Genomic DNA, 57,671 nt, shown 5'->3' on the forward strand with positions numbered 1-57,671 from the left:
AAACGTTTATATTTTATCTTTTATAGGTTTGTTTCTTATGATTTTGGCAAGTGTTAACTTTATGAACCTCTCCACCGCACATTCACTAAGGAGAGCTAAGGAAATAGGTGTTCGAAAAACATTGGGATCAAATAAACGTAATCTGATATGGCAGTTTTTAACGGAGGCTATACTCATATCTGTATTGGCCCTTCTGGCCGGGATTTTATCAAGTGCTTTGATGCTACCGCTCTTTAATGAGTTATCAGGAAAAGATATTTCCATTCCCTTCACAAGCCCCATATTTTGGGCAAGTGTTCTAATTGCAACACTTTTATTGGGACTATTCTCGGGAAGTTACCCCGCATTTTTCATGTCTCGCTTTGTGCCGGTTGATACCTTAAAAGGAGGGCAAAGCGGTGTTGGAGGTGGAAAAGTGCGAAATGTCCTAGTCGTTTTTCAATTTGCTATTTCTGTATTCCTCATTGTTAGCACGCTGGTGGTTTTCCAGCAATTAAATTTTATTCAGGGAAAGGATCTTGGTTTTACTAAAGATCAAGTGGTAATTTTGGACGATACCAATAGTTTAGGAAGTCAGCTCAGAGCGTTTAAGAATGAAGTAACGAATCTAGGACAGGTTGAAAATGCTACGATAAGTGGATTTCTTCCAACCCCATCATGGCGTTCCGATACTTCATTTTTTAAGGAGGGTTCAAGAGACCAAGAGAATGCCATGCAAATGCAAGATTGGCAAGTAGATACGGATTATTTAGCTACCTTAAACATAGAATTAATCGCTGGACGCGATTTTAATGAAAAATTAGTAGGCGATTCACTGGCAATTATCATTAACGAAGCTACCTTGCCCATTCTTGGGGTAAGTGCACAAGATGCTTTGGGTATTCGGATTTCGGATGATGTGGACGTGGCCGACCCTCCATTTTACACCATCATCGGTGTAGTGAAGGACTTTCACTACGAATCCCTTCGGGATAAAATTCAACCCTTAGCGATGTCTTTGAGTAACGGGACGGGAAACTTGGCGATTCGCTTAAAAGCGGGAGACTTTTCTGGGGCTATTTCCAACATTGAAGATGTATGGAACAAGATGGCTCCCGGCCAACCTTTTAACTATCGATTTATGGACGAGTCTTTCAACACAACCTACGATGCCGAACAGCGTTTAGGAAAGATATTTACGGTATTTACTTTCTTGTCTATATTGATTGCCTGTTTGGGACTTTTTGGATTAGCTGCTTTTAACGCTCAAAAACGTACCAAGGAAATTGGGATACGTAAAGTGCTAGGCGCTAGTGCAGGTCAAATCAGTTATCGATTGACCACGGACTTTTTAAAGATGGTAGGTGTTTCAATTCTAATTGCGCTGCCTTTAGGATGGTTTGTAATGAATAAATGGCTGGAAGATTTCTCCTATCGAATTGAAATCGCCTGGTGGGTGTTGGCTTTGGCAGCTTTTTTGGCGGTTGGAGTTGCTATTTTAACCGTAAGCTATCAGAGCATTAAGGCGGCTATCGTGAATCCTGTTAAAAGTTTGCGTACGGAGTGAAACATTTACAAAGAAACCGAGTCTTTATGTAAGAACTACATCCTTCAAAATAAACAATCATGTTCAAAAACTATCTAAAAATTGCGTGGCGAAACCTTTGGAACAACAAAGGCTATTCCCTCATCAATATTGGTGGCCTTGCATTAGGAATGGCCGTTACGCTTATCATTGGCCTATGGGTTCAAGATGAGCTTTCTTATAACAGTTATTTTGTTCAAAAGGATAAGATTGCCCAAGTCTTTCAGTCACAAACTTTTAATGGAAACACAGGAACCGGACCTGCTATTCCTAGGCCATTGGAAAAGGGTTTGCGAGATGGTTATGGTGACAATTTCAAACACCTTGTTATGGCCTCTTGGACAAATGACAGTTATTTGAAGTATGGAGAGAAAAGTTTATCTAGACCTGGGAATTATATGCAGCGTGAAGCACCCCAACTTTTTAATCTCAATATTATAAAAGGAGAAAAAGACGGACTTCGAGAGCTTAATTCTATCATGTTGTCTGAATCTACAGCTACCGCGTTATTTGGTAATGAAGAACCCATCGGAAAAGTTGTGAAGGTTAGTAATGAATTTGACCTTTCTGTTAGTGCAGTCTATAGCGATATTCCTTTCAACAATGCATTTAGCGATACTGAATTTATTATACCATGGGAAAAATATTTGGCTACACGTGAATGGGTTAGAAACGCAGAGGATAGTTGGGGGAATAACTCCTTTCAAATGTTCGTGCAAACAGCAGATAATACTAGTATCGCCAAAGTAACCGCTACTATTAAGGATGTAAAGAAGAATTTAGCGGAGGATGCGGCGGAGTTTAATCCCCAATTATTTTTGTTTCCAATGGAGGATTGGCATTTGAGAAGCAATTTTGAGAATGGGAAACAAGTGGGAGGCCGAATAAAGTATGTTTGGCTATTTGGAATCATAGGTGCTTTCGTGCTATTACTTGCCTGTATTAATTTTATGAACCTGAGTACCGCTCGTTCTGAGAAAAGGTCTAAGGAAGTGGGTATACGAAAATCTATAGGTTCAAGAAAAGGGCAATTGATAAATCAATTTTTAAGCGAGTCGTTCTTGGTTGTAGTACTGGCATATGTCATAGCGCTGCTCATAGTTCTGTTATGTTTAAACGGGTTTAATGAACTTGCAAGAAAAGAGATTGAATTTCCATGGGATAGCGGAATGTTCTGGATAGTATCTGCTTTGTTTGTCGTTTTCACAGCATTGTTGGCGGGCAGTTATCCTGCGCTGTATCTATCTTCTTTTAAGCCAGTGGACGTATTAAAAGGAACATTTAAAGTGGGACGCTACGCAGGGCTTCCAAGGAAAATTCTTGTGGTACTGCAATTTACGGTATCCGTTGCTTTTATTATAGGTACTGTTATTGTTATGCAACAAATAAATCATGCTAAGAACCGACCAGTAGGGTATGACAAGGAGGGTTTAATTCAAATACCCACCTTTAGTCAAGATTTTTCTGGTAAAACTGATTTAATGAGGAGCGAATTTATAGCTTCTGGAGCAGTAGTGGAAATGTCTACCTCTAGCAGTCCTACTACACAAATTTGGTCTAACAGAAGTGGATTTGTTTGGGAGGGTAAGCCAGAAGGGTTTCAGGAAGATTTGGCATGGACCGAAGTTTCTCCGGAGTATGCAAAGTCATTAGGGTTGAAAATTGTGGAGGGGCGTGATTTTTCTCGCGATTTCGCGACGGATTCCCTTGGGGTCTTAATCAACGAAACGGCTAAAAAATACTTAGGTATGCAAAACCCAGTAGGACAATTATTGAAGGATGATAGCGATGAAGATCCCAATCCGCCATTAAAGATAATTGGAGTGGTGGAGGACATGATTGCACAATCGCCCTACGAACCGGTAAAGCAGGCTATGTACGTGTATGACCGCCATGATAATGGTAGTTATTATAATTTACGATTGAATCCAAAACAGAGTGCCAGTCAGAACTTGGCAATTGTGGAAAGAGTGTTTAAGGAGCATTTTGCAGATGTCCCTTTTGAATATCAATTCGTAGATGACCAATATGGAGAAAAATTTGCGTCCGAAGAACGTATTGGAACCCTATCTGGAATCTTTACCGCTTTGGCTATTTTAATTAGTTGCTTGGGATTATTTGGATTGACTTCCTTTGTAGCAGAGCAACGGACTAAGGAAATAGGAGTTCGAAAGGTATTGGGTGCAACAGTATTTAATGTCTGGAATATGCTCTCTAAGGATTTTATAAAATTGGTGATTATTTCTTGTTTCATAGCAGTGCCCATAGCGTACTATATTATGAACGGATGGCTACAGGAATATCCGTATCGTGTGATTTTAAAATGGTGGATTTTTGCACTTGCAATGCTAGGTGCCATGGGTGTAACAGTAGTAACGGTAAGTTTTCAAGCCATAAAAGCAGCGAAACAGAATCCGGTCAAAAGCTTGAGGACCGAGTAAAAAGCTCCTTCGTTTTTTCAAGGGAGGTGGATTCGCTTTAGTGAAGACCGAGTGATTATGTGTAATACAGCTAAAACAAGTTAGACTGATTACTTCTAGAAAATGATAATTTTGAAAAATAGAAATGGATTATAAAAGAATGAATTAGCCGCCAGTAGTCGAAAGGAAACCGATGGAATATCCGTCCTAAAAACCTAATTTTAAAATAAAATAAGAAATAGTTAGCACCAGTAAAAAGAGAACTATGCTTTTAAAATACGCATTCAGAAACATAAGAAAACGCCCTTTTTTAAATGGCATAAAACTAGTAGGGTTGTCATTGGGCTTATGTGGTGTGCTATTCATTTCACTTTTGCTAAAAAACGAATTAAGCTATGATATTGGGCATGCGAATGCGGATCGTATTTATAGGTTAACAACCACCCATCCAGATGCTTTTGAGGGAAATCAATTTGCCCGTATTTCGGATGCTAAAATAATTCCTGAAATCACAGGGCAAATTCCTGAAATAGCAGCTTCGGTACGTTTAATGCCCTTGCGAGACAAGCTTATTTTAAAGGCCGAACAACATTATGCCATAAATCAGGCCTTTGCGGTAGATGATACCTTTTTAAGAGTTTTTGATGTCACTTTTATTGATGGAAACCAGAATAATGCAATATCCGAACCTGGTTCTGCAGTAATTTCTAAATCATTTGCCGATCGGATTTTTGGAGATGAAAATCCCATAGGGCAATTGATATCCTTACCTCCTGGTCATTACAACACCATAGAGACAAATTTTACGGTAAGAGGTGTTATCGAAGACTTTCCTCAGGAAAGCCATATGCATCCAGATTTGTTGCTTATGCCCGGACCAGATGTGATTTCCGGTTGGGCATATGTATACCTACTCTTAAAGGAAAAGACTACTGCTGGTACCCTAAACGATAAAATTTCTCAAAAATTAAACGAATATTACGGTGTAGAAGAAGGTGACGAAGCAAAAATGCAGGCACATACAACGAAGTTGAAAGACATTCATTTAAAATCCAACCTACTACGCGAAATTGAACCTAACGGTAGTATGTCCAATATATATTTGCTAGGTGTCGCTGGGTTAATTCTACTTTTTATCTCCCTTAGTAATTTTACGAGTTTAAACTTGGGTATGACAGGGTATTTGGGGAAATTTTTGACCTTGAACCAGATATTGGGATCTTCTAAACGGATTATGATGCGCTATTTTCTTTTAGAAAGTGCCGTCATTATTTTCGGTTCCTTACTTATCGTACTATTAGTTTCGTTTAAAACAAATCAGTTGATTTTAAATCACTATCAATTTAATCTACTAGAAGGAAACGAATGGTTCGCCCTTGGTATCATGATATTATTTGCTCTGTTTAGTATGTTGGCTGGTTTGCAGCCTGTATTAAAAAATCGATTTCAAAACTTCACTTTAGAAAAACGAATTAAGGGAGAAAGCACGGCGCAAACGCATAAGGTCCTTTTAGTCTCGCAGTTTGCACTGGCAATTGTATTACTAGTAGGTGTTTTTGTTATTTCACGACAGACGGATTATGCACTTGGGAACGCTATGGGAGCTGAAGAAGAAAACGTAATAGCTATTCCTTATGTTCATGCAGAGGTTCAGAAAGATTTTGAGGTTTTTAAGTCTGAACTGATGAAACAAAGTGCCATTAGTTCCGTATCGGCAATGATGGCTCCTCCAGGTGGCGAAACAAATGATATGTTCGCCTTTAACATGCAAGATGTACCCCATAAGGATACAAAATACATTGGCGTTTTTTCCTGTGATTATTCATTTGCAAATGTGTTTGGGCTACCTTTTTTAGGAGGAAGAAACTTTACAGAAAAGAATACAGATCAGGATGGCAACGGGGAGTATCTTATCAATGAAACGGCGTTACATTACTTAGGTTTTCAGGATGCAAATGCAGTACTAGGGAAAGATTTTGCCCTAATCTCCCCGGTGGAAGGGGTTCAGATTCCTAGTGGAAAAATTATAGGCGTTGTGGAAGATTTCCATCTTTCCGGGGTTCAGACTAAAGTGGAACCCTTGGCGCTTTTTAAAAGGGAAAACAGTTGGTTGGAAAATATTGTTATTTCCTATAAACCGTCCGTAAGAAAAGAAGCCATGGCAAATATCCAGGATACTTGGAAAGCCTTGTTCCCTAGTTACCCATTACAATATTTTCAAGTAAGCAGCCTCTACAAAAACGTCTATAAAACGGAACTTTTACAAAAAAATTTAATTTTAATTTTTGCGCTAATAGCAGTTTTTGTTTGTGCTATGGGTGTATTGGGACTATCCTTAATGATTGCGCAAAAACGGTTTAAAGAAATTGGAATTCGTAAGGTGAACGGTGCTACCATTTCTGAAATTTTGGTACTACTCAATACCGATTTTTTGAAATGGGTCATCTTGGCCTTTATTTTTGCTACACCAATCGCCTATTTAACTGCTAATAAATGGCTAGAAGGTTTCGCATATAAAATAGACCTTGGTTTGTGGATATTTCCATTGGCCGGCGGTATAATTGCACTCATAACCATACTAACGGTGAGTTGGCATAGCTTTAAAGCTGCGAAACAAAATCCTATAGAAAGTTTAAGAGCGGAGTAAAGAAGCCCATGGACTGTTCGGCGGGCTTTTAGAAGTATATAAGGTCTAAGTGGGGTATTCATCATGCGAAATAGAAACCGTAAATTGATGTTGAGTACTTATATCTACATCTTCATGAATTTTGATTTTTAAAAAGCTTCTTTTTCTTTTTTAGCATAAGCGCTGCAGATGTATAACCCCCTTCAGTCCCATCTACAAAATGGATGTGTTTGTCCTTACGGTCTTGCACATAGCAACTCATCACCGATGCGTAGGTGACGTGTATTCCGTAGCTTAGTTTTCCATCACGCTCAGCCATATCCAAGTACTCCCTTAAAGCCTCAATTTCAGAGGTGCTACCCTCTAAAACAGTGTTTATAGTACCATCTATCATGAGGGTATCCGATAGTAGGCTTATTTTGTCCAAGTATCGTTTACCCTCTTTAAAATATTTGAAATAAAAGGTACCCAAATAAGTATAGAACCAATTCCTTAGAAGATAACCTAATTTAAACTTTCCTATACGGGCAGTCATTTCCTTTCGTAATTTGGAAACAGAAGCGTCTAGTTTTAGTTTTGTTTTGGATATGGGCTGTCTTTCATCCATTGTGCCAAATATTTCTTGAATCTTCATCAGAACATCAGAATACACTGCAGGTTGGGCTCCATCATCATCACAGGATATGAGTAAGCATACTATTTTGTTGACATTTTCACTAGGTTTTACTTCATCCCATCGGCACTCCATACCCATAAGATTAACCGGAGTTGCGGGTACTTTACTAGTTGTTTTTAGTACAAATGAGTCCTTTATCACTTGTTCTGCATACTTTAGTCCGGTACCTAATACTATGGGTATGGTAAGGTATTCTGTAAGTTGATGTTTTGCAACTGCAATGGTATGCCCTGTTAGTACGACATCATTAATCTTCATATGTCCCACACGCAAATTCAAATAAAGATTTTCACTTACATGGGTGCGATAGTCTTCAAGTATAGTGCTTACACGTTCTATTATTTCAGAAGGAACTAAAAATGTAGCGCCATCACCACCAAAGAAGTAGGCAATTTTGTATGTTCTTGGCTGGCTTTTAATTTCATTAAGTACTGCAATGATGCTTCCTGTGGCGGCAAGATTTACTTCATTATGAAATCCATTTACAACGGCTTGCGTGCTGTCTTGTACATCTGCCACTACAACAAACCAGTCGTTTGGAACTAATTGGAATAGGTGCAATTGGGAAATGATGTTATGCAAAAACCCAGAATGTTTCGGTAACCGCTCGTAAAAATCATTTGTGCCTTTCATAAGCTGGTTACTTTGGTAATTCTAAACAAGTTTAGCGTTCTATGAACTAATTTTCTCTCTTCGCAAATGTACAGTAAACAATGTTCACTAGAATTTAGCTTATGAACGCGTTTTAGAGATTTGAGTTTGATGTTTGAAAGTTAAAGCTAGTTTTATATCAGATTTTCTGATCATCAGAATTAACTAGCCGGAAAGAGCATTTATAGATTGTAAAATTATTTTACAAAAACTGTCCATAATTTTTACAATAAAATATAAAACTTAAAATAAATTGGACTTAAATATCATGTTTACAGATGTTTATGAATATGGCATGAAGATCGATTTCTAGCTGATGGACAAAAGCACCCTACGTATGCAAACTAAATATGTAGTTAATACAAATTAATGGATTTCCTAGTTATTGAAGCCATCTGAGACACATGAAAGTTCAATTTAGGTAATTGTAAAAGAACATACTGATGCTACTGAATCACTTAAGATTATCGTTTCGTAACCTCTGGAAGAATAGAATGCTCTCCTTTTTAAATCTTCTGGGGCTGAGTATTGGAATAGGAAGTGTGTTAACGCTTATGTTCTCCACATACGCGTATTATATTGCCGATGATAATATCGTGGAACAAGAGCAAATTTACTACGTTAAAACCCATCTTACGGATGGCAACGACTACATGGAGGTCGCTTATCCGTTGCTCAATAAAATTAGTAGTACCTCTCCAGAAGTAGAAGCTGGAACCCATTTACATGGATGGGGTAATGTTTGGTTGGAAGTAGATGATAAAGAATTTCAGAACGAGACGAATTATGCTGATCCTGAGTTTTTTGATGTTTTTGGATTGCCATTAAAACATGGAAATCAAAGTACCGCATTAAAGGAAAAGTATTCTATTGTTTTAACAGACAAGGTAAGCCAACAATTATTTGGAGATGCGAATCCGGTTGGGAAATCCCTGATAGCTGCAGATACCCTAAGCCTTACGATAACGGGTGTTTTGGAACCTATAAGTCCCTATTCTTCTTTTAGACTGGGTGTTTTACTACCGAATACCTTATTAAGAGATAACCCTGGGTTTAAACGACAAGTGAATTGGGGCGATAGTTTTTCGCCGATATTTCTAAAATTGCGACCAGATGCCGATATTGCTCAATTAGAAAGTAGAATTAACAAATTGGTTCAGGATAACTATTCCGACCCTTCGGTTATTTCGCGAATGGAACTAATGCCACACTCAAAAATGAGGACGGATGCCATACCTGTTGTTAGCATCATTATTGGCGGCAACATAGCAACATCTTTTTTTGTGTTGCTTTTAGTACTGGTCAACTTATTGAATTTGAATACCTCAACCATGTTCAGAAGAACTAAGGATATCGCGGTACGAAAAATATTGGGTGGTAGTAGCAAGGGTGTCGTCACTCAGTTTTGTCTGGAAAATGGTATTTTAGTTTTGTTGTCCATACTAATTTCTGGAGGACTCTTTCTTGGCGTTTTATTGCCTCAATTGAACGGTGTCTTTGGTGCCGATTTTGGCAAGATAAATTTTAGCTTTGCAGATGATTACCCTGTGGTCTTGGGCGCTATTGCTCTAGGTATAGCAGTGACCCTTGTGGTGGGTGTATTGCCTACTTTACGATTTGTATCGCTACCTGTTTCCCAAGGTATTAAGGGTAAAATAGATAGTGCAAAAGGAAATTTTTTCTTTAAAAATGCTTTTATCATTCTTCAGTTTTCGATCGCCATTCTTTTTATATGTATCGCAATTATTTTAAACCAGCAAATAGGGTTTATGAAAAAGGCTGACCTGGGTTTTGAACGCGAAAATGTCATCGTGGGGAATATCGATTTGGATTATAAAGATTTGGATGCTGCCAACTCTGGTTTCAATGCCCTGCTGGACGATTTAAAAGCGAATCCGTATGTAACCAATGTCAGTACGAGTCAGGCCGTACCATCTGATTATTATTTTAACTATACCAGTTTCTACGATCCAAACACCGATACCGATGTGCGCATTCGTCGCTCTTATACCGATGATGGCTACCTTAAAACGCTTAACATTCCTATCGTGGAAGGTAGGGATTTTGACAGCGCCTTGGACAATGGAGAGGAACGCTCTGTGATTATAAATCGCAGCGCAATGGAAGCTTTTGGATGGAACTCCATAGAAGGAAAGCGACTTAACGGGAAAAACAGTGATTCTAAGGGTCATCGGATTGTTGGGGTCATGGAAGATTTTCACTATCAAGACTTGCAGAATGTTGTAGAACCTTTGGTACACTATTACACCGACGAAAAAGAGTTGGCGGCGCATCGCTACCTATCCGTCCGTGTGATAGAAGGACAGGAAAAAGGGGTACAAGATATCATTGCAGCTGCCTTTGCTAAAATTGATTCTAGAAAAACCTTTGCCCAAAGTTTTCTGACAGAAAAAGTAAGTGGACAATACCGCTTGATAGAAGGCATGCTGAAAACAGTAAATATCGTTGCACTTTTAACCATTTTCATTTCTTGTTTGGGAATGTTCGGACTCATTTCCTTCATGGCAAAAAGGAGAATTAAGGAAATAGGTATACGCAAGGTCTTAGGTGCTGGGGTGCTAAAAATAGTGGTATTGTTATCCAGAGATTATATTATTCTGGTGGGTATTGCAGCATTGGTCGCTTTCCCCATAGCTTGGTATATGATGAATGCATGGCTGGGTAGTTTTGCCTACAGTATATCCATACAATGGTGGATGTTCGCACTAGCCGGGGTAATAGCACTTTTGATTACGTCGCTGACCTTGAGTGTACAGGCAATAAAATCGGCTACCGTAAATCCTGTGAAGAGTTTGCGGACAGAGTAATATGTAATTGAAAGGTTATAATTCGTTTAAAAATAAAATATGCTAAGTACAAGTTTAAAAATCGCGTTTAGAGGTTTCTTTAGAAATCGATTTTTTACTCTTTTTAATTTATTAAGTCTTGTAGCTGGGCTTTTTGTTGCATTCGTGGCTATTGGGTATATCGATTTTGAAAGGAGTTACGACCAATTTCATGAAAATTCAGAAAATATTTACAGGGTGGGGTGGACGTATCGTTCACAAGACTATAGTGTTTTAGGCTTTGAAAATGATGCTGACGAAAAGCAACTCAATGTAGTAAACGGTTTCAATAAAATTCCCGGAGTTGAAAATGTGGCACAGTTCATTACCTCCGATAATCTGGAATTTATAGAATGGCAGGGAAATCGGGTACAGGAAAAAGGATTTTTAACCACCAATACTCCCCAAGAATTCGCATCAATTTTTACGTGGAAACCTTTAATAGGTAGTCTTTCTGATTTTGGAACTGATTTCAATAAAGTACTGTTGACCAAATCTTCAGCATTAAAAATATTTGGCGATGCTATGGAGAATTCATCGGATATTATTGGTGATGCTATTACTATTGGTGAAGAAAGTTATAGCGTTGCCGCTATTATTGAAGATGTTCCAATGAATTCGCATTTCGACTTTTCTATAGCCATCAGCAATCCAAGAATAGCGTATTGGGGTAGTAGGGTATACATGGGCATTGCCGATAATATCAACTATAAGGAAGTACAGCAACGGATGAACCAAGATATGGCTTCGATAAATCCCTCGGTAGTGAAGGATCCTCTCTACAAAGAGCATTTCTTACAGCCATTGGAGGATATTCACCTAAAATCCAATATACTTTACGAGCTAAAGACACCTGGAAATTATTCCTTTATGTATTTAATAGGAGGCTTTGCCGTTTTTATACTGATCATTACATTGTTCAATTATGCCAATTTCACTCTAGCCATTAAATCCAAACAAGGAAAGTCTATAGGAATTAAAAAAGCAATGGGCGCAAAGAGTTTCGCGGTAGCAAGACAGTTTGTGTTGGAAGGCATTCTTTTGTCGTTATTGGCTATTCCTATTTTAGCCGTATTGTTGGTATTGATAATACCATCTTTTAATACCTTAATGAGTGTGAATTTAAGCGCTAATCTTTGGGACAATCCAATGACTTTCGTTTTAATAGTTGTACTCGCAACGACATTAGGAATATTGGCTAGCATTGCCCCTGCCGTATTCCTTTCAACAAAGAATGCCTTGAATCTTTTTAATCAAAAGTTAAAGGATAATCGTTTTGAGCATTTTTCTATACGAAAGTATCTAATTGTAAGCCAGTTTGTCATTTTGATATCCATTTCATCGGTTTCTTATTTTGTATTACAGCAAATGGAATTTATAGAAAACAAGGACGTGGGCTACAAAAAGGAAGGTGTATTGTATGCGTATACATCATCTGAAAAACAGGATATTTTTCAAGAACGATTAAGACAGGTTCCGTGGATAGACCATGTTGGCAATGGTTCTACTTTTGGTATAGGTACTTTTAATCAAACTACCTACAAATTAAAAGGCGTCGGTGAAGTTTTCGATGATGCCAATCAATTATACTTGGACTATGAAGCGCTAAAGGCTTATGGTATACAGAGTAGTATTACCCAAGAGGATATTACTAGTAGAAAAACAATTATAAATAGGACGGCAGCAGAAAAATTTGCTAAGGTTAAAAATGTATCGGTAGAAGAACTTATAGGCACCACAGTAATTACCGAACCCGAATATACTTCTGAAGATGGGCAGGTAGGCTTTCCTTTTGTAATTGGCGGAATATTTGAAGATGTAAATATTTTTTCTTTACGGGAAAGGGTGGAGCCTTATTTTATAACGCTTTCCCCAAATGTTCGTATGGCTGGGGTAAGTATTATTTCATTTGACCCAAGTAAAACGGATATGGTAATGGATGAGATAGCGACGGTACATGAGGGTATCAATGATGTTTTGCCTTTGGAAACCGCGTTTTTAAGTCAGAACATTTCAAATCTTTATACCCAAGATAAGCAAACGGTGAATCTTATTTTTTGGATGAACATTTTAGCTATAATCCTGGCATCCATGGGCATTATTGGGATAACCGTATTTTTGGTCATCGCTAGAACAAAGGAAATTGGGATACGAAAAGTATTGGGTGCGTCTGAATTTCATATAATTAAATCTACGGTAAGGGAATATGTATTTTTTATAACAATCGCATTATTAATAAGCTGGCCCATTGCCTTTTATGGAAGTGAACAATGGCTGTCCAATTTTGCCTATAAGATTGAAATTCATCAGCTGGTATTTTTAATCGTTGGCTTGATAACTTTCCTCGGGACATCCATTTTGGTAGGAGCCGTAGCATTAAATGCTGCACAGAAAAATCCCGTCAAGAGCTTACGAACAGAGTAGTAAATGCATCAATCAAACAACAAAAATCATGCTTAAAAACTATCTAAAAATCGCTTGGCGAAATTTGATTCGCAACAAGAGTTTTTCGCTATTGAATATTGCGGGTCTATCCATAGGTTTGGCAGTAACTGGCTTGATTTTGATATGGATCAATTTTGAAATGGGGATTGATCAGTTTCATGAGAAAAAGAACCGTATTTATCAAGTCTATAACCAAGCTCAAATGGATGGGGAATTGTGGACGTGGAACTCTACACCCAAGATTATGGCACCAACCATCAAAAAGGACTATCCGGAAGTGGAAAGCGTGACACGCTACTTCTACGATATAGAATTTCTTTTTGCAAAGGACGAGAAGCGATTGAAGTCTACAGGCACCGTTATCGATCCGGAATTCCTGAACATCTTCACATTTCCATTAGTGGAAGGCGATAAATCAACAGTGTTGGAAGATGTCAATTCTGTTGTGATTACCGAGTCATTTGCCAAAAAATTGTTCGGAGATGAACCCGCTGTTGGGCAAATGGTCAAAGTCGACAACCAAGATAGTTTTATCGTTTCTGGAGTTTTAAAAGACCTTCCCAACAATACAGGATTTAATTTTGAATTCTTGATTCCCTGGGCCTATATTCATCAAAAAGGCTGGGACGATGAAAATTGGGGAAACAACGCTATTGCTACCTATGTCCTTTTAAAAGAAAGTACGGATTACGATAACTTTTCGGCCAAAATAAAAACCTTGCGAGAGGCTTATGATAAGGAATCTCCCGACATGGTCACTTTTTTATATCCTTGGTCACGGTATTGGTTGTACTCGGAGTTTGAGAACGGTAAGGAAGTGGGCGGACGTATCGATTTGATTCGTATGTTCGGCATTATCGCTTTCATTATTTTAGTAATCGCGTGTATCAATTTTATGAACCTAAGTACGGCCCGAAGCGAAAAAAGGGCAAAAGAGGTAGGTATTCGAAAGGTGGTGGGTGCAAGAAAAGGGGCGCTTGTTGGTCAGTTTTTGGGAGAGTCTATTTTAATTTCGTTTCTGGCTGCCCTATTGGCCTTATTGTTCTTAGTACTCCTTTTACCAACTTTTGGGGAGTTAATAGAGAAACCCTTATCGTTGAATATGACCAATACCGGATTTTGGTTGTCTGCCTTGGCGATTGTTTTACTCACAGGCATTATAGCGGGTAGTTATCCTGCCTTATATCTTTCCGGTTTTAAACCGTCCGCTGTTCTTAAGGGAACTTTTAAGAAAATGAATACGGCGATTACCCCTCGAAAAGTTTTGGTAGTCCTACAGTTTTCTGCCGCTATTATTTTGATTACCTCAAGTATTATTATAGGCCAACAACTACAACGCGTGCAAGACCGGCAAACAGGATACTCAAAAAATAATCTTGTCTATACCATGATTGAGGGCGATATGGAGAAAAACTACACTCTGATAAAAGAAGAATTATTGGCAACAGGCACTGCGGAATCGGTAACCAAAACCGGTTCGCCCATTACCCAAACGTGGAGTAATTCATGGGGATTAGAATGGAAAGGAAAACAGGAAGACAATAAAATACTGGTCTATAGACTGCCTGCGGATGATGCCGTGGTAAAAACCTTTGGGTTAGATTTGATTTCGGGTAGGGATTTTGACCTCGCAAAACATCCGACCGATTCTACTGCCATCATTTTAAACGAATCTGCCGTGTCCCTTATGAATTTTGAAGAACCCATTGGCGAGATGATCAAAGACAATGGCACGGATTGGCACGTTATCGGCGTGGTTAAGGATTTTGTAATGGATTCCCCATTTCAAAAAGTGCAGCCTATGGTTATAGAGGGAGCAAATGCTTGGTTCAATGTAGTACACATTAAATTCAATAGCGAATTAAAAACGGAGGATGCCTTGGCAGCTTCCGAGGTTATTTTCGGAAAGTTTAATCCTGAATATACCTTCGAATATGAGTTTGTGGATCAAGCATATGCCAAGAAGTTTAATAGTGAAAAACAGACCGGCACGCTTGTGAACCTATTTACGCTTATGACAATATTTATTTCTTGCCTTGGCCTTTTTGGCCTGGCCAGTTACATGGCAGAAAACAGAATTAAGGAAATCGGTATTCGAAAAGTGCTGGGTGCATCGGTTCAAAGTATCACTACCTTGTTATCCAAGGACTTTTTAAGGCTCGTACTCATTTCTATAGTATTGGCAGTTCCAGTATCCTGGTATTTTATGAGCAAATGGCTCGAGGATTTTGCCTATAGGATTACAATTTCTTGGTGGACCTTTGCTCTAGCTGGGATTTTAGCCTTAGCTATAGCTTTGGTAACGGTAAGTTACCAAGCGATTAAAGCGGCTATCGTAAATCCTGTGAAGAGTTTGCGTACGGAGTAGGAAGTCAATCTCCCATCTAAAAAAGAGAGCTACTTAAGAATAATGTAAAAATCCTATACAAATACTGTCTAAATATTGGACACTTATTTGGTGTTTCTTTTTAGAATATAAATATAACTATTTGATAGTGTGTGCATTGTGTGTCTGGCACGAAAATAGGTTTTACAATAGAGGGAGTGTAACCCAAAACCGCTTAAAACCAATACATGTACAAACTATTCCTAAAAATTGCAACACGCTATTTATTGAAGAATAAACTCTATTCTTTCATCAATATTTTTGGGTTGGCTATTGGTATCGCTTCATTTGTACTCATTATGCTCTATGTTAATTACGAACAGAGCTATGATAAATTTGAAGGGTCAGAAAATGTCTACCGAGCCTATATGGATTATCTAGAGGGCAACGAGTTTGTTGCGGGAGACGCCCAAACCTATAATTTAACTGGGCCTTCCTTACAGAAGGAATTCCCTGAAGTGTTGGATTATGTTCGCTTGTTCTATTTTGAAAAGATGACCTTTCAATTAGGAGATAGAATACTAGAGCAGCCGTTAGGCTCCTTGGCAGACCCAAGCTACTTTGATATTTTTAACTATCCGCTACTTAAAGGGGAAAAGAAAGATGTCCTATCCCAACCTTATTCTATTGTGCTATCAGAATCTTTTGCACAAAAATTATTTGGTGCTGAAGATCCAATGCAAAAAACAATTTCGGCCTATAGAGATGGAGAAAAAGCAATCCTTACCGTAACGGGGGTAATGGCCGATATGCCAAAAACTGCCCATTATAGAAATACATATTTAATAGCATACGAAACGGAAAAAACATGGACAGAATATGGTCCAAGAGCGCATGAATTAAACTGGAATGCAAATAACTATTATACTTTTTTGAAAATAGACCCCAATGCGAACCCCGTACTACTACGCCAGAAAATAATGGATAGCGATATTGAAGAAGATGAAGAAGAAAGGCACAATATTGAGCCACTTGAAGAGATTCATCTCTATTCGGACAAACCATATGAAGTTTCGGCAAACGGTAGTGTTACCAGAATTAAATTTCTAATGGCCATTGCCTTTATTATTCTTATTCTTTCGTGGCTAAATTATGTAAATCTTTCCGCAACAAAATCTATGGAGCGAGCAAAAGAGGCAGGTATTCGTAAGGTGTCCGGAGCGCAAAAATCACAATTGGTTATTCAGTCCTTAATAGAATCTATTTTATTAAATGTCATCGCTATTTCAATTTCTTTGGTCTTGGTAGCCATCTTGCTTCCATTGTATAATTTGATTACAGAAAAGGACCTTAGCCTAGGTTTGTCAAATATAGCTGAGCTAGCACCCTATTTCATGTTCATTTTACTGGGCATGATCTTGGCAGGCTTATATCCAGCAGTTTTATTAAGTAGTTACTCCCCAGCCAAAGCGCTAAAAGGAAAAATACAGACATCTTCGCAGGGTTTAGCGATTAGAAAAGGGCTGCTTGTTACCCAATTTTTAGCAACGATTGTGCTTTTAATCGGCACTATTGTAGTAACCAAGCAGATTAGTTTTTTAGAAAGTCAACCTATTGGCACCAATATTAAACAGGTTATTGCATTAAAGGGAGAGGTCGTCACGACGAAATCAGATTCGTTGTTGATCAGTGATTTTAAGGTTTTGGAAGGTGAACTTAAAAGGTTACCCTTTGTAGAAAAGGTTGCCATCGCACAAACTTATCCTGGTGATAGCTTTGATAATCTATCGTCTACCCGAGGTCTTATTCTACCAGATGGCAGGGAGGAGGATGATAAGCTATTCTATACCTACCATGTCCAACCTGAATATTTTGATTTAATGGATATTAATTTTGTGGCAGGCGGAACCTTTCTGCCATCTGCAGAATGGCAGGATAGGCAGGTCATTGTAAATGAGACTTTTCTTAAAAACATGGGTATTTCATCTGCAGAAGAGGTGTTAAACAAAACGATAGGATTTTGGGGATATAGCGAATGGAAAATTGCTGGAGTAATCAAAGATTATTATCATTTTGGATTAAAGAGTCCCATCTTGCCTATGGTTATTCGATATCAAAAAGATGTAAATAATCTGTTGATCAAGTTAAATCCGGCAGCTGCCTCGGTCTCCGGTTTTGACACTTCCATTGCACAAATAAAATCGGAGTGGACACGAATTTTTCCTAAAAGCACTTTTAATTATACTTTTTTGGATCAAAAATTCGAGGCTCAGTATAAAGAGGACAAAGCCTTTGGGGCTGCTTTTCAAACTTTTACTATTCTAGCAATACTTATAGCCGCCATGGGGTTGTTTGGTCTTACCTCTTACACTGTGGTACAACGCAAAAAAGAGATAGGCATTCGTAAGGTAAATGGAGCAACAATACCTCAAGTATTAGCCCTATTAAACAAAGACTTTGTAAAATGGGTGGGAGTTGCATTTATCATGGCAGTACCTATCTCCTGGTATGCGATGAATCAGTGGCTGGAAGGTTTTGCCTATAAAACATCCCTAAGTTGGTGGGTGTTTGCCATCGCCGGGGTAGCGGCACTTTTGATCGCCATGCTAACAGTAAGTTGGCAAAGCTTCCAAGCGGCGATTGCAAATCCGGTAGAATCGCTAAGAGACGAATAAATAGCAATCAAAAATCATAACACCATGTTTAAGAATTATTTGAAAATTGCCTGGAGGAATCTAACAAAAGACAAAACATTTACTTTAATAAATGTCCTAGGTCTTTCCGTCGCATTTGGGGTTGCTATTTTGCTATCAATGGCAGCTTTTTTTGATTTAGGATATAACAACTTTCATGAGAAAGGCGATAGTATTTATCAAGTATACACGCTAGTACAGACACCAAAAGGATCCGAAGCTACCACGAGTCAGCCTGCCCCGCTAGCCAGTGCTTTGAAAACGGAAGTGCCTGGGGTAGAAAACATAACGCGGTTTCTGGAGGAAGAAGCGTTGACTATTTATAATCAGAAAGAGCTTAATCTCAATGCCGTTTGGCTGGATGCTCCGTTTTTTGACATGTTTTCCTTTCCGGTACTTAAGGGTAATTCCAGTAATCCGCTACAACTAAAAAATTCAGTCGTACTAACAGAAAATACAGCCAATTCTCTTTTTGGTGCAGCCGAAGCCATAGGGCAAACTATCAGTATTCTAATAGATGGTAAAGAAGAACCGTTTACCGTTTCGGCTGTGGTAGGCAACCATGAAAATCAAAATACACTAGAATTTGATATTGCGATTCCTTTTGAGAATCATGCCGGGTACGCCGAAAATATGAATACTTGGAATGCACAATATCACTATGTTTATATGCAATTACAACCTGGTGTTTCTCCCAAACAATTCGAAAAAAATACACAGGCTCTTACAGCGTTGCACTATAAGGAGAATTCGGAACGGTTAAAACGCGACGGGGCGATACCAAATGAAGATGGCCAGTTTTTTCAAATTGGATTACTACCGTTTAAAGACGTTCATTTTACAAGTTTTAGAAAAGGATATGCAGAGGTCAGCCGTGTGGTACCTTATCTAATTTTTGGGGTTGCTTTGCTAATACTTTTTATTGCTTGTGTCAACTTCATCAATATGAGTATAGCAAAAAGTGCACAGCGTCTTCGTGAAATAGGAATGCGAAAGACCTTGGGAGCGCGGAAAAAGCAGCTATTCTTTCAGTTTTGGAGCGAAAGTCTCTTTGTTTTTTTGGTATCCGTAGCCATAGGATGTATACTTAGTTTTTTATTAATTGACCAATTTAAAACCCTATTCAGAACCAATATTTCTTTTGATATGTTGGGCTCATTTACAGTCATTATTGGATTTATAGTGGTGGTTTTTGCAATTACGTTGATAGTAGGGGGCTATCCCGCACTATTATTAAGCCGTTTGGGTACCATTCAATCTTTGAAAGGAAAAGTGGAGACCTCTGGCAGTAACCGAGTTCGAAATGTACTAATGGTCGTTCAGTTTGGAATCGCCATTTTGTTGATAAGTGGCACCTTGGTGTTGTGGGGTCAGGTAGATTATATGCGCAATAAGGATTTAGGATTCAACAAAGAACAGGTGCTTTCTTTTCCAATAGATGGAAAAAAGAACTCTTATGATGCGGTTCAATTATTAAGGGAAAAACTTGCAGGAAACCCTGATATACTTGGGGTTTCGGCCTCCGATAATAATCTGGGTAGAGGAAAGGACGGCAGCCAGTCTACTAGCGTCTGGGGTTTTGATTATAAAGGGAGAGGTGTTCGTACCCACGCTTTAACGGTTGATTATGAGTATTTGGAAACTTTGGGTCTGGAACTAGTTCAAGGCAGAAGTTTTAATAAAAACTATCCGGGAGATAGTCAAGCCGTAATTATAAACGAGAGCATGGCAAAGGAATTAGGGGAAGCAGACCCTTTAAGTGCGTCCCTTCCTATGGGCGATAGTCTTAGGTCTCCTGTCATAGGTGTGGTAAAAGATTATAATTTCCAGGATATTTCAAAATCAATTGAACCACTAACTTTTTTCTTGGATAGAGAATCTGGTCTGTATTATGTTTTTGTGAAGGTAGCTCCATTAAATATGGCAAGCTCTTTTGATGCGGTGGAAAACGCATGGAAGCAGATAGAACCTAACGCAGAATTTTTAGGTTCATTTTTAGATGAAAATATTGACAATACATTTAGAAGAGAAAAAAATATGGCAACCATGATAACTAGTGGTTCCATTATCGCAATTGCATTGAGTTGTATAGGTTTATTTGCCATGTCCTTGTTAATTGTTGCGCAGCGTACTAAAGAGATTGGCGTTCGAAAGGTATTGGGAGCCAGTGTTTCATCTATTACGGTGCTGTTGACCAAAGATTTTTTACAATTGGTTTTAATTTCGTTCGTGATTGCAACTCCCATTGCTTGGTGGTTTTTAAGGGAATGGTTAGAGAATTATGAGAATAGGATAGAATTAAACATCTGGTTTTTTGCAGTGGCCGGACTAGTGGCGATTGTAATTGCTTTCTTCACTGTTGGGAGCAGAACAATAAGTGCCGCAATGCAGAATCCTGTAAGAAGTTTGCGGGATGAGTAAAGCCCACAGTGCCCAAAGGGGAATCTAGAAAAAGTGAATAAAAGAACATCAATTAATAAACAGATCGATGATGAAAAAATTAACAACGATTATATTACTATTGGCATGTGTCACTTTTAGCCCTGCACAATGGGGTAAGGGTATAAAAGGCAATGGAAACGAAGTAACGATAGAGCGAGAAACAGGAGATTATGAGGGTGTCTCTATTGGTGGATTTTTTTCGGCAGAACTAGTGGAAGGCACGGAAGGAACGATAACATTAACCGGAGAGGATAATATTCTGGAAAATGTTGAAACAGAGGTTGTAAATGACACTCTGGTCATTAAAATAAAGGATAACAAGCAGTTAAGACCCTCCTCTGGCAAGACTGTTTTTATTTCAATTCCAGTGGAGCAAATCCATGTCGTTCGGCTCTCAGGCTCCGGTAAGGTAGTAGGTAACTTAAAATTGAAGTCGAATGCTTTTAAGGTGCAAAGTTCAGGTTCTAGGAAGGGAGAATTCAATATAGAATCGAATAAGCTTACTTTGGTTACTTCGGGCTCCAGTCATCTTGTGCTAAGTGGCGAATCGGAAGAATTGGACGTTACCTCCTCTGGTTCGTCGCACATAAAAGCATTTGATTTAAGCACGGACGACTTGGCTATGCGCTCGTCGGGTTCTTCGAACATTCGGATAACGGTAAATAATAGTATTGATGTGCGGTCCTCTGGGTCTAGTAATATTAGGTATCGTGGGAATCCTGATAAGGTTTCTAGCAAAGCGTCTGGGTCTAGTAAAGTTTCCAAGGAGTAATAAATAATTGACATCATGCTAAAACAAAATATAGTATTGTATTTACGGAGTATTAAAAAGCATAAAAGCAGCTTTTTGATTAACGTTGTAGGGCTGTCAACTGGTCTTGCATGTCTGCTATTGGTGTACCTATGGGTATCTGATGAGCTAGCGATGGACAAGTTTCACGTTAATGAAGAACGTATCCATCAGGTTTTTAGAAATATGCCTAACAGTGACGGAGAAATACGTACACAGCGTTCTAATTCTAGTCTGTTGTTAACGGCCCTTGAAGAAGAAGTTCCCGAAGTTGATAAAGCTGTGGCGGTCCACGAAATTTATGGTGGTGTACTACTACAGTCCGAACAAAAGAAGATGGGCAGTAATGGTATTTTTGCGAGTGAAGATTACTTCAAAGTGTTTTCAGTTCCGCTACTGGCAGGCAGTAAAGATGACGCGTTAAAAGATGTGAATTCGATAGCGATTTCCAGTGATTTGGCATTTTCATTATTTGGATCATCTGTTGACCCTATTGGGCAGTCTATAACCATCAAAAATGGTGAATATGATTTGGATGCGTTACTTACTATAAAGGGAGTTTTTGAACTTCCTAAAAATACGTCCGAACGTTTTGATTTTGTGGTTTCCTATAAAAAATTCCTACAAGACCGTAATCCGGATTATATTAATTGGAATAGTAATAGCTCAAGTATATATGTGTTGCTTCAACCAGAGACTGATATTGATCAATTCAACATAAAAATCGCTGGTTTCATAAAACACAAGGATGCTAATAATACCGCTACTGTCTTCTTGTCTCGCTATTCAGACAATTATTTGAACGGGCGTTTTGAGAATGGCAAACCTGCAGGGGGAAGAATCGGCTATATTTATCTTTTCTCGATGGTAGCTGTTTTCATTTTGCTGATTGCTTGTATTAATTTCATGAATTTATCAACTGCAAAAGCCTCTAAACGTTTGAAAGAAATTGGAGTAAAAAAGGTGGTAGGCGCCAACAGAAAAGCACTCATTTTACAATTTCTAGTAGAGTCGGTCATGTTGTCCTTCTTTTCATTGTTAGTCGCCTGTACTATTGTTTGGCTTATCCTACCATGGTTCAATACATTAACGGGAAAGGAGATGTTGTTTTCCGCAGACCCAGGACAGTTAGCTGTGTTCATGGGAATTAGTCTTTTTACCGGCTTGTTGGCAGGTAGCTACCCTGCACTATATCTTACTAAGTTTAGTCCCGTTAGTGTATTAAAAGGAAGAATTGCCACCGCTTTCGGAGAATTAATGCTTAGAAAAGGCTTGGTTGTTTTTCAGTTCGCCATATCTATTTTATTCATAGTTGCCGTAAGTGTTATCTACAAACAATTGGATTTTGTACAATCTAAAAACCTGGGATACGATAAGGATAGTGTTATTGTATTTGACCAGCAATATGGTCTTCCAAGTACGATGGAAACCTTTATTGAAGAAGCAAAAAATATTCCCGGTGTAGTAAACGCTTCCTACATGCAAGGCCAAATGACCAATTTTGATAATACCTCATGGGGTCATCGATGGCCAGGTCAAACTGAAGCTGGTAAAAACCTGGAATTTAAACATTCTCATGTTGGTCCAGACTTTATCGAGACTATGGGTATTGAAATGAAGGAAGGGCGTTCTTACGTCAACGAAAAGCCGGATTCTGGCACAAAAATTATCTTGAATGAGACCGCCGTAAGACTCATGGGACTTGAAAACCCCATTGGTACTATGATAGACATGCGTGGTCCCAACCGGGAAATTATCGGGGTGGTAAAAGATTTTCATATTCAATCGCTCTATGAAGAAATAGTCCCTATGGCATTGCTTTGTAAAACAGAATGGGTTAGTACAATGTTGGTTAAAATGAAGGCAGGGGAAGAAAAGGAAACCCTGGCAGCATTGACTTCGCTTCATGATGAGTTTAATCCAGGACTTGCTTTTGATTTTCGTTTTATGGACAACCAATATCAAAAGATCTACCAAGCTGAGCAACGCGTGGCAACCCTGTCAAAATATTTTGCAGGTATGGCTATTTTAATCTCATGCCTAGGATTATTCGGACTTGCTGCTTTTTCTTCAGAAAGAAGAAGAAAAGAAATCAGTATACGTAAGGTGCTTGGGCAGAGTATACAACAAGTGACCATAATGTTATCGACGGAATTCCTGAAATTGGTAATAATTTCAATCCTAATTGCTTTACCATTGGCCTATTTGCTGGCCTCAAACTGGCTCTCACAATTTGCGTATAAAATTTCGTTACATGTAGGATATTTTGTCGTTGCAGGATTGGCAGCACTCGTTATTACATTAGTTACCGTAGGTGGTCAAGCTATTAAAGCCGCAACGAAGAACCCGATTAATGCATTAAGGGAGGAATAAATCAACATTAATACTTTTAAATTAAAATTATGCTACTACAGTTAAACAATATTTTTAAATGGGTCAACTCGGGAGGCCAACGTATTTTTTTATTAAAGGACATCAACCTTCAGGTGGAAGAAGGGGAATTTATTTCCGTAATGGGTCCTTCAGGATCCGGGAAGTCGACTTTATTGAACGTTATAGGAATGTTGGATGCTTTTGACGAGGGCGAATATCATTTTTTGGATGAATCCGTACACAGTTTAAAGGAAAAACATCGTGCTAATTTGTACAAAGAATATATCGGTTTTGTATTTCAGTCCTATCACTTGTTGGATGAATTAACGGTGCAGGAAAATTTGGAAATGCCTTTATTATATAAAAAATACAAGGGCTCCGAGCGAAAGGCAATGGTAGCGGATATGTTGGATAGATTCAACATCGTAGGTAAAAAAGATTTGTTTCCGGCGCAATTGAGTGGCGGTCAGCAGCAATTGGTTGGGGTTGCCAGGGCTTTAATTGCCAATCCTAAATTGATATTGGCAGATGAGCCAACAGGAAATTTGAACTCGCAACAAAGTAAAGAGATTATGGACCTCTTCAAAAAACTGAATCAAGAAGATGGTGTAACCATTATTCAAGTAACGCACTCAGAGAAAAACGCGGCTTACGGTTCAAGAACCATCAATTTACTGGATGGAAGGAAAGTTTAAAGGATAACACTACTTTAAATCATCCTTTTTAATCTACATACCCCTTAGGGTGCATTTCGTCGTACTGGGTATTTTTTTGAAAGGCTTTGGCTAACAAAAGAATGCTAGCCTCATCGTATAAATTACCCACAAGGGTAATGCTAGTAGGATGCATTTCTTCGTCAAGCCCTGTCGGAACTGAAATTACAGGATGCCCTGTAAGATTTGTAATAACTAACTGACGGTTGCCAAAAGTTGGGGAGATGAGCACATCATACTCTTTCATTATAGTGTTCATTTTTTCGATTAGGACCTGTCTATGTCTGTTGGCCTGTAGGTATTCAACTGCAGGAATAAACCGTGATTGCCGCAGCGAATTTGCCCTGGATTTTTGATTCTGTTCTACCATTTGGTCCACATTGCCCGAGCGTACTAAATCATCAAAGAATGCCCCAGCCTCTGCTCTTAAGATAATATCAAAACCTTTGTACGGTACATCATCGGGTAGTTCAACTTCAGTAAGTTTTAATCCTAGTTTTTCGAAGGTTCTAATAGCCCGTTCGGAGTTTGCCTTGCTTAACGTAGTGTCTTTTTCAATATCTTTTTTTAGATAACCTACACGAAGCGTACTGATATCTTTTTTGGGTTCAAAACCATCAGGATACGCTGTGGTTGTTTGGTCCTTAGGGTCTTTTCCAGAGATAAAACTATAGACTATTGCACAATCTTCCGCACTTCTGGCCATGGGACCAACCTTATCCATCGACCAGCTAAGACTCATAACGCCATGTCTACTTACTCGGCCGTAGGTAGGTCGTAATCCGGTAATGCCATTCGTTGTGCTAGGCGAGGTAATTGAGCCCAAAGTTTCCGTACCAAGTGCAAAGGGCACCAACCCGGCAGAAGTAGCTGAACCAGAACCAGCAGACGAACCACTGGCACCTTCTTCGATATCCCACGGATTCTTTGTCTTGCCGCCAAACCAGACGTCTCCTCTTGCTAGGGATCCTGAGACCAGTTTGGCGATTAGAACCGCTCCTGCATTTTGGAGCCGTTCAACAACGGTTGCCGTTATATCTATTTCCTGTTTTTTATAGGGTGCCGCACCCCAGGTAGTTTTATAGCCTTTAACGGCCATTAAATCTTTAACGCCGTAAGGAATGCCATGAAGTACGCCACGGTACTTTCCTTCCTCTAGTTCTTTATCCATTTTTTTTGCCTGTCTAAAGGCCATTTCTTCGGTAATGGTAATAGTACATTCCAGTGTTGGATTGTATTTTTTATGGCGTTCTATAAAGAACTTGGTGAGCGCCAAGGAAGTAATTTTCTTGTTTTTAATAAGTGAGGCCAATTGTAGAATGGAATAGTAAGCAAGATTATTCTCATTGTCGGGAAGTTCTACTGCTGCTGGTATTTCCCAATCTGGAAAACCCGCTTGGGGCCTTGCTGAAAAATCTTTGGGTAAAGGGTCAAAACGTATGGCAGGAAAAATCTCGTTGTCCAAGGTATATTTCCGTAAAGAATCAAAACCTTCTTTATTTCGCTCCAAATAAGGATAAATGGTGTCTATCTGTTTTTTATCGAAATCTAGGCCAATTAATTTTAGACTGTTGGACACATCGTTTTTTGAAAATTCAGCTTCGGATTTTTTACAATCACTTAGGAGAAGGAACAAAAGGCTTCCTAGCACTAATCCGACTACTCTTTTACAACATAATGGCATGTATTTTTGCTTTGATTTAATCCTCCTAATGTACACTTTTTGCATGGTTTTGTTGGTTAGGTTACTTCAAAACGAAGTAAATACAGATTTCCAACTACAGTAAGTTCTGTTTATAACGACATCTTCATTTTCAATAGCATAACTTCTCCATCTCATGGCTAAAAGTTATCTTTGTTGTTTAGAATCGATATATATAATGAAGCTAGATAAAAAGGATATTTTAAAAGCGTTGGAACTTATTACGGTTCCTGGCGAAGGTCAAAATATGGTCGAAAGCGGTGCCGTAAAGAACGTTCAGATTTTTGGTGATGAGGTAGAGGTTGATATTGTAATTGCAAACCCAAGCTTACAGGCACGAAAAAAGACCGAGGTCGAGATTTTAAAAATAATCCATAAAGAAGTCTACGAAAAGGCCAAGATTAAGATCAATATAAAGGTTGATGCTCCCGCCGCTAAACCTAAGACGAATGAAATAAAAGGGAAACCTATTCCAGGGATACAGAATATTATCGCCGTTGCATCTGGTAAAGGTGGCGTGGGAAAATCTACGGTTACAGCAAACCTAGCTGTTACTTTGGCCAAGATGGGTTTTAAAGTTGGTCTTCTTGATGCCGATATTTACGGGCCGTCCATGCCCATTATGTTCGATGTTGCCCAAGAGAAACCTTTGGCAGTAAACGTGAATGGAAAATCAAAAATGAAACCTGTAGAAAGTTATGGTGTAAAATTACTTTCTATCGGATTTTTTACCCAACGCGACCAAGCTGTTATTTGGAGAGGACCTATGGCTTCAAAAGCGTTAAATCAAATGATTTTTGATGCGCACTGGGGGGAAATCGATTTTATGATATTGGATTTGCCTCCCGGTACAGGAGATATCCATTTGAGCATTATGCAGGCGATGCCGGTTACTGGTGCCGTTGTAGTGAGTACACCGCAAGAAGTGGCGTTAGCCGATGCAAGAAAAGGAGTGGCGATGTTTCAGCAGGATTCTATTAATGTACCTGTTTTGGGTATCGTGGAGAATATGGCCTATTTTACACCTGCGGAGCTGCCCGAAAATAAATACTATATTTTTGGTAAGGAAGGTGCTAAAAATTTATCAGAGGATCTAAAAGTACCTTTTCTCGGGGAAATTCCGTTAGTCCAAAGTATACGCGAAGCGGGAGATGTAGGTAGACCTGCAGCGCTGCAAGATGGTACAGCAGTTCAGTTGGCTTTTGAAGAAATAACGAAGAACGTGGTTCAAGAAACCGTGAACAGAAATACAAATATTCCGCCAACCGAAGCAATTAAAATAACAACAATGGCAGGATGTTCTGCCATTAAAAAGAAGTAATTATGGTTACAATGACTTCAGAGGAGCTTAAGAGCAGCGTAGAAAAGGCATTAGCTGAAATACGTCCTTTTTTACAGAGCGATGGTGGCGATATCACTCTAATTTCAATAGATGATGAACGTTCTGTAAAAGTGCGTTTGGAAGGCAACTGCATTGGTTGTTCCGTGAACCAAATGACGCTTAAAAGCGGAGTAGAGATGACGATTAAAAAGTATGCTCCGCAGATACAAGAGGTCGTTAACCTTGCCTAGTACAAACCTGATAAATATCATGAGATACTAGCGGTACGGAATGCTATCTTTGTTGTGTTTTAAAAAGAAAATTTAGATGATTAAAACTGATATACTCATAATAGGAGCAGGGCCTACGGGTCTTTTTGCTGTTTTTGAAGCTGGACTATTGAAATTAAAATGTCATTTGATAGATGCATTGCCACAACCGGGTGGACAATGTTCCGAGTTATACCCAAAAAAACCTATCTACGATATCCCAGGATTTCCCGAAGTTTTGGCTGGAGATTTAGTAGATAACTTAATGGAACAGATAAAACCTTTTCAGCCTGGATTTACATTAGGAGAAAGGGCCGAGACCATTGAGAAATTGGAAGATGGTACGTTTGTGGTAACCACATCAAAAGGTACAAAACATAATGCTCCCGTAGTAGCGATTGCTGGTGGTCTGGGTAGTTTTGAGCCACGTAAACCACCTTTGGAAAATATTGCCAAGTATGAGGATAACGGTGTAGCTTACATGATAAAAGACCCCGAAGTGTATCGTGATAAGAAAGTAGTTATTGCAGGGGGAGGTGACTCTGCCTTGGACTGGAGTATTTTTCTGGCCGATGTGGCATCAGAAGTAACTTTGGTACACAGACGTAATGAGTTTAGGGGTGCCTTGGATTCTGTAGAGAAAGTGCAGCATTTAAAGGATATAGGTAGAATAAACCTAGTGACTCCTGGTGAGGTTGTAGGGCTTCAAGGGGAAGACACCTTGGAATCCGTTATCATTAGAAAAACGACGAATGCAGCCGAAGATATGATGTTGGAGACGGACTTTTTTATTCCTCTTTTCGGCCTATCACCCAAATTAGGACCTATTGGAGACTGGGGATTGGAAATAGAAAAAAATGCCATAAAAGTCGATAATTCACTGGATTACCAGACCAATATACCTGGGATTTATGCTATAGGAGACGTAAATACCTACCCTGGAAAACTGAAATTGATTCTTTGTGGTTTCCACGAGGCCACATTAATGTGCCAAAGTGCCTACCAACGTATTTTTCCAGATAAGAAATATGTGATGAAGTACACTACTGTTGGCGGTGTTACCGGGTTCGATGGAAGTAAAAAGGAATCACCAAAAGCAGTAGTAAAAGCTATCAATTAGTAATTTACCTGCTAACCTAAATTACCGAGCGCTCTCTAATATACATGAGAATGATAGCAATAGAATAGGCAAGAACAGCGTACTTTAAATGACCGATATAAAGATTAAAATTACCGATAGGGACGGGGTACCGCACGAAGTAGATGCCCCGACTGACATGAATATGAACTTGATGGAACTGGTTCGGGCGTATGAGCTAGCCCCAGAAGGCACCATTGGGATTTGCGGTGGCATGGCCATGTGTGCCTCTTGTCAATGCTACGTTCAATCAGATCACGAGCTACCGGAAAAATCCGATGATGAAGAAGCGATGCTTTCGGAAGCTTTTAATGTAAGGGAAAATTCGCGTTTAGGGTGTCAGCTGCATATATCGGAAGACATGGATGGCCTTGCGGTAGAATTGGCTCCGGAAGAGGGGTGATGAACTGCAAAAATGAAGCGGTTACTACTCTTTGTACAAAATTATGTTTACTTCAAATGCGACTAGTACCATACCAATTTATGTTTTTTATAGCATAGTCGGACACCTTCAAATGCTGTTGAAATAGCTCCGTAAGAGGTGATATAACGAAACTGCTCAAAAGAAAAAAGGAAACTGGAAATTTGTTTCGTCGAATTTAGGATAGAACTGTCTGGTAAAACGGCGAATATCCAAAACTTTATGCATAGCATAGAGACCAAGGACATCATGGTTCTCTCTCCACATCTTCAGTTTAGTGAGAGTTGAAAATACTAACTTTCCCAACTGTTTGTTGGCTACACTATTGACCCCTTCTATTTAAACCCTTTGATTCCATAAAATCATATCTTTACAGGAACCAACCATGTTCTTATGATTAAATTCTTTAGGCGAATTCGCCAAAATCTTCTCTCTAAAAACAAGTTTTCGAAGTACTTGCTTTATGCCATTGGCGAAATTGTACTAGTTGTAATAGGAATTCTGATTGCACTGCAAATCAATAATTGGAACCAAAAACGAATCCAGAAACTTGAAGAACAGACCATTGTAAAGAACATTCATACTGAATATTTGCAAAACAAAGCGATTATCAAAAGAAGAATTGAGGAAAATGAATCATGCGAGGCTGCGCTCAGACAATTAATGAATAATATAGGTAAAGACGAAGCGTATCTTAAAAAGCAAAATATAGACAGTTTGCTTTTTTATGCCTTTGACCCACCTATATTCAGACCCTCGGAAAATACCATTTCTGGTCTCGTACAATCGGGACGTTTGGAATTGCTCCAGAATAAGGAATTGGTTAATTCAATATATAATTGGGGACGAACGATGAAGGCATTGACAGATAGAACAACAAGGTTTGCCGCAAAATTAGATAACGAGATTTGGCCCTATTTATCAAAAAGATATCCCTTTAAAGATATGGATGCCTATGGCCCATTACATTGGCAAGAAAAATCAAATCTGAAGGTGGATAAACTTCAAATTTTTAAAGAAATTGAATTCGAAAACATTACTGACGAATTTTTATACTGGATTGCAGATAACAAAAATCTAATGATAGAATTAGACCTATTGATAGACAAAATACTTAAGGAAACTCAATATGATTAAATTTTTCAGAAAAATTAGACAAAAACTACCCGCTAAAAGCCTCCCCTCCCTGGAGGGGATTGAGGGGTGGGTAAAATTCGTAAGCTATGATTAAATTTTTTCGAAGAATAAGAAAGTCTCTTTTAGCTGAGAATAAGTTCTCAAAGTACCTACTCTATGCCATAGGCGAAATTATCCTCGTAGTCATTGGTATTTTGATAGCTTTACAGATCAATGACTGGAACCAGAACAAGAAGAATAGAAAATTAGAACAGCAATATTATTGTCGTTTATTGGAAGACGTAAAACAGGATTATAGTAATTATGAATACTCCCTTGAACTGTTAAACGTAAGAATTAACGCGAATAACGTTATGATTCAAACGTTGTTAGACGATACGTTACCTTTAGACAGTATCACCCCAAACCTTTTAAAATCCGTCAAATTTTCCAACAGAAATTATCGAGCAACAACCGACGCTCTGGAAGACATTAAATCGAGTGGAAATTTGAACATACTAACAGACCTTTCTATTAAAAATAAGTTGGCCTCTTACTATGAATCAATGACTAGAACAAGCTCCATTATAGAAACCAATGGAAAGGCAATCACAGATAAACGTTTTTTTGAAAAGAAGGATTTAGTGAGTTCAGGATGGATAAAGATTGCAGAGGAATTGAACGGTATTGATACGACAAAAGTCGACCTTGACGTACTAAATTCAAAAGTTAATTTTACAGCTGAAATAAGGGAAATAATGTTAAATGATGCCATATTTTATTTGGGAATCAATGCTCGTAATAAACAAATTTTGAAATCGGTTGAAAATGAAATACTATCCATGATTGAGTTACTCAATTCTAAATGTCAAGAGCCCAATGATTAAATTCTTTAGAAAAACCTGCTCAGTTATGCTCCCCTCTTGGGAGGGGATTAAGGTGTGGGTATCGCTATGAGGAAAATAATTCCATATAACCAAAATTTGATCGCTTACGCCAGAGAACTACGGAATAACATGACTTTGGGTGAGATTGCCCTTTGGCGTGAAATCAAGGGCAAAAAATTGGGTGTTCGATTTAGCAGGCAAATACCAATAGACCAATATATCGTCGATTTTTATTGCAAAGATTTGAAACTGGCCATTGAAGTTGATGGTTCCATTCATTTTAAAGAGGGTCACCAAGAAAAGGATATGATACGTCAAAACCGATTGGAAAGCCTTGGGATTACCGTAACTCGATTCAGCGATTTGGATGTAAAAAATAATTTGGGTTGGGTTCTAGAAAAGATTAAAATGGAAATTGATAACTTAAAACCCACCCCTAACCCCTCCCAAGAGGGGAAAAGTTCTGAACCATGATAAAACTCTTTAGAAATATCCGTCAAAAACTAACCGCTAAAAGCCTCCCCTCTTGGGAGGGGATTGAGGGGTGGGTAAAATCCGCAAACGATGATTAAGTTTTTTCGCAGAATAAGAAAGTCTCTTTTAGCTGAGAATAAGTTCTCAAAGTACCTCCTCTATGCCATGGGTGAAATTATACTCGTTGTAATAGGAATTTTAATTGCACTGCAAATCAATACATGGAATGAGCAGCGGAAAGACAACGTAAAAGAACAGGAGATTCTAAAAAGGTTAAGAAAAGAGTTTGTATCGAACCGGGTACAACTTCTGGAAAAGACTGAAAGCAAAAAGGACATAAATAAAAAATGTACACGTTTGCTTACTTTTTATAACGAACCAGAAAAGGCGGAATTAGATAGTATCTTCGCATATCTTGGTAGTGTTATTCCAACAACCTTTGACCCGATTCAAAATGACTTGGTGCGTTCGGGAAATATTGAAATCATTAAAAGCGAAGAGCTAAAGCAGCTACTTATCAATTGGAGTACGGATGTCGTCCAACTTAAAGAGGTTGAGCTAATGTTTTAAGATTTTGGGAATTGCAATTTTCGAATTATCTCAACGAAATAGGCATTGCACGCGATTTTGGCTATAGTTTTTGGCAAAAAGCAGGCTCAAGCCTTTTAGAGACCACAGAAACTCTTAATCCAATACCTGGAAAATCCAAAATCAGCAAGGTCAGCAAAGAAGAACTACTGTTAGATCCAAAACTAGAAGGAATCATTGCATGGAGCTTGAACTTAAATACCTTTACCAATCAAGAAAGCGAAACACTACTAAAGCGAATCGATTATATTCTTGAAGTTTTAGCTTCCGAGATTGAAGAATAACGAAAGTGCAACGCTAACCTATGATAAAATTTTTTAGAGAGGTCAGACAGAAAATGCTAACTGAAAATAAGTTTGGAAAATATAGGAACCCTCGCTAGTGCAGGTATCTTGCTCGTGGTGTTAAGAGTAAGTAGCGGTGCTGTTAATGTTATAAGTGTGTAGGCACGCGCGTGAGGCTAGCGCCAGCAAAAGGGATGAAATCACCAAAGATGATTACCAACAAAACACCATTGAGTAAATCTTGTTGAATGAAAAGGATAGAATTCTGCATGCAGAAAATCAGATTTTTGAGGCTACAGAAGTGATTTACGAAGCCATAGACAAACAGATTTCATTTCTGATTTCCAAAACCGATTACCCTTGTAAACATTTATTTCAAATCGGCGGTTTTTTTATTAATGGCGACCGGGATATGGGCTCATTTTCCACCTTCAAACGTTTTGAGCATCATAATCTGGAAACTAAAGAAAAGACCGATATGATGTCATACGTTTCAGATTTCTGATTTTTCGAAAATTTAGTACGGCGATTTAAAGTCCGAGGAGAAATTCGAATAAGTGTCGAAAAGTAGCGCTGGTATATTCGGAAGACTTTTTTGGAAAAAAATGGATAAAAAGTGACTGTTTATAAGATGTAACAGTTTGGAAAAGCCAATGTTTTAAAGAACTAAAAAGGTTAAGCTCGATCCAAAAACTTTTTGAGGACAAAAATCATTTCTCGGTCAAATCAATGGTTTTAGCACAAACCTAAATCCTCGCCTGGTAGGTAAACAGATTATAGTACCTGCCCTCTTTGGCTATCAATTCGTCATGGGTACCTTGCTCTGCTATTTTTCCATTTTCAATTACTAGGATTTGATCAGCTTTGCGAATCGTACTTAAACGGTGGGCAATAACAAAAGTGGTTCTGCCCTCTGTAAGGGTTGCTAAACTCTTTTGAATCAAGGCTTCGCTTTCTGTATCCAAATTCGAGGTTGCTTCGTCTAAAATTAAAATTTTAGGGTTTGCAAGAACCGCTCGTGCAATGGCAATACGCTGTCGTTGACCGCCGGATAGTTTTACCCCTCGCTCACCGATTAGGGTCTCGAGTCCGTCTTCAAAACGGTCTGTAAATTCATCCACATAAGCCGCTTTTACGGCTGCTTGTACTTCTTCTTCGGAGGCATTGGGCCTTGGGAACAGGATGTTTTGCCGTATGCTACCTTCAAATAGGAATTCATCCTGTAAAACGACACCTAAATGTTTACGATAACTATTGAGGTTTACCTTGGATATGTCATTGCCATCGATAGTGATGGTACCTGATTCTGGATTTAAAAAAGTAGCGGCCAAACCTGCAATAGTACTTTTTCCGGATCCGGAACTTCCAACTAGTGCTACCACCGAGCCGGGTTTTACCTCAAAATTAATGTTGTGCAGTACTTCTTTATCTTCTTCATAGGCAAAGGATACGTCGTTGAAAATGATATCTCCTTTAATCTTATTAAGAACTATGGTACGGTTTTCTTCGTCCGCTTCCGGGGTCATGTTCATAAGTTCTTCGGTTCGGTCCAAACCTGCCAAAGCTTCTGTCAATTGGCTCCCAATGTTACTCATTTGTACAATTGGGGCTACCATCAATCCCAGTAAAAAAGTAAAGGTCAAAAATTCACCAATCGTCAGTTCGTCCATCATAATCTTATAACCTCCAATACCCATAATCCCTGTAGTAGCGATTCCTAATAAAAAGGTTGAGGAGCTTGTCATGAACGCCGTAGCGGTCAAACTCTTTTTTACATTTTGAAACAAACGCTCCACGCCTTCCTCAAAAATACTGTTTTCTTGAGCCTCTGCATTGAACCCTTTTATCACCCGAACACCCCCTAGTGTTTCTGTGAGCCTACCGGTAACCTCGGCATTTATTTTTCCTCGATTTCTAAAAATTGGCCGAATTATTTTAAACGCCTTTAGGGCAATGAGTGCAAAAATAGCCAACGGAACAAGTGTAAATAGGGTCATACTCCAGCTTATTTGTAACAAGAGAATAAGGGAAACCACTGCCGTAATGGTACCACCAACAAGCTGTACCAATCCCGTACCAATAAGATTACGCACACCCTCAACGTCTGTCATAATTCTAGAAACCAAAGCTCCCGATTTTGCGTTGTCAAAAAAGCGTATAGGAAGGGAAAGTACTTTTTTCTGTACTTGCGCCCGTAGTTCCGATATCAAGTATTGCGCTTGTACACTCAAAATTTTGGTCAATAGAAAAGAGGTAACCGCCTGTACTAAAATAGCGAGCGCAACGGCTGCCACTAACCACTTTAAAAAATCGGTATCCTTATTGGGGATAATGTCGTCCATTAAATATTTTAACGATAATGGAGCTACAAAACTTGCCGCCTTGCTGATTACAATTAATACCAAGCCTATAAAAACTAGATTTCTCCTAGGCCATATAATGGTCTTAAATGCACTTAAAATACTTACTTTTCTCTCTGCCATGTTCCAAGTTTCAAAAGAAGTTGCAAGTTAGTTGAAATTAAAGAGAATACTTGTCGTTACTAAAATGTATATCCTAGTAATCTAGGTTCTGAACCGTGCAGTACAATTTAAAAATCCAGTTTTTGAATAGCATCTTTAAAAATTTCCTTATTGTTCTTATGTTAGTGTTCCATGGGTTTGTTCATGCTCAGAACCAGTACATGGAACTTAAGGCAATTGTAACGGATAGCGCAGGTATTTTCACACAGGCTGAAATTACCAAACTCCAACAAAAACTCACCACATTTGAAACGGAGACTACCAATCAATTGGTCGTGGTTACCATCGATCAACTGGGTTTTGAAACTATAGAAAGCTATGCGAACGGACTATTTAATCAAAATATGTTGGGTCAGAAAGGAAAGGATAATGGGCTATTGATTCTTTTTGCAAAGCAGGACAGAGAGGTGCGTATAGAGGTCGGGTATGGTTTGGAACCTTACATTACAGATGCTGTGGCTTCGAGAATCATAAGAAATACCATGATTCCCAGTTTTAAGGAAGGGCGATACTATGAAGGTGTTTCTACCGCCATGGATGAATTGATTCTGTTTTTGAACAATCCTGAGGCTCTTGCCGAGTTTAAGGAGGAAATACAAAGCAGTGAAAATAGCAATCAATGGATCGGTTACGGGTTTTTATTTTTATTTCTTTCCGTTTTTATAGGCTTTGGAGGTTTTCAGTTTTATAGATCCTATAAAGCTTTAATAGAAGTTTTTAGAGGAATCCTCATAGGGAAATTAGGTGTGCTGCCAGGAATGTTTATGATTGTTGGAGGTGCACTGAGTGCCATTTTTGGATTAGTCTTTATGTTTGTTCCAGTTGTGGTAGTTACCTTAGCGATATTTGAGGACCACCATAAACTATTTGATGTGGTTTGGAATAGTCCAAAAATGGGTTTATGGTTATTCCTTCCGTTTTTTGGCATAGCCATAGGTATAGCCATTGTGAAAATTAAATTTTTCAGTTCTGGGAAGGAAAAATTCAATCTTTCATTGTTAAAAAACGATAACACGTACTACAGAAAAACGTTTTCGTCCTCTGGATCTCATTCGTTCGGATCTAGTTCTTCTAGCGGTAGCTCCAGTAGTTTTTCTGGTGGTGGTGGCAGTTCTGGCGGAGGTGGTTCCAGTGGTAGTTGGTAACTTTTTGCACTCCGTAAATTAATGTATCTTCATGGGGTAAAAACAGACCTATGAATAGAGTTGCTTACCTATTGATTACAATCTTTTTAATTTCTTGTAAAACCGAACCTCAAACTGCGGAGCATGTCGATTACGATTCCATGTCTCTTGCCGAAAAGGCAGAACGAGTCACCATCATCAGAGATGATTTTGGCGTACCCCATATTTATGGAAAAACGGACGCCGATGCTGTTTTTGGTTTACTGTACGCACAATGTGAGGACGATTTTAACCGGGTGGAACAAAACTATATCTGGGCCACCGGTCGTTTGGCGGAAGTGGAGGGCGAGGAAGCATTGTATAGTGATCTTAGGGCAAAACTCTTTATGACCGAAGAACAAGCGAAGGCCAATTACGAAAAGAGTCCGGCTTGGCTCAAGCAATTGTGCGATGCCTTTGCAGATGGCGTCAATTATTACCTGGAAACACATCCAGAAGTTACCCCTAAATTATTGACCCATTTTGAGCCTTGGATGCCAATGTATTTTAGCGAGGGCAGTATAGGTGGCGACATAGAACGTATTAGAACAAGTAAGATAAAAGCTTTTTATGAAGGGAATATGGAAGTTCCTGAATCGGAACTAATTGCCATTCAAAAAGAAGCAGAAATGATAGAGCCGCAAGGTTCCAATGGTATTGCAATTTCTGGCGATTTAACGCAATCCGGTAATGCGATGTTATTGATCAATCCGCATACGTCTTTCTACTTTCGAGGCGAAGTTCATGTAGTTTCGGAAGAAGGATTGAATGCCTATGGAGCGGTGACATGGGGGCAATTTTTCGTATACCAAGGTTTTAACGAGAAAACCGGATGGATGCATACATCTACCTATACTGATGTTATGGATGAATTCAAAGAGAATATTACCAGATTGGATGGTAACATACTATATCAATACGGAGAAGAACTGCGACCTGTGGAAGTCTCAGAAATCAGCTTGAAATATAAGAGCGATGAAAGGATGAAGGAAAAAACCTTCCCAGCTTATCGCACCCATCACGGTCCCATTACCCATATGGAGGACGGAAAGTGGACGGCTTCTGCCATGATGTGGGAACCGGTAAAGGCCTTGGAACAATCCTTTGTAAGAACCAAGAAAGAAGGCTATAAAGGATTTCGGGAGATGATGGATATTCGAACCAATTCCAGCAATAATACGGTCTACGCAGATGCGGAAGGAAATATTGCGTATTTCCACGGGAATTTTGTACCAAAGCGAGATGTTAGTTTTGACTATTCTAAACCTGTGGATGGCTGGAACCCGAAGACCGATTGGCAAGGCTTGCATACAGTGGACGAAAATATCTTAGTACTCAACCCAGAAAACGGATGGATTCAAAATTGCAATTCTACACCGTATACATCTGCTTTGGAATTTAGTCCAAAGAAAGATGATTATCCTTATTATATGTCCAGAGATCAGGAGAATTTTAGGGGTCTTCATGCAATCTCACTTTTAAAGGATGTAAAGGATATCACTTTGGACGGTTTGATTGATTTGGCACACGATCCTTATTTGCCTGCATTTGAAGCTTTGATTCCTGGTTTGATAAAAGCGAATAACGAATTTGATGATAAAAACCCCAAATTTTGGGAGCCTATGGAGGTTTTGGAAGAGTGGGATTTTAAAACATCAAAAGAGTCCGTAGCCATGACCTTGGCTCATTTTTATGGAATGCGGTATTATCAAAAAGGGAAATACCCCGATGGACTTAATGCCATGGAACGTATGCAATATTGGGGGAGTGCTGCAGCTCCAAACGGGGAAAAAAGACGCATTTTTGAGGAGGTCCTAGATCAGCTTACTGCTGATTTTGGCACATGGAAAATACCATGGGGAGAAGTGAACAGGTACCAGCGTTTGAATGGGGATGTACTTCAACAATTTGATGATAGCAAACCAAGTGTTCCTGTTGGTTTTGCATCCGGTACTTGGGGGGCACTTGCCGCATATGGTGCACGGTACACGGCCGAAAGTGCCAAGAAAATATACGGTACAAGGGGGAACAGTTTTGTTGCTGCGGTGGAGTTTGGTGATAAAGTAAAAGCGAAAACCATCTTGGCTGGTGGTCAAAGCGGAAATCCAAGTTCACCACATTTTGATGACCAGACCCAAAAATATCTTGATGTGGACTGGAAGGATGCTGCCTTTTATAAGGAAGATGTGCTCAAAAGAGCTCAAGAAACGTATGCGCCAGGAAAGCGAAAGTAAGAATAGTGGATGTGGTCATACTTTTTTGAAGATATTGCACTGTTGTTTTATTACATTTTTTACTTTTATAACTTATAGATAAGTATCGGGAGCATAAGTGTCTTAGTGGAAAATAATCTTGTTGTTAAAATATAGATATAGCTAGTGTTTAGGTAATGCTACCAGCGGTTTTACAATATAAATTTAATGAAGCGTTGCGCTAAATAAGAAAACAAAATTTAGAAAACTACTCCTTGGTTACGATTAACGAAGCTTTTGACCCGGAAGACAACAACCATTTATTGGAATACAGTAGGTTTCCTTTTTCATCATAAACATCTACTTGTGCAGTATTTGGTGCAGAAGAGCCATGATTAAGTGCTTCGAATTCAATTTTGTTGAAACCGGATTGCAAATCAACATTTATTCCCTTAAATCCTGCGGTTAATAACAGGTTATGCTCCACAACCACCTCATTTACCCAAATTTTAACCCGATCACCATCTACGTATTCATGATCTCGGCAAACAATTCCAATAAATTTACCTTCACTTTTTATATCCCCTAAATACTGATCCGGAAAATACTGTCCTGATCCTCCCAAACGCTCTCCAGGACCAATTCTAGGGTCTATTTTGAGTCCGGCACCTGCTTGTACAAGCTCTTCGTCCGGCAACATTTTAACCGGATTCGGTTTTTTTAGATCCAAGGATATGGGTTCCTTTATTAAAGAAGGCATGTTAAGTAAGGGGCTTTTTTTAGTTGGCCCTACAGGGTCTTCTTTTTTTACGACACCTATCTTCAACGGCTTTTGTGTAGGTAGGTCGGTCTGTGATACAGCACCTATACTGCATAACAGGCAACATAATAATAAAGAAGTGTATTTGTTCATTGTACCCTGAAAATTCAAATAAAGATAGCAAATACCCTGCCACAGGGACTTAAGGGCTTGTTAAATTGTTAAATTTTCTATGATTGTATTTGTAATGAGTTGATGACCGTTTTTGTTTGGGTGAATGGGATCATCGGAGTAGCATTTGTTTTTATAACGTAATAACGGACTTTGGAGATCAATTTTTCCCAATATGGTGTCGTGGCTACTGTTGAGTACAATCTCACGAAACCTTTGTACAACCTCTTCTTGGTATTTTGGATATGGATTTTGATAGCCATAGTTGTTTTGTTCCGAAGTCAGGGTTTCGGTATCGTTTAATACTTCTAAAACCAAAGGTGTTGGAGTTAGTAATACGGTTTTCAGTCCTTTTTGTTTTATTTTTTCAAAAAAGGAATATAAGCCAATGGTGTAACTGTCGAACAGTGCTTGCGAAGGTTTACCATAGATACCGCAGTTGATTCCGTAGCAGAAAAATATGATATCTACGGGCTTGATTAAGAGTAAACTATCCAAACGGTCAAAAAGGTACGGCCTTGGGCCTGGATGCTTCTTTTCTGTGAGTCCCGTAATCGTCTCACTGCTTTTACCCCAATTCAAAAATGTGAGCTCTAGGCCGGGATGGTTTGTATCTACATAATCCTGTAGCATTTGTACGTAACCATCTTTTGTAGCTGTAATACTATCTCCTAAACAAGCAATAGTTTGCCCTTTTTTTAAGAGAATCCTATCGGTATTGTTACAGTTCCAAAGTAACGCGCCCAAAGCGGCCATGGAGGAATTCTGTATAAAGGTTCTTCTGCTTATGCCCATGTATCGGTTAAAAATCCTATAAAATTCCTATGCATTATGTTTTCAACATCTTCCGTAGTATACCCTCTATCTGCAAGCATTTGCGGTATTTTTTGTAAATCGGCTATCGTATCTATATCGGAAGGGCCTTGTTCATTTCCGAAACCTCCATCCAGATCGCTACCTATGCCCACGTGCAATGAATTTCCTGCTAATTGACAAATATGATCTATATTTTGGACCGCATGTGCCAAAGTAACATTTGTATTGGTTGGATCGGAAACGCCCCGTTCCCAGTTTGGAACCAGCATGGTTGCATCGAATACCGTTCCTATGACTGCTTTTCTGCGGATTAGCTCTACTAATTGTTCGTCTGTAAACTGACGGTTGTGGTCTACGAAAGTTCGACAATTATTGTGACTTGCCCAAACGGGTCCGTTGTATACCTTCATGGTCTCCCAGAAACTTTGGTCGCATAGATGTGTGGCATCCAAAATGAGGTTTAGCCTTTCAATTTCTTTGAGCAGTTCTTTGCCTTTTGCTCCTATACCACCTACGGAATTTGTTCCATAAGCATAGGTCCCTGGGCCGTAATGTGCAGGCCCTATTGCACGTAATCCTTGCTCATAGGATTTTTCTAGATAGTCCAGGTTAACAATCGAATCGGCACCTTCCAAACTTAAAATATAGCCTATAGGCGTGTTTTCGCTATCATTTTTCCAATTGTTGAGCTGTTTTTCAAGTTCTAGGGTATTGGTAATCTGTATGAGCTGTTGCTCCGCTTCCATTGCCCTGTACCAAGCCAATTGTCCTTGGGTCTGTGCCCATGCTTGGTGCGGGGAATTCCAACCCGGTAGTGGATTGTTGGTATGCACGTACCTAGCTATTTGTGTGGCCACGCACAGCCCTATATTTCCTTTCCGCATCGCATTAAAAGAAACGGTATTGTTCCCTCGGTCCGGCTTGTCTACCATTCCTTGTTCGCTTTTTCGTATCGCTTCTATAGACCATCTAAGGTCTCGATTCCATTCCATGGCGTTCATGGATAGGTCTAAGTGTGCATCAAAAATAAACATACTTAAATAGTGAGTTTTTGGTTACGGGCAACGACTTTCCATTCTTTGGTAACGATTCCGTTTTCTACCACGAGCATACTGTCATATTTTGCTACAGTAGGGCAAATGTGCATTGGTATTGCGTAATGTTCATCTCCAACATCAAGAATTTTAAGATCGTCATATTCCACAACTAAGTGTTCTTCTGATTGCTTTATTTGCTTCCCGTGTTCCAAGGTTAGAAACATAACTCTAGGAAAATTCATTTCTGGAGCAATGGATTTATGGCCCAGATCAAAGCATAAAATCCCTGTTTTTGGCTTGCTAATAATGCGTGTGAACAGGACTGCTGCTGGAAGAAAATCCATCTCAGGAAAAAGTCCACCATAACCTGCATCCCAAAGTAAGGTGGTGCCAGGACTGGCAATTACATTGTCCCGTTTGCAATGAAACGGAAAGGTAGGGGAACCTCCGGCGACAAGAATGGGTTTTGGAAGTCCGGCCCGTACAATGTTTTTTCTAAGTTCCAGTACAGTTTCGAAGGCAGCATCACAGTCTGACTTTCTTATTTCTACGTTAGGATTTCTCAAATGGCCATCGTACGTATGTAGGCCCTTACTTTCTAAGTGCGAATGTTTTGAAATAGAATTATATAGGTCTAATGCTTCTTTGCCCGGTGCAATTCCGGTGCGGTGCATCCCTACATTTAAATCTATATATAAGGGTAGGCTTATTTTATGTTTTTCTGCAAGTATTCCCAATTCATTCGCAGTGGCTAAATTGTCTACCAGGGTAGCGAATGTTATACTAGGGTACGTTTTTATCAATTTAATTAAGCGCTCTTTGTTTGCACCAACAGGTTGCATCGCCAAAAGGATATCGGGAGCACCACAATCTGCTAAAAGTTCTGCTTCGGCTATTGTAGCGCATTTGAACTTGGTAATTCCTTTTTGCAGTTGCATACCAATAATTTCTGCATTCTTGTGTGTTTTGATATGAGGTCTTAGGTTATCAGGGCCACCGGCCATGTGCAACATGGTATCTATATTGTGTTGTATACGTTTTGGATACACCAATAATGAGGGAGAGATTAGGGTGTCTGTGTTTTTTACTTTATACCAAGGGTTTTTTTTCATTTCTGCTATTTATGTAGTTCGAACATTGCCTCTATTTCTACTGCAATACCACCGGGTAGCATCATACCCACCGCACTGCGCACCCCAACACCGTTTTCGGCGCCAAATACATCTGCCATAAGTTCACTATATCCATTAATAACGAGAGGATGGTCGCCAAAATCGGGGGTACAATTGACCATACCCAAAGTTTTTACAAGACGCTTGATACGATCTATGTCACCAAAGTGTGTGGTGATAGTTGCAAGCATTGTTAATGCGGTTTGGCGAGCAGCGGCTTTTCCTTCTTCGAGTGTTAAATTATCACCCACACGACCAACAATCAAGGTTCCGTTGGTACGCATACAACCCTGCCCGGAGACATATAGAAAATTATCTACAACCAATACAGGCTTGTACAGTCCGGCCGGTGGGGGTGCAGGAGGAAGGATAAGTCCAAGTTCTTTTAATCTTTTTGATGGTTTCATGTACTACTATTTTAGGTTCAAGATTTAAAATTAAACAAATCGATACAAAAAGGTCATTACCTTTGAGCATTGTCAAAGAGGTAGTTTTCAAATAAACATATTCAACACCAACACACCTAACAATCCCATAACCCCAACGGTAGTTTCCATCACCGTCCACGTTTTCAGGGTATCCTTTACGGACAGGTTGAAATACTCTTTGAAAAGCCAAAAACCGCTGTCATTCACATGAGAGAGCATTAGACTACCTGACCCAATAGCCAGCACCATCAGTTCAGGGCTAACATTCGCCCCGCTTGCCAAAGGAAGTACAATTCCCGCAGCGGTAAGTCCCGCTACGGTAGCAGAACCAACACAGACCCGTATTATGGTAGCAATTAACCATGCCAGTATTAAAGGGGAGATGGCCGAGCCTTTTAGCATTTCACCAATGTATTCGCTAACACCGCTATCTATCAAAACCTGTTTTAATGCACCCGCGCCGGCAATAATGAGCAATACCATGGTAATTCCCGTTATGGCGTTCCCAACAGAATCCATAACGGCTGTCATTTTTTTCCCCCTTGCTAATCCTAAAGTATAGATTGCTACCAATACGGAAATCAACATCGCTATGACCGGATTCCCAATAAATAATAGGATGTTAAGTATAGCCGACCCTTCTGAGAGCAATAAGCTTGCTATGGCCGCAAGACCAATTAAAATAACCGGCAACAGTGCGGTAAAAATACTGATACCCGTACCAGGCATTTCTTCCTCCTTTAAGATAGTAGGGTTAATAAATTCTTTTAGAGGGGTGGCCTTAATATTTTTCATAGTCCTAGAAAGTAACGGTCCGCCTACGATAATGGCCGGAATAGCGACCAATATTCCATAAAATAGCGTTTTACCAATATCCGCCTGGAATATTTCTGCGATTGCAGTGGGTGCCGGATGAGGTGGTAGATAGCCATGGGTAACGGATAGAGAGGCCAACATGGGCAACCCTACGTATAGCAAGGGGAGCCCAGTGGCAGCAGCAATCGTAAATACCAGTGGAATTAAAATAACGAACCCAACGGAATAGAACATGGGTATTCCAACAATAAAACCAGTAAGTACTACCGCCCATTGTATGTTCTTTTTTCCGAATTTAGCTACTAGTTTTGTAGTAATTCTTTGGGCCGCACCACTATCTGCTACCAACTTGCCCAACATAGCACCTAGACCAAGAATAATAACCAAGAAACCCAATATATTCCCTATTCCTTTTTGAATAGAATCTACCACAGCAACAGGTTCCATACCCTCTGCAATGCCTACAAATAACGAAACGATAATGAAGGTTATAAATGGATTTAGCTTAAATCGGGCTATGAGTATAAATAACAGCAGTATTCCAGAAATAACGATAAGCAATGGCATAAAAGTAGTGGTTGATTATTTAGTCTTCTAAGATACCACAAAAAAATATGCATCTTAAAGGCAATGTTGTTACTATTTTGCTCGTAGATTCTGGTTTCACCTTCTTTTTTCAATATAATCTGACAACCGTTGCGGCCCTTCAAGTAGGACCCGTACTACTTTAAGCGTGCCATCCTCATCGGTTTCTATTTGCCACTTAATCAAGGAAATTTTACCATTTTCAATTTCTATACCGGTAATACTTCTTGGGTGTACACAACTTCCATCATTGAAAAATGGAATATCACCGGGCTCTGGAAAACGTGGTCTGTGGGTATGGCCCACAATGGTAACGAGAAAGTTGTTCACTACAATCCATTTTTTTATACGTCGTTCTAGTTTTATGAGTTCGGTATAGTTTTTTGCCGGGCTTGTAGGATCGGCAATTCCCCAGACCTGTAGGGGTTTCCAAAGCACCCGCACCAGAAAACGTCCCCAACGCCAAAAGGTATAGTTCCACCAATCAGCTTGATGTCCGTGGGCCAAAAATATTTCTTGTCCGGTTAGATTGTGTTCCAACACAATGGCCTCGTTATACGTTATGTCTTCAAACAATTCTTTATCCGTATTGTCTATGGGTTCAAAATAGCTAGAGAGGTGTTTGTCTACATAGTCCTTGTCCTTGTAAACCATGTCATGGTTGCCCCATATCATGTGTAGCCGTTTCTCTAAATGAAATTTTCGAAGCAGTTTAAAAACATTTTTATGCGCTTCAAAAATAGATTCAAAATTTAGGTTTTCCCACAGTTCGTCCCCGTCGCCCAATTCACAATAATCGAACCCTTCTTTGAGGTAATGGCTAAGCGCATGAAAATAGATGTTTCTGTTGTTTGCGAATTCATCCGCAAAACTATTGTCACCTCTATGACAATCGCTAAACAGGATAAATTTAGAGTTGTCATCAAAAGGGATGCGTTTTGCATTTGTATAGGCTCTGGAAAGTCGTTGGGCAGATGACATTATTGAAATTTCTATAAATATCCGAAAAAGTGAGTAATGCAGGCTGTAAACTTTTAACAAATAACTACGGTAACTTTTGTAATTTTATAGGCATTTAGAAGACTAAAAAAGGTATGAAGCAAGTTAAGGATAAAATAATGCCGTTAAAACCGCTTGTCAGTTTTGATAAACTTTTAACGCGTTATGATGATTTACTAGATAGCAAGGATGAAATCTTGGCTAAGCATGCCAGTGAAGTTCTAGCGGCACAGGCTCCTTATCCGGAATTGCGAGAAGGCTTTGACGACCTCTCTATTTTAGAAACCCATAAGGATGTCATCCGGCTTATTCTTCAAGATGTGTTTTCGCTTTTATTGAGCGACAATGAAATTAAGGCGGCCTCTCTACCTTATTTTGATGTCTTTTTTAATCCTTCCAATAGATTTCAAAAAATACTTAACGAGGCCGGCCCAGATTTTCGCCCGAGCATACGTAACCAAGAAATTGGTCTTGATTATATTGTTGGATGTATCGTTATATTAAATTTTCATTATGGCTTTCATTTAGATTTCAGGAGGCCTTTTTTCTATGACATTCCCGATGCGGAGGGGGTTATGCGGCACTATAGGATTTTGTACAATGCCGATTTTTTAGATTTGATACCTACGGATAAAGCTAAGGATCTATCACAAGAAGATGTGGATGAACTATTGGCGAGTCCGAATGACGAAAAGCTATGGATGGAAAAAATACCTCCTGAGAGTTTTATATCCAAAGGGTTTGTAATAAGCAATATGTTCGACGTTACTGCGGAGCATGCCATCTCGGAGATGAAATCGAAATTGATAGCCAATGATCAAAAAGGAAGTGAAAATTTTGTGGCCGATCTGCAGGAAACCTTTAGCTCGTTCTTTAAATTACCGGATATTAAAGTAGGCTTTGTAACCTATAACGCGAAAGACACACGTTTTGAACCTGTTTACGGAAAAGGTATTACCAGTTACATTCTTAATGGTAAAAACCATAAAATCTGTGATGAGGCGCTTTGTCAACAGTCTTTTAGCAGTTTAATTCGCCAAAACACTTATTTTTCAATAGCGGATATTACGAAACTAAAAGGCGAAATGTACAATTTGGACCCTTACAACAGTTTAAGGGAACAAGGTTTAAAGAGTGCTATTTTAGCACCCATTGCTTTTAATGGAGAATTATTAGGGGTTTTAGAAATAGTTTCAGCTACCAAGAATGTTCTAAATGCGGTAAATGCCAAGAAGTTGGATGATGTTATGCCTTACATTGTTTCTGCTGTAGTGCGATCTAAAATTGAGGAGGAAAATTTAATAGACGCCGTTATACAAAATGAGTGTACGTCGGTACATTCCTCTGTGTATTGGAAATTTAAAGAAGAGGCAAAGCAATTTATCAAGGATGAAATAGAGGGAAGGCAACCTACCTTTAAGGAAATTGTATTCAAGGACGTGCATCCCTTGTACGGGCAAATAGATATTAAGGATTCTTCAAAGGCTCGAAACAAAGCCATTCAAAGGGATTTGATGATTCAGCTTTCCCAGATATATGATGTTTTGAATCTAATTTATAAAAAAAATAAGCTTCCCATTTATGAGGAACTGATGTTCCGCGTAACAAATCATCTGGAAAGTATAAAGGAAATGCTTTATACCAATAGCGAGCAATCTATTTTTGAGTTTGTAAAGGAAGAAATAGCTCCTGTGTTTTCCCATTTAAAGAAATCAGACCCTGAAATCAACAAACATATTCTTTCTTATGAGTCCAGTATAGACATGGGTACAGGTTCTTACTACGATCATAGAAAAAATTATGATGAAAGTGTGATGCGTATCAACGAGAAGTTAGCCGCCCTTTTAGATAAAAAACAGGAAGAAGCGCAGTTGATGTTCCCACATTATTTTGAACGCTACAAAACCGATGGTGTCGAACACAACATGTACATCGGTAATGCCATATCCGGAAAAAAAGATTTTAATCCGCTCTATTTAAATAATCTTCGATTATGGCAATTACAGGTGATGTGTGATATGGAAAATGAGCACTACACCTTAAAGCCAGAATTATCCGTCCCCTTAGATACGGCTTCCCTCATATTAGTCCATAATACTTCCTTGTCTATACGTTTTCGGATGGATGAAAAACAATTTGATGTAGATGGAACCTATAATGCGCGGTACGAGGTGGTTAAAAAAAGAATAGATAAATCTTTTATAAAAGGAACTGGGGAGCGGCTAACCCAGGCCGGGAAGATGACAATAGTCTATTCACAAAAAAAGGACGAATTGGAGTATTTACGCTATATAAAATTTCTAAGATCAAAAGGCTATTTTACAGATGCTGTAGAAATTGTAGAACTGGAAGGCTTACAAGGTGTATCCGGTCTTAAAGCGATACGAGCAGAGATTTTATACAAAACCGATAAAACTACAGAAAAGACGTATACGTACGAGGATTTAATGAATACCTTAAAAGACTAGCGTAATACACTCAAGGCCCTTTCCGGTCCAAAAAACTTAAGGGATATGCCAAAAGCTATGACCGAAACTACCATCCCGATCATAAAAATAGTGTATGTCCACCGTAGCAATTTATACTTTCTATCAAGAACAAGCCCAAGAAAGTAAAGATCCTTTGTTAGGGAAGAATAGATATAATCTTTGTCTTTGATAAGCTCGTTTATGGCCCATTCGTAATCTGGCAACTTCATTTTATGGAAGTTACCAAAGAATAAAAGGTTTACCTTTTTCTTGGATACATCTTCTTTTGTGAAAGAACCACTGGTGACATTAGGTCTTGTAGCTAGAACGGCAAGTACCATTGATATGATGCTGAACACTATAAATATAAATGTTGGATATATAAGGTAGTCGTTAGAGGGATTGTCCAGCTTGGGGATAAGGTTGGATATGGCCAAGGAAATAATTATAGCGTTTACCGATAGTAAAATATTAGCCTTGGTATCGGCAATATCACTCAGGGTAATATGATTTTTAATGGTAACTCGGAATAGTGTTTGTACACTGCGATCCGGGCTTTCGCTTTTGTACTTGGCTTTTAACGCTTCTTTTTTTGCAATATCTTTTTCTGATTTTTTTTCTTTAATCAGACGTCTAAGGTTTTTGTCTTTTCCCGGTTGCCAATTCTCTTTGGCATAAGAGGTATAAAAGCGATGTTCCGTGCGAAACATTTTAATATTTTCTTCTAACCATTCTTTGTGCGTGTAAGATGCAATACCTAGTAGACGAAGCTCTTCTCGTAATAATTCACAAGTTTCCAGATAGCTTTTTTGTGCAAAGTGAGATGAATCTGCATCGCGTAGTATCTCTTCCAGAAAAGTAGTAGGCTCCTCATATCTTGCAGTGGCCATAATGCAGGCCGACACCTTTGATATCATTTTAGGGTCATATCCTTGTTTAGCTAAGAAGGTTTCCGCAATATTCTTACTTCTGGTCTCATGGTCTTCGCTGCCTTTGGTATAACCTGTATCGTGAAGCCATGCTGCGAGTTCTAGGGCTTCTTTTTCGTCATCGGGTAGCAACGCTGTGTTCAATAATTCTTTAGTACTTTTAACCACCCGTTGCGTATGCCGCAAATTGTGGTATAAATAGTCTTGACTTAAGTCTTTGGACAATAATTCTACCACAAATTTTTTAGTTTTCTCTAAGATATCCGACATACTATAAAATATGATTCTAAATTACAAAAATTAAAACGTAGGAACATCGACATGAAAAAAAAGTATAGCGTTTTGGCACTTTTATTAATTTTAACTGGCTGCGCAACTTACACAACTAAATATAAAAACATACAACATTCAAAAGATGTTACAGAAGATAAAGAGGTATCGCACACCTTTTATCTTATTGGCGATGCGGGATTGTCCCCTATTGGAGGTATGAATCCAGCGTTAAAAATTTTTAAAGAACGGCTGGACACGGCTGATGAGAATAGTACGGCTATTTTCTTGGGAGACAATATATATCCGGCAGGATTGCCAGACCAAAAAGATTCGACCATAGCATATCTAACGGCTAAAAGTCATTTGGATGCTCAGCTAAAAACATTAGTTAACTTTAAAGGGAAACCACTTTTTATTCCAGGTAATCACGATTGGTACAACGAAGGTTTAATAGGCTTGGAAAGACAAGAAGAATATGTTCAGGAAACGCTATCCAACAAAGATGCTTTTTTACCCCGGAACGGCTGTCCTTTAGAGGTAGTGAATGTGAACGAGCAGCTTGCTATAATCGTCATAGATACGGAGTGGTATCTTACCAATTGGGATAAGCATCCCAAAATGAACGATAAGTGCGATATTAAAAGTAGAGAGAAATTCTTAATAGAGCTAGAAGATGCTATCAAGGACAATATGCAAAAAACCACCGTAATTGCACTACATCATCCTATGACCAGTTATGGTCCACATGGCGGTCAGTTTTCTTTGAAACAACAACTGTATCCTTCTGCCTTGCCATTTCCAGTACCAATTTTAGGTACTTTTGTAAACGTTTTACGAAGAACTTCGGGCGCATCTATTGCAGATTTACAGAACAAGAGGTATATGCAACTTTCCAAGCGCATTACCACTTTAGCACAATATTCGGAAAATGTAATTTTTGTTTCCGGTCACGAACATACTTTACAGTACATTGTAGAGAACAGCACGCCACAGATTGTTAGTGGGTCAGGGGCAAAAAAGGGGGTGACGCGATTGCTGAACGGAAGCGAATTTTCTACAGGTAAGAGGGGATATGCAACATTGGAAGTTTATACCGATGGCTCTTCCCGGGTACGTTACTTTGGATTAGGAGAAGACGATAAAGAAACGTTTCTTTTTACCACCGAAGTACTTCCTGCTGATGATGCTAGTATTAGTACGCAGTATGATGAGAACTTTCCAAAGAAAGTGGCGGCCAGTGTCTATGCAGAAGAAGAAGTAGAGAAAACAGGTTTCTTTAAATGGGTGTGGGGAGAACGCTACAGAGACTACTACGCTACTAAGGTACTTGCGCCAACAGTTCGTTTGGACACCCTATACGGTGGTTTGGTACCAGTAAAAAAGGGTGGCGGGCATCAATCCAAATCCCTCCGGCTACGTGATAAAGGCGGTAAGGAGTATGTAATGCGGGCCCTAAGAAAAAGCGCGGAACTGTATCTACAATCCATGGCATTTAAAGATCAATATATGCTAGAAGATTTAAAGGAAACCTTTACCCAAGATATCATGGAGGACTTTTATACCGGAGCACATCCATATGCGCCATTTACTATTGGTAAATTATCAGATGCCGTGGGAATTTTACATACCAATCCGGTACTCTTCTACGTTCCCAAACAAAAAACCTTGGGGCGGTATAATGATGTTTTCGGTGACGAACTTTACATGATAGAAGAGCATACAGGTGATGGCCATGGAGATTTGGCCAGCTTCGGTTTTTCAAATGAACTAAAAAGTACGGACGCCATGCTGGAGGACCTTAGGGATGATGAAAAGTATACCCTGGATACCGGAGCCTATATAAGGGCACGACTTTTTGATATGGTTATCGGTGATTGGGACCGGCACGTGGACCAATGGCGATGGGCAGAGTTTAAGGAAGGAAAAAAAGTAGTATACAGACCTATCCCACGGGATAGAGATCAGGTTTTTTCAGAAATGGGAGATGGGGCATTAATGAATTTAGCTACGAGGACCATTCCCGGTTTAAAGCTTATGGAGGGCTTTAATGATGAAATTAGGAGCGTAAAAGGTTTTAATTCCTCTCCTAAAACTTATCCGCTAGACCTTGCCTTATTGACGGAGACTACAAAGGAGGACTGGCAACGAGAAGCCTTATTTTTGCAGGATAATTTGAATGCCACTGCAATTGACGACGCTTTTATGGCTTTTCCTGTAGAAGTCCGGGACCAAACCCTTTTAAAAATTAAAAACACCTTGCTTTCGCGTTTAGAAGGTATTAGGATTACGGCTGATGTCTATTATGATATTTTGAACAAATACGCGGTAGTGACCGGCACGGATAAGGATGATTGGTTTGAAATACAAAGATTGGACAACCGAAGAACGCAAGTCACAGTTTTTAGGAATATAGGGGATAAGAAGAAAAAGAAATTTTTCGACAAGGTATTCAGTACTTCCGAAACTAAAGAAATCTGGGTCTACGGTTTGGATGACGATGATATTTTTGAAGTAACGAATCCTAAAGGATTTGGTGGTATAAAAGTGCGGCTTATAGGAGGGCAGAACAATGATGTATACACGATTTCCAATGGAAAGAAAGTAGCAATCTACGACTATAAAAGTAAGCGAAATACCTACAACAGTACAAATGGTGCAAAGGTAAAGCGAACAGACGATTATAATGTAAATACCTATCGGCCATTGAATATTCGTAGCAGTACCAATCAACTGATTCCTGCCATTGGTTTTAATCCGGATGATGGTATTAGGATAGGGTTTTCGAATACCTATACCTTTAATGGATTTAGGCAAAATCCATTTACGCAGCAACACAAATTAGCTACCTCGTTTTATTTTGCCACAAGTGGTTTTGATTTAGCGTATACGGGAGAATTTGCTGAGATTTTCGACAATTGGAATTTAGAATTAAAAGCAGGCTTTACTAGTCCAAATTTTGCCATTAACTTCTTTGGTCTAGGAAACGATACAGAAAACTTTGATGATGATTTGGGTCTTGATTTTAATAGGGTCCGTTTCCAAACTATGGAGTTTGCACCTTCTTTAGTGTGGCGGAGTAAACTGGGAGCAAAATTTCGTGCCGGGATATCCTATGAATCCATTGAGGTGGAAGAAACTACCGATCGTTTCGTAAATACATTTTACCAGCAGAACGGAGCGGAAACCCAAAACGATTTTGTGGGTGTTCATGGGGAATACTCCTTTGAAAATAGCGATAATGCCGCATTCCCAACTATGGGTATGGCCACTCATATTGCTGTGGGGTATAAGAACAACCTAAGTTTAGACGCCAGTTTTGGGTATGTAGTGCCTAGTTTGTCCTTCAATTACAAATTAGTGCCCAATGGGCGTTTGGTTTTGGCCACAAAGTGGAAGGGAAATTTTAATATTGGAAATGGCTATGAATTTTATCAAGGCGCAAGTATAGGCGGAAACGATGGTCTAAGGGGTTTTAGAAATCAGCGGTTTAATGGGAAAACGGCGTACTATCAAAATACGGATATTCGTTTTAGTCTGCGTCAAATGCGAACTAGGATAGTACCTGCTTCTTTAGGTGTTTTTGCAGGATATGATTACGGTAGGGTTTGGCTTGCTAACGATGATTCCAAAAGATGGCATACGTCTTATGGAGGTGGATTTTTTCTAAATGCATCTGACCTAGTTTCCGTTAATCTAGCTCTTTTTAATAGTGATGAAGGACCTCGATTTACGTTTGGGGTAGGCTTTGCCTTTTAATGTTTTTTTGGTTAATCGGTTAATCGATAACTATAAAGATTACCACCGCTACCATGAGAAATCTCATCTGCTAACAGCAAATTAACATTATCCAAAAAGCAAATTGATTCTAATTGGGTTCTTGTACCAAGGTCAATCGTCTCTATATTTCCTTTGGAAAAATCATCGAGGTAAAAGTCGGTAATAATAAATAGTTTTCCGTGGCTCAGCGCAGCAATTTTTTTGCCATTAGGGGAAATAGCTATACCGGTCACCTGACAGGTGTCCCAATCTGTGCATAGTTTTATGGTGCCTACAGACCTAGCAGCATAGTTACCCTTGGTATCGGGTACGGTGTATATAGTTGCATTTCCATCAAACGGGTCGGCTCTATTTCTTGTTATTAAATAAAGTTTCTTGTTAAAATGAAATAACGCTTCTACATCATAATTTCTTTTTTCTTTTTTTGGTGGAAATTTCTCTTGCTCCGGATAGTAGAATTCAATTTTTTCAGCATCTATTTTATCCCCTTTTTCTTTTTCTGGATCAGGAAGTTTATAAATGACCAAATCTTTTCTGTCGTTGTCGTTGTTTCCCGTATCGGCGATATAGATATTGCCTTCTATGTCTTTGGTAAAATCTTCCCAATCCTCGTTTTTTGCATTTTTAACTTTAAAGGATTTACGAATGTTCCCTTTAAAATCTACTTTATAAATTTTATCTTTATTACCACTGTCTTCCAGTGCCCATATAGTGCTATCGCTAACATATAAAATACCAGAAACCTCATCCAGATTGTCAGGTAAATCTGCAACAAACTTTAGTTGTCCAAAATTGGAACATGATAGTATTACAAATGCTGAAAACGCAAAAATAGTTTTGCTCATAAACATAGTTATAATCTGTGCTTTCAATAAGAAAGATGTTACCGGTTAATAGGTATTAGCAGCAAGAATTAGTCCACAAACGCATGAGATTTTTGAATGCTTTAGCGTTCGCAAAAAACCAACAGTTAAAGGTTTTAGTCGCTGACCCGCATTCTTACCTTTGCCAGGATAAAATTGCCAACATTTCTACCTTGATTTACACCTACCTCTACGGCAGCTCTGTAATGAATGCCACCGTACATTCTGCTTATGGCTGCTTCGTCTGCCGCCGTATTAAAAGAGGTAAAGCTCCTTATCGGCAGACCATACGGAACTTCCGTGTCATCATCAAAAGCAAAATTGTCACCAAAAATATCGGTAAGGACAATACCCGCCGCACCTGATACCACGCTATGTCCACTGGTATACTCCGGGAAGGGAGGTGTTTGAAGAATTGGCACCCAGCTATCATCAATGTGTTGATTTATCAGGGTCTCCGGTCTTATAAGATTGCTGCGGTATTTTTCGTCCCAACAGCTGATAAATGCATCGGCAATCGCCAAGGAGGTTTTGGTATATGCAAATACGGTATCATCAAAATTGCTGTTTGTCTTTCTACTGGCAATTTTGGTGATTCCTATCCAATGCGCTCCTGGGGTAATTTTCTTAGTAGCGAACATTAAGTGACCTCTAGAGACGGATACATAAGGGTTACAATCCCAAAATTGTGCTATTTGTACTTCTTCGGAATCATCTCCGTTGGCCGTAATTTTATTGCTTATATCATACACCTCCAACAATTCCTTATAGAAATCAGAATCCTTTTCCATTGAAAATGGTGGCGGTGGTACGGGTTTAAATTGAGCTGCAGAATCGAGATAAAACGGACGAATTTTGTTCCAATGAGGCTCAATACCATCCATATATGCCGGAGGGGTGGGCTGCCAACGCGAAGTGTTTTCTGTGTCTACGGTAAATTTTGGCATGGTCCGGGTCTGATTGTAATTGTCCCTCTCCATCCATTCTTTGATATGCGCTGCCACTTTTAGGCCATAGGTCTTGGAGGCTTCAAATTGTTTTGCGTTCGTGTCTTTCCATTTATTGAAAAGGCTATCTTCCAAGACCTCAAATTTATCTTTGGAAAAAATTAGCTGCTTACTTAAGGTCATGTGGGCGATAAGTGCAGATAAATTAGCGTTAATATCGGATACGGTATCCATTACTGGAATGGGATTTAACCCATTCAATTGCTTCGCAAGGGAGCTGTATTTGGAATTGTTTTGAGATACGATTTCGTACGCCGCAACATTGGGATAAGCAAATATTCTGCTGGCCACAGGAGGTGAGAAAATATCATGAATCATAATCTGGGTTACCTTGTCAACAACAGCATGAAGATTTTCTGGGCTTATAATAATATCTTGGTTGGTAGACGCTCCTGAGTTTTTACAGGATGTTATTCCAATAACAGTCAGAAGAACGATAAATATTCTTTTCATTAGGTTACAAATTTAATTGGCATCAAACAAATTGCTTAAGAAGCTAGAAATGTTTGTTCCTGATAAATCCGCAGTAAATTTACGGTAATTTTAGTTTTAAGCGTAATAATAAGAACCACTTAGCTAGTTGTTTGTATATCAGGTATTTTCAATTATGGTAAATAGCCTAAGTGTTTTAACTAGAGTCGTTTCAAAAGCGATTATTACATGTTGTTGAAATATGGATATCATTGGTGTTGCATAGAATAACCCTTTTATTATAGCATAGAATCTATTTTTGATATGATTATGTGTCTTTACCTATTATTAATGTTACTGGTTGGTTTGGATTACTAATAACTCCAGACTTACTTTTTAAAAGTAGAACTAAAAAAAAGTACCTAAATGGTATATTTTAAGATTAAGTCATTACATTAACTTTCTAAATACATCTCACGTTTAACCTATACCTTCTATCTTGAGAAGAAAAATAACTTTAAAACATATTGCTAGGGAGCTGGACGTTTCTATTTCAACAGTCTCTAAAGCGTTAAAAAATAGTAATGAAATTAGTAAGGATACTAAAGATAAGATACAGGCTTTTGCAAAACTTTATAATTATAAGCCCAATAACATTGCGATAAGTTTAAAGAATAAGCGAACGAAAAATATTGGGGTAATCATACCGGATATTGTACATCATTTTTTTACGACTGTTTTTAGAGGAATAGAAAAGTATGCTAATAAACATGGGTACAATGTTATTGTTTGTGTATCTGATGAATCTTTTGATCGTGAAGTTATAAATATGGAAATGCTTGCCAATGGCAGTATCGACGGTTTTATCATGGCGTTGGCCGGAGAGACACAAATGAAAAAGGATTTTAATCACCTAAAGGAGGTGATAGACCAAGGTATGCCACTAGTTTTGTTCGATAGGGTTGCCCAGGAGATATCCTGCGATAAAGTAGTGTTAAACGATTCCCAAGTTGCATACGAGGCTACGATAAGTTTGCTCAAGGAAGGTAGAAAACGAATTGCACTGCTTACCACGGACAGTTTTTTTAGCGTTAGTAATGCACGGGAAGTGGGTTATAGAAAAGCTTTAGTCGAAAGTGATATTCCAATTGACGAAACTGTTATACTTAGACTTCCTTATGATAAAGAAATAGAGGGCGTCAGTGATTGGTTAAGCGAGAATAAAATTGACGGGGTACTTGCGGTAAACAAAATATTTGGCGTACACTGTCTTAGTGCTGCCCATGCAATAGGTCTAAAGATACCGGCAGACTTGTCGGTTATTGGATTTACCGATGGCATTCTGTCTAAATATTCTGTACCTAAGTTGACCACCGTGGCGCAGCATGGGGATAAAATGGGGGAGATGGCGGCAAAACTACTTATAGAAAAAATAGAGACCGATTTGGATGAAGAAGACGAGGTTTTTACAACAGAAGTTATACAGGCGACCATAATTCGAAGGGAGTCAACAATCAATTAAATTTTAGAATAGATGCGAAAAGTTGGAGTTATATTCGATTTGGACGGTGTTATTGTCGATACCGCCAAATACCATTACTTAGCTTGGAAAAAACTAGCCAATGAATTAGGTTTTGAGTTTACCCATGAACAGAACGAACTTTTTAAGGGTGTAAGTAGAAAAAGATGTTTAGAGATTTTACTTGATATTGGTAATATTACCGCTACCCAAGAGCAGTTTGATATGTGGATGGTAGACAAAAACGTGGATTATCTGGCATATATAGAGAATATGGATGCCTCGGAAATTTTACCGGATGTTGTCCGAGTTTTAGATTTTTTGAAGAATAGACAAATTCCCATAGCTTTGGGCTCTGCGAGTAAAAATGCGAGGCCAATATTGAATAAAGTTGGGTTATTGGCCTATTTTGATGAGATAGTTGATGGGAACAACGTAACTAAGGCTAAACCTGACCCTGAAGTTTTTTTGATTGCCGCAAATAATTTAGGGGTCAAACCTGCAGATTGTATTGTTTTTGAAGATGCCGTTGCTGGTATACAAGCTGCCAATAAGGCGCAGATGACCAGTATTGGGATAGGTGATGCTCACATTTTATCAGAGGCAAAGTTTAATTTTAATGATTTTACGGAGATGGACGGTGTTTTTTTAGAAAGGTTGATAACCTTATAAGTCGAGGCCTCCGAACCCATAAGTTATTTTGAGTATGAATATAGATTCCTGTATGCCAAGGAATGATATTAAATTAATTGGATTGTTAGGATTTTCCTTTACAAGGAAATAAAAAAATAGATTTTAATTTATGAATCAAGATTATATAAAAGCGGACCAATGGTCCATTATAGAAGAAGGTTTCGATAAAGACCGTGTAAAATCGTCCGAAAGCTTATTTAGTATTGGAAACGGCGCCATGGGGCAACGGGCAAATTTTGAGGAAGCCTACTCTGGAAAAACGTTTCAAGGGAGTTATATAGCGGGAGTCTACTATCCAGATAAAA

General features: G+C 38.9%; 41 protein-coding genes (2 of these 41 running past the window's edge). 28 read left to right on the forward strand and 13 right to left on the reverse strand.

The genetic code is table 11. The annotated features are described in order from the left end of the window. The 3 genes from MS6x_RS12210 to MS6x_RS12220 all read left to right on the forward strand — a co-directional run. Window positions 1–1,546, forward strand: the 3' portion of a protein-coding gene (locus tag MS6x_RS12210) for an ABC transporter permease (RefSeq protein ID WP_482602418.1). 884 nt of this gene lie to the left of the window's left edge; only the last 1,546 of its 2,430 coding nucleotides appear in the window; its start codon lies off the left edge, out of view; its stop codon occupies window positions 1,544–1,546. A 59-nt stretch (window positions 1,547–1,605) separates the two neighbouring features. Beyond that, complete coding sequence (locus MS6x_RS12215) at window positions 1,606–4,005, forward strand: ABC transporter permease (RefSeq protein WP_482602420.1); 2,400 nt, start codon at window positions 1,606–1,608, stop codon at window positions 4,003–4,005. Between the two features lie 244 nt (window positions 4,006–4,249). Next, complete coding sequence (locus MS6x_RS12220) at window positions 4,250–6,631, forward strand: ABC transporter permease (protein ID WP_482602422.1); 2,382 nt, start codon at window positions 4,250–4,252, stop codon at window positions 6,629–6,631. Between the two features lie 112 nt (window positions 6,632–6,743). Here MS6x_RS12220 and MS6x_RS12225 read toward each other — a convergent pair whose 3' ends face one another. After that, on the reverse strand, window positions 6,744–7,919 hold the full coding sequence (locus MS6x_RS12225; protein ID WP_482602424.1) for a DUF3095 family protein: 1,176 nt from the start codon (window positions 7,917–7,919) through the stop codon (window positions 6,744–6,746). Window positions 7,920–8,380: 461 nt separating this feature from the next. Between MS6x_RS12225 and MS6x_RS12230 the strand changes: the two genes are divergently transcribed. The 8 genes from MS6x_RS12230 (at window position 8,381) to MS6x_RS12265 (ending at window position 24,547) form a co-directional block, all read left to right on the forward strand. Further along, complete coding sequence (locus MS6x_RS12230; RefSeq protein WP_482602426.1) at window positions 8,381–10,765, forward strand: ABC transporter permease; 2,385 nt, start codon at window positions 8,381–8,383, stop codon at window positions 10,763–10,765. Between the two features lie 39 nt (window positions 10,766–10,804). Next, window positions 10,805–13,207, forward strand: a complete 2,403-nt coding sequence (locus MS6x_RS12235; protein ID WP_482602428.1) for an ABC transporter permease — start codon at window positions 10,805–10,807, stop codon at window positions 13,205–13,207. A gap of 28 nt (window positions 13,208–13,235) precedes the next feature. After that, entirely contained in the window at window positions 13,236–15,596 is a 2,361-nt protein-coding gene (locus MS6x_RS12240; RefSeq protein WP_482602430.1) for an ABC transporter permease, read from the forward strand. A gap of 206 nt (window positions 15,597–15,802) precedes the next feature. Then, entirely contained in the window at window positions 15,803–18,229 is a 2,427-nt protein-coding gene (locus MS6x_RS12245) for an ABC transporter permease (RefSeq protein WP_482602432.1), read from the forward strand. Window positions 18,230–18,253: 24 nt separating this feature from the next. Beyond that, window positions 18,254–20,668 carry an ABC transporter permease gene (locus tag MS6x_RS12250; protein WP_482602434.1) on the forward strand — a complete coding sequence of 805 codons (2,415 nt, stop codon included), beginning with the start codon at window positions 18,254–18,256 and terminating at the stop codon, window positions 20,666–20,668. A gap of 67 nt (window positions 20,669–20,735) precedes the next feature. After that, window positions 20,736–21,461: a head GIN domain-containing protein gene (locus MS6x_RS12255; RefSeq protein WP_482602436.1), complete on the forward strand. Its 726-nt coding sequence runs from the start codon at window positions 20,736–20,738 to the stop codon at window positions 21,459–21,461. Between the two features lie 15 nt (window positions 21,462–21,476). After that, window positions 21,477–23,852 carry an ABC transporter permease gene (locus tag MS6x_RS12260; RefSeq protein ID WP_482602438.1) on the forward strand — a complete coding sequence of 792 codons (2,376 nt, stop codon included), beginning with the start codon at window positions 21,477–21,479 and terminating at the stop codon, window positions 23,850–23,852. Between the two features lie 29 nt (window positions 23,853–23,881). Further along, window positions 23,882–24,547, forward strand: a complete 666-nt coding sequence (locus MS6x_RS12265) for an ABC transporter ATP-binding protein (RefSeq protein WP_482602440.1) — start codon at window positions 23,882–23,884, stop codon at window positions 24,545–24,547. 28 nt (window positions 24,548–24,575) lie between these two features. On the opposite strand, the gene MS6x_RS12270 is transcribed toward MS6x_RS12265, so the two are convergent. After that, on the reverse strand, window positions 24,576–26,249 hold the full coding sequence (locus MS6x_RS12270; RefSeq protein ID WP_482602442.1) for an amidase: 1,674 nt from the start codon (window positions 26,247–26,249) through the stop codon (window positions 24,576–24,578). A gap of 196 nt (window positions 26,250–26,445) precedes the next feature. Between MS6x_RS12270 and MS6x_RS12275 the strand changes: the two genes are divergently transcribed. The 10 genes from MS6x_RS12275 to MS6x_RS12320 all read left to right on the forward strand — a co-directional run bounded on the left by MS6x_RS12275 (window position 26,446) and on the right by MS6x_RS12320 (window position 33,270). After that, window positions 26,446–27,588 carry an Mrp/NBP35 family ATP-binding protein gene (locus tag MS6x_RS12275; RefSeq protein WP_482602444.1) on the forward strand — a complete coding sequence of 381 codons (1,143 nt, stop codon included), beginning with the start codon at window positions 26,446–26,448 and terminating at the stop codon, window positions 27,586–27,588. Window positions 27,589–27,599: 11 nt separating this feature from the next. Further along, window positions 27,600–27,839, forward strand: a complete 240-nt coding sequence (locus MS6x_RS12280) for a NifU family protein (RefSeq protein ID WP_482607165.1) — start codon at window positions 27,600–27,602, stop codon at window positions 27,837–27,839. A 76-nt stretch (window positions 27,840–27,915) separates the two neighbouring features. After that, window positions 27,916–28,977 carry an NAD(P)/FAD-dependent oxidoreductase gene (locus MS6x_RS12285; RefSeq protein WP_482602446.1) on the forward strand — a complete coding sequence of 354 codons (1,062 nt, stop codon included), beginning with the start codon at window positions 27,916–27,918 and terminating at the stop codon, window positions 28,975–28,977. Window positions 28,978–29,065: 88 nt separating this feature from the next. Continuing rightward, window positions 29,066–29,398 carry a 2Fe-2S iron-sulfur cluster-binding family protein gene (locus tag MS6x_RS12290; protein WP_482602448.1) on the forward strand — a complete coding sequence of 111 codons (333 nt, stop codon included), beginning with the start codon at window positions 29,066–29,068 and terminating at the stop codon, window positions 29,396–29,398. A gap of 411 nt (window positions 29,399–29,809) precedes the next feature. Further along, window positions 29,810–30,553: a hypothetical protein gene (locus tag MS6x_RS12295; protein WP_482602450.1), complete on the forward strand. Its 744-nt coding sequence runs from the start codon at window positions 29,810–29,812 to the stop codon at window positions 30,551–30,553. Between the two features lie 86 nt (window positions 30,554–30,639). After that, window positions 30,640–31,419 (forward strand): DUF6090 family protein, encoded by a 780-nt coding sequence (locus MS6x_RS12300; RefSeq protein WP_482602452.1) that lies wholly within the window; start codon window positions 30,640–30,642, stop codon window positions 31,417–31,419. Between the two features lie 66 nt (window positions 31,420–31,485). Next, the gene (locus MS6x_RS12305; protein ID WP_482602454.1) at window positions 31,486–31,893 is read left to right on the forward strand and encodes an endonuclease domain-containing protein; all 408 of its coding nucleotides are present in this window, start codon (window positions 31,486–31,488) and stop codon (window positions 31,891–31,893) included. A gap of 90 nt (window positions 31,894–31,983) precedes the next feature. Further along, window positions 31,984–32,463 (forward strand): DUF6090 family protein, encoded by a 480-nt coding sequence (locus tag MS6x_RS12310; RefSeq protein WP_482602456.1) that lies wholly within the window; start codon window positions 31,984–31,986, stop codon window positions 32,461–32,463. A gap of 11 nt (window positions 32,464–32,474) precedes the next feature. Further along, a complete protein-coding gene (locus MS6x_RS12315; protein WP_482602458.1) occupies window positions 32,475–32,765 on the forward strand; it encodes a hypothetical protein in 291 nt (96 codons plus the stop codon). Window positions 32,766–33,009: 244 nt separating this feature from the next. After that, window positions 33,010–33,270 carry a hypothetical protein gene (locus MS6x_RS12320; protein WP_482602460.1) on the forward strand — a complete coding sequence of 87 codons (261 nt, stop codon included), beginning with the start codon at window positions 33,010–33,012 and terminating at the stop codon, window positions 33,268–33,270. 241 nt (window positions 33,271–33,511) lie between these two features. On the opposite strand, the gene MS6x_RS12325 is transcribed toward MS6x_RS12320, so the two are convergent. Further along, a complete protein-coding gene (locus MS6x_RS12325) occupies window positions 33,512–35,248 on the reverse strand; it encodes an ABC transporter ATP-binding protein (RefSeq protein WP_482602462.1) in 1,737 nt (578 codons plus the stop codon). Window positions 35,249–35,448: 200 nt separating this feature from the next. On the opposite strand from MS6x_RS12325, the gene MS6x_RS12330 reads away from it, so the two are divergent. Further along, a complete protein-coding gene (locus MS6x_RS12330; RefSeq protein ID WP_482602464.1) occupies window positions 35,449–36,432 on the forward strand; it encodes a TPM domain-containing protein in 984 nt (327 codons plus the stop codon). Between the two features lie 50 nt (window positions 36,433–36,482). Next, window positions 36,483–38,684 carry an acylase gene (locus tag MS6x_RS12335; RefSeq protein ID WP_482602466.1) on the forward strand — a complete coding sequence of 734 codons (2,202 nt, stop codon included), beginning with the start codon at window positions 36,483–36,485 and terminating at the stop codon, window positions 38,682–38,684. 226 nt (window positions 38,685–38,910) lie between these two features. On the opposite strand, the gene MS6x_RS12340 is transcribed toward MS6x_RS12335, so the two are convergent. From MS6x_RS12340 to MS6x_RS12370, 7 genes are all read right to left on the reverse strand, one after another. Then, a complete protein-coding gene (locus tag MS6x_RS12340) occupies window positions 38,911–39,555 on the reverse strand; it encodes a hypothetical protein (RefSeq protein ID WP_482602468.1) in 645 nt (214 codons plus the stop codon). Between the two features lie 60 nt (window positions 39,556–39,615). Continuing rightward, window positions 39,616–40,368, reverse strand: coding sequence for an SGNH/GDSL hydrolase family protein (locus MS6x_RS12345; RefSeq protein WP_482602470.1), 753 nt, complete (start codon window positions 40,366–40,368; stop codon window positions 39,616–39,618). Then, entirely contained in the window at window positions 40,359–41,423 is a 1,065-nt protein-coding gene (locus tag MS6x_RS12350; RefSeq protein ID WP_482602472.1) for a dipeptidase, read from the reverse strand. Before MS6x_RS12350 ends, MS6x_RS12345 begins: the two co-directional genes overlap by 10 nt. A gap of 2 nt (window positions 41,424–41,425) precedes the next feature. Beyond that, a complete protein-coding gene (locus tag MS6x_RS12355) occupies window positions 41,426–42,538 on the reverse strand; it encodes a D-TA family PLP-dependent enzyme (RefSeq protein ID WP_482602474.1) in 1,113 nt (370 codons plus the stop codon). Between the two features lie 5 nt (window positions 42,539–42,543). Then, window positions 42,544–43,005 carry a RidA family protein gene (locus MS6x_RS12360; protein WP_482602476.1) on the reverse strand — a complete coding sequence of 154 codons (462 nt, stop codon included), beginning with the start codon at window positions 43,003–43,005 and terminating at the stop codon, window positions 42,544–42,546. A gap of 87 nt (window positions 43,006–43,092) precedes the next feature. After that, the gene (locus tag MS6x_RS12365) at window positions 43,093–44,409 is read right to left on the reverse strand and encodes a gluconate:H+ symporter (RefSeq protein WP_482602478.1); all 1,317 of its coding nucleotides are present in this window, start codon (window positions 44,407–44,409) and stop codon (window positions 43,093–43,095) included. Between the two features lie 96 nt (window positions 44,410–44,505). Continuing rightward, window positions 44,506–45,408, reverse strand: coding sequence for a metallophosphoesterase (locus MS6x_RS12370; RefSeq protein ID WP_482602480.1), 903 nt, complete (start codon window positions 45,406–45,408; stop codon window positions 44,506–44,508). A 113-nt stretch (window positions 45,409–45,521) separates the two neighbouring features. Here MS6x_RS12370 and MS6x_RS12375 point away from each other — a divergent pair, with 113 nt between their 5' ends. Next, window positions 45,522–47,894: a GAF domain-containing protein gene (locus MS6x_RS12375; RefSeq protein ID WP_482602482.1), complete on the forward strand. Its 2,373-nt coding sequence runs from the start codon at window positions 45,522–45,524 to the stop codon at window positions 47,892–47,894. Here the strand turns inward: MS6x_RS12375 and MS6x_RS12380 are convergent. Beyond that, window positions 47,891–49,093, reverse strand: a complete 1,203-nt coding sequence (locus MS6x_RS12380; RefSeq protein ID WP_482602484.1) for a Pycsar system effector family protein — start codon at window positions 49,091–49,093, stop codon at window positions 47,891–47,893. The two genes, MS6x_RS12375 and MS6x_RS12380, sit on opposite strands and share 4 nt — an antisense overlap. A 51-nt stretch (window positions 49,094–49,144) precedes the next feature. Here MS6x_RS12380 and MS6x_RS12385 point away from each other — a divergent pair, with 51 nt between their 5' ends. Next, window positions 49,145–52,852: a metallophosphoesterase gene (locus tag MS6x_RS12385; protein ID WP_482602486.1), complete on the forward strand. Its 3,708-nt coding sequence runs from the start codon at window positions 49,145–49,147 to the stop codon at window positions 52,850–52,852. 11 nt (window positions 52,853–52,863) lie between these two features. Here MS6x_RS12385 and MS6x_RS12390 read toward each other — a convergent pair whose 3' ends face one another. Both MS6x_RS12390 and MS6x_RS12395 read right to left on the reverse strand, forming a co-directional pair. Then, the gene (locus MS6x_RS12390) at window positions 52,864–53,718 is read right to left on the reverse strand and encodes a hypothetical protein (RefSeq protein ID WP_482602488.1); all 855 of its coding nucleotides are present in this window, start codon (window positions 53,716–53,718) and stop codon (window positions 52,864–52,866) included. A 134-nt stretch (window positions 53,719–53,852) separates the two neighbouring features. After that, a complete protein-coding gene (locus tag MS6x_RS12395; RefSeq protein ID WP_482602490.1) occupies window positions 53,853–55,196 on the reverse strand; it encodes a vanadium-dependent haloperoxidase in 1,344 nt (447 codons plus the stop codon). 457 nt (window positions 55,197–55,653) lie between these two features. Between MS6x_RS12395 and MS6x_RS12400 the strand changes: the two genes are divergently transcribed. The 3 genes from MS6x_RS12400 to MS6x_RS12410 form a co-directional block, all read left to right on the forward strand. Continuing rightward, the gene (locus MS6x_RS12400; protein WP_482602492.1) at window positions 55,654–56,676 is read left to right on the forward strand and encodes a LacI family DNA-binding transcriptional regulator; all 1,023 of its coding nucleotides are present in this window, start codon (window positions 55,654–55,656) and stop codon (window positions 56,674–56,676) included. Between the two features lie 12 nt (window positions 56,677–56,688). Continuing rightward, window positions 56,689–57,345: a beta-phosphoglucomutase gene (gene pgmB / locus MS6x_RS12405; protein ID WP_482602494.1), complete on the forward strand. Its 657-nt coding sequence runs from the start codon at window positions 56,689–56,691 to the stop codon at window positions 57,343–57,345. A 130-nt stretch (window positions 57,346–57,475) separates the two neighbouring features. Then, window positions 57,476–57,671, forward strand: partial view of a glycoside hydrolase family 65 protein gene (locus tag MS6x_RS12410; RefSeq protein ID WP_482602496.1) — the start only. The gene runs 2,108 nt beyond the window's last position; only the first 196 of its 2,304 coding nucleotides appear in the window; it begins with the start codon at window positions 57,476–57,478; its stop codon lies off the right edge, out of view.

This window comes from Maribacter sp. MS6, assembly GCF_056839185.1.

Excerpts from the sequence above, each read along its gene's own strand:
- MS6x_RS12395 (WP_482602490.1), bottom strand. The coding sequence starts at position 55,196 with ATGAAAAGAATATTTATCGTTCTTCTGACTGTTATTGGAATAACATCC.
- MS6x_RS12310 (WP_482602456.1), top strand. The coding sequence starts at position 31,984 with ATGATTAAGTTTTTTCGCAGAATAAGAAAGTCTCTTTTAGCTGAGAAT.
- MS6x_RS12265 (WP_482602440.1), top strand. The coding sequence starts at position 23,882 with ATGCTACTACAGTTAAACAATATTTTTAAATGGGTCAACTCGGGAGGC.
- MS6x_RS12330 (WP_482602464.1), top strand. The coding sequence starts at position 35,449 with ATGGAACTTAAGGCAATTGTAACGGATAGCGCAGGTATTTTCACACAG.
- MS6x_RS12335 (WP_482602466.1), top strand. The coding sequence starts at position 36,483 with ATGAATAGAGTTGCTTACCTATTGATTACAATCTTTTTAATTTCTTGT.
- MS6x_RS12250 (WP_482602434.1), top strand. The coding sequence starts at position 18,254 with ATGTTTAAGAATTATTTGAAAATTGCCTGGAGGAATCTAACAAAAGAC.
- MS6x_RS12390 (WP_482602488.1), bottom strand. The coding sequence starts at position 53,718 with ATGAGCAAAACTATTTTTGCGTTTTCAGCATTTGTAATACTATCATGT.
- MS6x_RS12260 (WP_482602438.1), top strand. The coding sequence starts at position 21,477 with ATGCTAAAACAAAATATAGTATTGTATTTACGGAGTATTAAAAAGCAT.
- pgmB (WP_482602494.1), top strand. The coding sequence starts at position 56,689 with ATGCGAAAAGTTGGAGTTATATTCGATTTGGACGGTGTTATTGTCGAT.
- MS6x_RS12225 (WP_482602424.1), bottom strand. The coding sequence starts at position 7,919 with ATGAAAGGCACAAATGATTTTTACGAGCGGTTACCGAAACATTCTGGG.
- MS6x_RS12220 (WP_482602422.1), top strand. The coding sequence starts at position 4,250 with ATGCTTTTAAAATACGCATTCAGAAACATAAGAAAACGCCCTTTTTTA.
- MS6x_RS12290 (WP_482602448.1), top strand. The coding sequence starts at position 29,066 with ATGACCGATATAAAGATTAAAATTACCGATAGGGACGGGGTACCGCAC.
- MS6x_RS12275 (WP_482602444.1), top strand. The coding sequence starts at position 26,446 with ATGAAGCTAGATAAAAAGGATATTTTAAAAGCGTTGGAACTTATTACG.
- MS6x_RS12300 (WP_482602452.1), top strand. The coding sequence starts at position 30,640 with ATGATTAAATTTTTTCGAAGAATAAGAAAGTCTCTTTTAGCTGAGAAT.
- MS6x_RS12360 (WP_482602476.1), bottom strand. The coding sequence starts at position 43,005 with ATGAAACCATCAAAAAGATTAAAAGAACTTGGACTTATCCTTCCTCCT.
- MS6x_RS12305 (WP_482602454.1), top strand. The coding sequence starts at position 31,486 with ATGAGGAAAATAATTCCATATAACCAAAATTTGATCGCTTACGCCAGA.
- MS6x_RS12255 (WP_482602436.1), top strand. The coding sequence starts at position 20,736 with ATGATGAAAAAATTAACAACGATTATATTACTATTGGCATGTGTCACT.
- MS6x_RS12240 (WP_482602430.1), top strand. The coding sequence starts at position 13,236 with ATGCTTAAAAACTATCTAAAAATCGCTTGGCGAAATTTGATTCGCAAC.
- MS6x_RS12280 (WP_482607165.1), top strand. The coding sequence starts at position 27,600 with ATGACTTCAGAGGAGCTTAAGAGCAGCGTAGAAAAGGCATTAGCTGAA.
- MS6x_RS12285 (WP_482602446.1), top strand. The coding sequence starts at position 27,916 with ATGATTAAAACTGATATACTCATAATAGGAGCAGGGCCTACGGGTCTT.
- MS6x_RS12325 (WP_482602462.1), bottom strand. The coding sequence starts at position 35,248 with ATGGCAGAGAGAAAAGTAAGTATTTTAAGTGCATTTAAGACCATTATA.
- MS6x_RS12385 (WP_482602486.1), top strand. The coding sequence starts at position 49,145 with ATGAAAAAAAAGTATAGCGTTTTGGCACTTTTATTAATTTTAACTGGC.
- MS6x_RS12350 (WP_482602472.1), bottom strand. The coding sequence starts at position 41,423 with ATGTTTATTTTTGATGCACACTTAGACCTATCCATGAACGCCATGGAA.
- MS6x_RS12245 (WP_482602432.1), top strand. The coding sequence starts at position 15,803 with ATGTACAAACTATTCCTAAAAATTGCAACACGCTATTTATTGAAGAAT.
- MS6x_RS12375 (WP_482602482.1), top strand. The coding sequence starts at position 45,522 with ATGAAGCAAGTTAAGGATAAAATAATGCCGTTAAAACCGCTTGTCAGT.
- MS6x_RS12365 (WP_482602478.1), bottom strand. The coding sequence starts at position 44,409 with ATGCCATTGCTTATCGTTATTTCTGGAATACTGCTGTTATTTATACTC.
- MS6x_RS12215 (WP_482602420.1), top strand. The coding sequence starts at position 1,606 with ATGTTCAAAAACTATCTAAAAATTGCGTGGCGAAACCTTTGGAACAAC.
- MS6x_RS12380 (WP_482602484.1), bottom strand. The coding sequence starts at position 49,093 with ATGTCGGATATCTTAGAGAAAACTAAAAAATTTGTGGTAGAATTATTG.
- MS6x_RS12355 (WP_482602474.1), bottom strand. The coding sequence starts at position 42,538 with ATGAAAAAAAACCCTTGGTATAAAGTAAAAAACACAGACACCCTAATC.
- MS6x_RS12270 (WP_482602442.1), bottom strand. The coding sequence starts at position 26,249 with ATGCCATTATGTTGTAAAAGAGTAGTCGGATTAGTGCTAGGAAGCCTT.
- MS6x_RS12230 (WP_482602426.1), top strand. The coding sequence starts at position 8,381 with ATGCTACTGAATCACTTAAGATTATCGTTTCGTAACCTCTGGAAGAAT.
- MS6x_RS12345 (WP_482602470.1), bottom strand. The coding sequence starts at position 40,368 with ATGGGCATAAGCAGAAGAACCTTTATACAGAATTCCTCCATGGCCGCT.
- MS6x_RS12370 (WP_482602480.1), bottom strand. The coding sequence starts at position 45,408 with ATGTCATCTGCCCAACGACTTTCCAGAGCCTATACAAATGCAAAACGC.
- MS6x_RS12235 (WP_482602428.1), top strand. The coding sequence starts at position 10,805 with ATGCTAAGTACAAGTTTAAAAATCGCGTTTAGAGGTTTCTTTAGAAAT.
- MS6x_RS12295 (WP_482602450.1), top strand. The coding sequence starts at position 29,810 with ATGATTAAATTCTTTAGGCGAATTCGCCAAAATCTTCTCTCTAAAAAC.
- MS6x_RS12340 (WP_482602468.1), bottom strand. The coding sequence starts at position 39,555 with ATGAACAAATACACTTCTTTATTATTATGTTGCCTGTTATGCAGTATA.